The following is a 57,671-nucleotide window of genomic DNA, read 5'->3' on the forward strand; positions in this document are numbered from 1 at the left end:
AGTAGGTAGAAGAATATTGCCGAAAGCTACTACTTATGAAGAAGTCAAGAATTGTATTAAGATGTTATCCGGACGTCGTCATCGCGTCTATACCGGTTTATGTATTATCAAAAAAGAGAATGATCAGCTTACAGTTAGACAAAAAATAGTTCAGACTATTGTTAAGTTCAAAAAATTAAGTGATGAAGAGATTAATTTTTATTGTTCTTTGGATGAGGGAATAGATAAAGCCGGCGGATGTAAAATTTCCGGTTATGCAGAAGCTTTTATCTCATTTATTTCCGGCTCATATTCAAATGTTATGGGATTACCTTTATTTGAAACGGTAAATGCTCTAACTTCTTTAGGTTTTAAGGTATATAATCGCTAATAGTCGGGACATTGCCCGTGCGGATACCCGAATCGTCATTGCGAGAAGTTGCGTTAGCAACGACGCGGCAATCTCATAAGATAATATAAAAAAAACTCCTGAGATTGCCACGCCGGCATGAATGCCGGCTCGCAATGACAACTTTCAAACCACGCACATAAATTACCTAGCTACTTAATTCCCAGGCTCATCCAAATGACTTCTCTCATAATTTTCATGACGCTCTTGAGCTTCAATACATAATGCAGCAATAGGTCGTGCTTCTAATCTTTTTATACCTATTGGGTCGCCTGTTTCTTCACAGTAACCGTATTCCCCATTTTTAATACGTGATAATGCTTCTTCTATTTTACTCATTAATTTACAATATCTATTTCTACTACGAAGCTCAAAGGCTCTTTCTGTTTCATGAGTAGCACAATCATTAAGATCGGATTCTTTTAAATTTTCTTCCTTTAAATGATTTAAAGTCTCTTGAGATTCCTTTAATAAATCCTCTTTCCATCTTAAAAGTTTTTGTCTAAAATATTCTAGGTGATTAGGACACATATATTCTTCATCTTTAGAAGGTTTATATCCCATAGGTAATTTAGGTGTTTCTAGCATATTAATATCTCAATATTAGCTTTAGTATATTATGTTTATAAGGTTTTTAAAATAATATATAACTTAAAATTAACGCAAGAAGATTATGAATATTAATATATTTTATTTTTTAATTGGATATGCGGTAGTATATACAGCCTCTAAATGCTTTATACTTGTTTTAGTATAGTTTTGTGTAGTAGATAGACTTTTATGACCTAATAGCTCTTGAATAGAGCGTAAATCTGCACCATGCTCAAGCAAATGTGAAGCAAAACTATGTCTAAATGAATGAGCAGTTAAATGCTGTGGTAAACCATAAAAATGCTTTAATTTAATTAATTCACGATTAAATACCGGTGGCTGCAATTTCTTACCCTGCTTTCCTCTAAATATTGGTTCATTATCACCTAGCTTATACGGCAATATTTCTAAATATTGGGTAATTAAATTTTTAGCAATCGGTAACCACGGAATTATTCTTTCTTTACTACCTTTACCTATTATTCTTATAAATTCTAGATTTTGTAGATGAAGTTTCGTAATTGATAATGCTTCCGATATACGTAGACCTGAAGCATATATAAGAACAAGTAGGGCTTTATTTCTAAGTTCTACCCACTTAACATTCCCGTATTCTTCAATATGTTCAAGTGATATTACTACATCATCTTCCGATAAAGCTTTTGGTAATAATTTAGTTTTTTTAGGAGATTTTATAGAAAAAATTATATGACTATTTAATTGTGTTGTTTTCTCTAAAAACCTATAAAAATTTTTTACTGCAGATAAACCACGTGAAATTGAAGAAGTGGTAAAATTATCACAGTTACGTTTTGCAAGCCAACTTCGGATTAATCTTATATCTGCGGTTTTAATATGATTTATCGTTACAAGCTCTGAATTATAATAATTCATAAACTCAAGGAAATGCTTAAGGTCATTATTATAAGAAATTACTGTATGATTAGAGTAATTTCTTTGCAAAACGAGGTATTTTTGCCACTTATCTATTAATTCTTGAATTGATGTATCTAACATTTATAAAAACTTAACTATTTTTAATATTATTCTTAATGCTAACAATTATTGACTCATAATTTTATAAATGTTAGCATGAATTGAGGGTTTATGTTTACATATACGTAACCTATAAAACACAAAAAATTTTTTAAGTAACTGCGTAATTTTCAACGTCATTGCGAGCGGGCATTGTGGTATTTTCATCAGAGGAGACGTTGTTGCGTGGACACCACTCCATCATTGCGAGCAGCCATAGGCTGCGCGTGGCAATCTCATGAAATAATACTCCTGAGATTGCTTCGTCAATTGTTACGCAATTTCCTCGCAATGACGGCTCGGTATCGCCGCAATGACTATTTACCCGAATTACTCGCCTTCCTGTTTAACCAATTTTGTAAATAAGACTCTGCTAATTCCTGATCTTCTATAATAATTACATTTTCAGCATTAAGTTTATCAGCAGCAGCCGTGAAATTAAACGAACCGGTTATTACTTTCTTTTTATCAATAATTATAACTTTATTATGAGCGATTCCCGGTACTTTATCTATGCCCACATCAATTTTTGCTCGTTGTAATTCATGCAATTTAGAAAATTTTTGCTTAAGATTACTACGATCAAGCAATATTCTAACTTTTACTCCTCGCATCTGTGCATTAATAAGTGCAGTAGTAATCAGGGCATCACTCATACCATATGCTTGCATATAAATAGATTCTTCAGCTCTATCTATCTGATTTGCTATAAACTTAGTACAACCGGCAGGAGGAGTAAAACATGTACTAACTTTACTTCTTGAAAGCTCTGAAATATTGTAATGCTTTATTTTCGGTGCAGATGAAGCTAATGATTTTTGATTTATTAGATTAATAAAATAATCCGGATTCTGTCCATAAATACCTAAAGCAACTCCTAAGATAAAGGCAATAGATATTTCTATAAATTTATTATTTTTTCTCTTCATGATTTATTTATATTTTAGGCGTTGTGTGTATGGCTTGCAAATCGTCATTGCGAGGAAATTGCATAGCAATTGACGAAGCAATCTCATGAGATTGCCACGCAGCCTATGGCTGCTCGCAATGACGATACAACCAACACCTATCTTCTTACATAACTGCCGGGAGCCTCTTCAATAACCTCTAGATTCTGATAATCTAAAGAATCTACTAGCTTATTATCATTATTTTTTATAAGCCAATCAAGCCAATAGTTCCACCATGAGCCTTCATATTCCGTAGCTTTCATAAGCCACTCATGACTACTTAAACTTAAGCCATCGTTAAACCGATAATTATATTTAGCAATCGCAGGAGGATTAACTACACCTGCTACATGCCCTGAATCCGTGAGACAAAAAATCTTATGTCCGTTTAATAATTTTACTCCATCATATATTGAACGCCATGGAGCTATATGATCTTCTTTTGCGGCTACGAAAAAAGTGTTGCAATCAACTTTTCCAAGATCTATTTTTGTTCCGAGTACCTCTAAATTATTAGACTCTTTTAGCAAGTTATTACAATATGTATTTTGTAAATATTCCTCATACATTTTTGCCGGCAAGTTAGTAGAATCCGCATTCCAATATAGCAAATCAAAAGGCATAGTTTTTTTACCAAGCAAATAATTATTGACAAAAAACGTCCAAATTAGATCATTTGCCCTTAGCAAACTAAAACTATTTGATAAATATTGTCCGTCAAAATAGCCCTTTAGCTTTATATCTTCTTTAATGTAATTAATCGTAGCTTCATTAAAAAATATTCCAAGCTCACCTGGGTGAGTATAATCAAGCAAAGTAGTAAAGAAAGTGCTACTGTGAACAGAATCTATTTTTTTTACTTTAAAGTAGGCGATAATTATAGCAAGGAACGTACCACCCATGCAATATCCGACAAAATCAATTTTTTTAAAACCAAGAGTTCTAACATACTCAAAAGGTGCTAAAATACCGTCTTTTAAGTAATCCTCAAAGCCTTTTTCTGATAGAGAGATATCAGGGTTAACCCATGAAATAAGAAAAACTTGAAAATTATTTTCTACCAAAAAAGATACTAGAGAATTATGCGGAGATAAATCGAGTTATAATATTTATTTATACATGGCGGAATAATAAATATCGGAATCTTATGAACTTTCTCTTTCGGTTCATAGCATATTAATTGCATTAAATCATTTTGAAATATGACTTTTCCTTTTGTTGCCACAATATTTTTACCGAGTTTAAAGGCGGATTTATCGGTAGTTTTAATATTTAATATATCACCTGAACTTTTTATATCTCTTAAAAAATTTTCTAATCCCTGTACTAGAGACCGCCGCTTTCTAATGTTTCACGTAAAACTTTTGGATTACAAAAAGCAAAATTTGAAGGTGAAAAAGCATCGATAAAATGTTTAGTTACAAACTCTAAATGTTGCTTGAGATCATTTGATAGCTCATACTGTTCTATATTCTTCTTAAGCCACTCACTAGATAGTAAATAATATTGTTTAACAAAGTCAAAATAAGCATTATCCTCCCATGAAGAATCTTTAAATCTTTTTATCTCGATTATCCGGAGAAAATACAGCTTTTGCCGGACTACCGACAAATTTTGCAAAGCTATTCGTTGTAAGCTCTCTTAATTTATCAATATATTCAATATTAAGCTGACAAAATTTTTCAGGATTTGCCCAAAATTGTTCTACCATTAAAGAAGCTATAATCCTGTTTTTATCACTATCAATTAGGCTCCTAGGTATCATACTCCCCCTACCTTGCATGAAATGCAAAATAAGCTCTTGATATTTATCGGCTATTTCTTTGAAATTATTAATTATCGTCTCGTGCAGGATGTTATACATGTTTAGTTCCAAGATGTTTCTAAAAAATTAACAATTAATATAAATAGTAGACGAAGTTTAATTTGGAAAAGAGCAAAGCGTTTTATATCTTTAAACCATCCCACATACTATCAACCTTGTCGATAACTTCCTGACTCATTTCTATTTTTTTACCCCATTTTCTATTTGTCTCAGGGTATATTTTATCGGTTGCATCTATTCCCATTTTACTACCAAGCCCTGAATCAGGTGATGCAAAATCTAAATAATCTATAGGGGAATTATCTATAAAGCTCGTATCACGCCTTGGATCGCTTCTTGTTGCTATTGCCCAAATTACTTCTTGCCAATTACGAACATCAATATCATCATCTACAACTATAATAAACTTACTATACATAAATTGCCGTAAGTACGACCAAATCCCAAGCATTATTCTTTTAGCATGACCGGGATAAGATTTTTTAATCGATACTACCGCAACTCTATATGAACAACCTTCGGGTGGAAGCCAAAAATCTACTATTTCCGGAAATTGCTGCTGCAAGATAGGAATAAAGATTTCATTTAATGCTTCACCTAAGATTGACGGCTCATCAGGCGGTTTTCCGGTATAGGTACTTAAATATACTGGATTTTTCTTCATCGTTATTGCAGTTACGGTAAAGACCGGAAACTCCTCAACATCATTATAATATCCGGTATGATCCCCAAAAGGGCCTTCAGGCAAATATTCCTCTAAACTTACATAACCTTCTAGCACTATTTCACTATGTGCAGGTACTTTTAAGTCAATAGTTTTGCATTGCACCAGCTCTATTTTTTCATTACCGAGTAAACCTGCAAAATTATACTCTGAGATATTCTCAGGTATCGGTGTAACCGCTGCCAAAGTTACCGCTGGATTTGCCCCAATAACAATAGCAGCAGGAAACGGCTCTTTTTTTGCTTCTTTCCAACGTTTATGATGCTCTGCTCCGCCCCGTAACTTTAACCAACGCATCAATAGCTTATTAGGAGCTATTGTTTGCATCCTATATATACCAAGGTTGTAATTATCTATTTTATCATTACTAGGTCCTTTAGTAACTACTATCCCCCAAGTAATTAAAGGCGAAATATCATCAGGCCAACATCTTTGGATCGGCAATATATTGATATTCGGTTTTTCAATGACGATTTCATGACAGGCTGCTTTTGATATTGTTTTAGGATACATAGCAAAGATACGCTTAGCAAGAGGTAACATTGATAATGTTTCTTTAAAAGATGCGGGAGGTTGCGGCTGTTTAAGGAATGCTAGTAAAATGCCAAGCTCTCTTAATTCTTTGGGTGACTTAAGTTTAAGTCCCATACAAATGCGATTTATACTAGCATAAAGATTAGTGAGGACAGGTATATCGGATTTAGTACCATCTGCTTTTATAACATTTTCAAAAAGTAATGCAGGTCCGCCTTGTGCTAATACTCTTCTACTGATTTCGGTAACTTCTAAGTCAGTTTTAACCTCAAGAGAAATACGCTTTAACTCACCGTTTTTTTCTAAAAATTTTAAAAACTCCGGTAAATCTTTAAAGCTCATAGTTCTATTTTTTTGTTTATAATGCGGGGCTTATTTTATCGTCATTGCGAGCAGGTTTTATTGCGTAGACACCTAATCGTCATTGCGAGCGACTGCAAGGAGCGGGCAATCTTAGGATGCTTGACAAGATTGCCACGTCGCTTCGCTCCTCGCAATGACGATACGGGATAACATGCTTAGTTTCCCTACTTACTAAAATTAGCTTTTACCTGCATATCATTCTGAATAATTGTGTAGTTAATTAGCTCGTCAATTATAGAATTTTTAATATTATATATTATATTTTTTTCTGAATTGATATGAATATTTTTAGCCGTTAATTCATCGATACTTCTAGATTTAATATGTGCAAAATATACTTCATCACCTACTTGGAATATAGGTGTATTACTTCCTATTTTAGTATTAAAAATTGATAATAATATTTCAGGAGTTAGGGTTAGATCATTTTCCATTTCGGATCTAATATAGCTTTTTTTGCTTATTTTTATTCCGGTAGCTTTAAGCTCTTTTATATTCTCTTGATCTGAATTATACTCTTTTGCTAAATCCTTGATAATTTTTAAGTTTACATCTGCAATATTCCGCTTTATCCAAGCTTTATTTACCTGCTCTTTAATAGCACCAAATTCAGGTATTTTTGCCGGCTGAATCGATTTTAATTCTACCAATATAAGATAGCTTTTATCTTCTGCTTCTATAGGATAAGATAATTCTCCTTCCGAAAGCTCAAAAATACTATCAACATTTTCGGCAATTATTTTATCTTCAATAAGCTCTGCATAACTTATATAGTTAACGTTTTGTATCGGTAGCTTATATTTTTCGGCAATTTCAACTAAGCTAGAACCGGCTGCCGTCTCATCTTCCAGCTTTTTAGCAAACTCCCTATTAAGTATATCGATTTTTTGAGCCTTTAATAAATCATGTAATTGTTTCTGTACTGCTTCAAAACTTTGATCACCGAATTCATCTTTATTTTCATTATAAAACTCTAACAACTCATCTTGAGTAACTGAGACTTTTAAATCCTTAATATTAGCTTTAATATAAGAAAAGCTGCGTTTCTCAGGTACTTCAAACGAGGTTTTATTATCTTGGTAAAAAACCTTTAATTGCTGGTCGGTAGGGGTAGAGATTTGTAAATCTTTTGGTTTATTTTGTAAATCTATTTGTATTAATTCTACTTCTCTTTTTTCAGCCATATAATCTACTATATTGTCAGTCATAGCTTTAGGAACATAGAAACTTTCTACAAAAGTACCGACAAAAATATTTTTTAGAGCTTTTTCTTTGAAGTTTAATAAATATTTTTCTTCATCCATATAAGAATTTCTAAAATAAGTTTTAAAAATTTTTATATCGAAAACACCTTGCTCATTTTTAAAAACCGGTGATTCTTTGACTAAAATTTTAACTGTATCATCACTTAGATCTAAGTCGTAATAGCTAACTAAATAATCTAAGACATTATCGTAAACAAGCCTTTTTAGGATTCGGTTATCAATATTTAACTGTGCTATTTCTTCATCCGTTAAACTTGTTCCCGTTTGCTTACTTATAGCATTAATTTCTAAAGATTTTGCTCTCAAAAAATCTTCTTGGGAGATATTTTTCACATGAGAAAAAGTAACAATATCACCGCTTCTTCTTCCGTTTAATACATCTTTAATACCAAAGCCGACAAAAGCAAAAGCTATCATTGCGAATAAAACCCGCATTATAAAACTATCGGCAGTTTTTCTAATATTATCTAACATAATTTTTTATTTAAATTTTATCGTCATTGCGAGCGGGCATTGCCCGCGTGGTTCAATTTCACCTCTGTGTCATCCCGTGGCTTGACCACGGGATCCATAAAAACAATTTGAAATACTAATATTATTAGTATTTCAAGCTGGATCCCGCGATCAAGTCGCGGGATGACAGCGGAAAACCGGTCCACGCACCAATACCTGCTCGCAATGACAACGCTCAAGACTACATTATAAAGCAAAAAAGCCTATATAGTCAAACTATATAGGCTTTTTTATTATTTTTGTAGATGTTCGATGTCATTTCTGTATGGTTCAGTTTTCCTGTCATTGCGAGGAAAGGCGAAGCCTTGACGTGGCAATCTCAGGATGTTTGACGAGATTGCCGCGTCGCTTCGCTCCTCGCAATGACGAGTATCAAGCTCATTAGAAGTTTACACGAACTTTTACACTACCTTGCTGAGCGAAATACTTACTTCCAATATTGGTATCGTAGTTAATACCGTATTCCATCATTTTATGCTTAGCAGTAACACCAACACCGACATCAAAGCTTGTTTTGCTTTGCTTAAAGCTGTTGGTTGGGAAAGGAGCAGTCATACCTTGTAATCTTGCATCAATCGCCGGAACTTTATTCTTGAATGCATAATCAACCATTGCATAAAGCTCAGGAGTTAGCACTACTTCACCTACATTGATATTACTTGATACTTTAGCACCGAGTAAACCATCGAAAGTGTTATAGTTCTTGCCTTTAACTGTAAGGTTTTGGTTAGTAGTACCGGTTTCTTTATAACCCTTATCTTTGATAACCGAATATCTAAGCCCAGCTAGCGGTGTTAGGTTAATATTTTCAGGCATCATATAGGTATAACCAGCCATTAACTGACCTGTATAGCTTTCAGATTTATACTTACCGCTTGCGGTTTGATAGCCGACAGTCTCTAGTGCCGTTGCAATAACACGTCTTGATTTGCTTTTTATCCTATTATCCGAGTAAGATGCTATAGCTTCAACGAAGAGATTTTCATAAGGTACATTATATAAACCGTATACGGAATAGATGTTACTCTCTACCTTATTCTTATAGCCCGTCTTATTATTTTTCAGCTTAATATCGGTATCGGTTCTTGTATATGCAAGCCCGAGTGCTAAATCATCGTTAACTAAGCCGTCAAAACCTATAGTGCCACCGGTTGTATCAGACTTATAACCGCTTATATTGTTACGCATCTTCTGCGTTGCATTACCGACAAATGGGCTTATCCACGCACCAAACTTAGCATCTCTGTCCTTATCACCGGCAGCTACGACAGCCGGCTGTATTACATCCATTCTAGCATTTAGATTAATTAAGCTACTTGAGATATTACTTAGTATAACTTGATTATTAATAGCAGCTATAGTATCGCTAGGTTTTACAACGTCTTGCATGAGGTGAGTTACAGCATCTGCTTCTTGGATTGGAGTCAGTTTACCCCAGTTACCGAAAACTAAACGTGCATCTGAACCGATTGGTGCTTGCTCCATTAACTCAAGCGATTTCTTTATGTTTGCAGCATTTGGGATATTTGCAAGCGGTCCGCCCGGTTTGAAGTCGTTATCTATAACTTCTTGAGATACATCTTTCGCAAATAACGTTAAAGTTGATTCATCAAAAGTAAAGTTGACAAAGCGGTTGTCATTATTAACGGTTACTTTAACATTACCTGCGGGAGTAGGCTTTAATCCACCTGCCGCTTCTGCAGATATTACCGTATATTTTGTATCTGGACTTATATTATTAATGTCGAAATTAGTAGCAGTAACAACAAGTGCTAAAGTTGAAACCCCTGATAAATCAAGAGTACTACATGATTTAATTAGTATATTACCTCCTGACTTAGCTGCTCCGTCAAAAGTAGTATTTAAGGTTAGCGTATCGGTAAAGCTACCGGTGCCGGTATATGTTACTTGGCTTGCACCTAAAGTAAGTGTAGTACCGCTACCTGTTATATTACTATTAAAGGCTAGGCTATTACCGAAATTAATAGTAGCATTGTTAGCTGCAAAGCTGGTAGCCGTTACATTTTTAGCAAAATTAGTGATAGAAGCTTTAGCTAAAGTAACTGCACCGGTGTTAGTAAATGTATCGGCAAAACTTGTAGTACCGCCGAGCGTCGCCGCACCTTTCGCATTAACACTGCTTGCAAAGTTTGTTGTGCCTGCCGTTGTTATATCACCAACCGAATTAGCCGCAGTCCCTACAACACCGCTAACACTACCGCCATTTGTGAAGTTTAACTTCAGAGCCTGACCACCGGTTTTATTTATGCTGCCTGTTAAGTTAAAGTTTGCAGGTAATGTTAAGAGTGCTGTACCATTACCTTGGATTTCAGTGATGCTAGTATTACCGCCTTGGGTTATGCTTACAGCCCCGGCACCAACTTTTAACATTGTGAGGCCGTTAACACTACCAAGATTACTTGCACCTAAAGCTATTAACGTACCGGTATTAGTACCGCCGGTATTTTGGACCGCTCCCGCAATATTTACACCGTTATTTAATGTTACCGTACCGTTTGTTGCATTAAAATCTAAGAAACCGCCAATATTACCGGTTTGAGTTAACTGAACATTATTATTAATTAATATTACATTCCCCAGAGTAGCCCCAAGCTCTGTCGCACCTGTAGTATCAAGTTCTATATTTGCCGTATTGAAAGTGATACCTGCTGTACCGAAATCTCCTACTCCTTGAAATTTTATAGCTTGTAATCTATGAACTCTACCGAGTGTAACGCCTCCGGCTATCGTTAATTTTTTCCCTGCGTTTACGGAATTTAAGGTTACTATACCCTCATCGTCATTATTAGGGTTTATATCTGCAATTAACGTGATCGTACGGTCATCTGCATTTGAACTATTTTGTAATACTAGCTGAGCATTTGCATGTGCAAATTCAATATTTGCTGCCGGTACAATCACATCACCGCCGCTTGCATCAACTCTATAAATACCATCGTTTATTTGTATAGCATCAGCATTAACTGCCGTATTACTAGTAAAATCTGCATTATTGTTAACAATAACGTTGTGGATACCGCCTAAATTTACATCGTCGGTTATTGTAACCACATCCTTAATTAATAAAGAGTTAAATTTATCGCCGCCTCTATCACCCATCTTTCTAGCGGTACCTGCTGCATTACTTCCGATATTCAGTCCATTAGCCCCACCGTTAAAGATTAATCCACCTTCATTGGCACCCGGTGCCGCTAAATCAGCTGCTAATAATACATTTTTTACTCCGACTCCGGTTAAGTTAGAAAGAGCTAAAACAGAACCTGCATTTCCAAAAGCAATTGCTTGACCGTCTAATATAGTAACGTCACCAGCACTTGCATCTATTGTAAAAAGGTTGTTAGCTCCAATATTGATTCTTGCAACCGTTCCTATAGTTGGATGATATGCCGTAAGAGAGCCGGTATTAACATTAAGTATAGCATTATTACCGTTTACTATAGCTCCTTTAAACTGGTAATGAATTACGTTACCACCACCGTCAAGAGGACCGTTAAACTCTAACGTACCACCGGCTGCATTCCCACCGAAATTTACATTTGTAGCTACTAAATTACCGCCGACTTGTATCGTACCGACTGCTCCACCGCCGGCAATATCATCAAAATTTACGGTTTGTGCATAAATATCACTACCAAACACAAGGTCCACAGCACCATTATCAACTTTAGCATTCAGAACTTTTAGAGATGCTGCATTTGTACCTACCGCTCCAGTTACATTACCTGCTCCAACTACAAGTGTACCGGTATTATTATTAGCCGTAGTTACTGCTCCGGTAATTCCGTTATTTGCTGTTAACGTACCATCAGCTGCAAAATTTACTGCTGCTGTGATTGCTCCTGCTGCCGTTACATTTGCCTCTGCATTAATGGTTACTGTTGTTGCATCAATTGTTGTTACGTTACTCTGACCTTCAAATTGTACTACTTCTAATATATTACCGCCATTTGTTCCTATCGCTCCAGTTACATTACCTGCTCCAACTACAAGTGTACCGGTATTATTATTAGCCGTAGTTACTGCTCCGGTAATTCCGTTATTTGCTGTTAACGTACCATCAGCTGCAAAATTTACTGCTGCTGTGATTGCTCCTGCTGCCGTTACATTTGCCTCTGCATTAATGGTTACTGTTGTTGCATCAATTGTTGTTACGTTACTCTGACCTTCAAATNCATTTGTTCCTATCGCTCCAGTTACATTACCTGCTCCAACTACAAGTGTACCGGTATTATTATTAGCCGTAGTTACTGCTCCGGTAATTCCGTTATTTGCTGTTAACGTACCATCAGCTGCAAAATTCACAGCTCCAGTTATTAGTCCGGTTTGTACCACTGACGCAACATTACCTGCATCCTCTCCTATCGTTACTGTTGTTGCACTTATTGCTCTTGCTGTACTCATTCCGCCTGCATTACCGTTATTAAACGTTACGGCATGCAAAGTTTTGGTTCCACCGATTGCTCCGGTAAAACTTGTTTGAGTATTAACAGTTATTTCACCATGATCATCGTCATCACCGTCTATAGCCCCGGCAGGAACTATTAAATTCGGAGCAGCAGATTGTATAGTTAAGCCTGCAGTGGCACCGCCTAGGGTAATAGCTCCTAAACCTGTATAATTATCAGCAGTAGCATCAAAACCATGATTTGCAGCAACTGACTCAGTACCGGTTAAAGTTAAGCTTTTGCCGTCAGCGATAGTAACAGGTAACGAGTTACCGCCTGTAACAATAGAACCGACGCTGGTATTTTGAGTAACATTTAGACCTCCGGGATTAGTGCCTGCAACATTTATAGCCGTAATAATACGAGCAGCTACATTTGCAGTGATAGTATGATCACCACCGTAAGTAAATGCCCAATTGTCTTGAGGACCGTTAGCAGGATTATCATTAGCTGCTCCTCCAGCCGTTATCTCATTCCAATTATTGGCAGCAGCAAGATCATTAAATGCTGCATCATTAACAGAAATAACACCTGAAGCGACACCGAGTGCCCCGCTACTACTCAGCATTATCGCTGCGGTTGAGGTGGTGAATAAAGCGGTCTTAAGACCTTTTTGAATTGCTTTTTGAAATAATTTTGGAGAAATATTCGCCATAAATATGTAACCTTAATAAAAATTAAATAACTTAGGAATTAGGAATTGTTACAATTTTAATACAATTTTTTAAATATGTCTATTATAATTATATACAATATTTTAAATTTAGTATGAATATGTGGCATTTGCATTCTGCAGGGGCGGTAGCTTTGTTGCATAGATCGGTTTTCCGTCATTGCGAGAAGAATTACGTAGTAATTCGACGAAGCAATCCAGTTAAAAAATCTGTAAATCAGAATTTTTTTATTATTTTTCTAGATTGCCGCGTCGCTCCGCTCCTCGCAATGACGACCTTCAGGTATCCACGCAGGCAACGCCCGCTCACAATGACTATTTAGTATCCGTATTCTCCTAACACCTTAATAACATCATCATACATATAACCTTCATAAGCACCTGCTTCGAGTAATAATTTTGTAGCTACGGTACAATTATTACTCTTTGCTAAGCCTAGAGGATTTAAGCCTGATTTATCACGATAATTAATATCTGTAGTATGTTCAATTAAAAACTGTATTAATTCTTCACCGCAATTAGCTTTTATAGCATGATGCAAGCCGCTACGTCCTAATTGGTCTTTATACTGGGCATCAGCACCCCTACTATATAAAGTTTCTACTAACTCCAAATCATCAGCATATATTGCTTTTTGTAAAAGCTTTTGTCCTAAAGCTTTATCAAATCCTGCATTATCTTTAATCAAAACTTTTACTAGTTTTGAGATATTTATGTTCTTATCATAAATTTGAGCTACTTTTTCTAAAAGTGTTTGCTGACCCGTGTTTTTACCGACTAACGTATGATTTACTAGATACTTTATTAATTTCATATCTTCAGAATCAATAGCAAGTTCAAAAATCTTATAGCCGAGTTCGCTTTTAATATCAAATTTAGCACCTTTGCTAATTAATGCTTTTACTGATGAAATGTTCTTCGATTCTACAGCTAACTCTAGAGGTGTTTTATGGTTATCGGTAATAACATTAGGATTATGATCTTTATCAAGGAAAAATTGTACTATTTGTGTATTTCCGCTAGCTGCTGCCCAATGTAGTAGAGACCAACCATATTCATCATATCTTCCAAATTCCGTATTCTCATATAAATATTCTACAATCTCTAAATTTCCGACTTTAATACCTACATGAATAGCCGACCAATTACCTTTGTTAGGAGCAATCTTACCTCCTGCCTGAACTAAGAATTTTACTGTTTCTAAATCTTTTACTTTGATAGCTAAATGTAGAGGAGTTTGACCCTCAAAATATAAATTATTAATATCTATTCCTTTATCTATTAAAGCTTTTACTAACGTTTGAAGTTTGAAAGCTGCTTTTGGACGCCAAGATATTATATCGCTGTTAGAATTAACTTCCAGTGCAGGTGGGGTTTTGCCGGTTCTATATAATAATTATGAGAAGGTTTAAGATATTTTTTACAGTATGAATAAGTGGTTTAAAGAAAGTTAGAGTAGCCATTGAATTATTTCCATTATTTAATATATTGCGGCGGCAATTATTAAAATATATTAATAATAATGTCAATGAAAAATGTAAGCCGAGCCGTCATTGCGAGGAAAAACTGTAAGTTTTGTACGTACGCAATCTCAGGATATTTGACGAGATTGCCACGCAGCCTACGGCGGCATTGTTGCGTGGATACCGATGTCATTCCTGCGGAAGCGGGAATGACATTAAGAATACGAGAATAACATTTACCTCTCAGGCAGTAATATCTCTCTTTTACCTGTATGATTCGGTGGTGAGACTATTCCCTCTTTCTCCATTTTCTCAACTAAGTTGGCAGCTTTGTTATAGCCGATTCTAAGCGACCTTTGGATATAGCTAATGGAGGATTTACGTTCGTCACGCACTATCTGCACAGCTTTTTTGTAAAGCACTTCATCAGATGTACCGTCACCGATATCAATGCTACTATCGTCTTCTTCAGGCTGCTCGGTAACGGCTGAGATATATTCAGGCGTACCGGTCTCTTTCAAATATTCCGTAATTTTCTCGATTTCGGCTTCATTAACAAACGGTCCGTGTACCCTACTTATCTTTGAAGCATTACCCATAAATAACATATCACCCATACCGAGTAACTGCTCAGAACCTTGCTCGCCTAAAATCGTTCGGCTATCGATTTTAGAGGTAACTTTAAAGCTAATACGACTTGGGAAATTGGCTTTAATGACACCGGTAATAACGTCTACAGATGGTCTTTGTGTCGCCATAATAATATGAATGCCTGCCGCTCTTGCCATCTGAGCAAGCCTTTGAATCAGCATCTCGATATCTTTACCGGCAACTAGCATTAAATCAGCCATCTCATCGACAATAACCACTATGTAAGGTAGCTTTTCCATATTCATCGTAACGGTTTCGTAAATAGGTTTACCTGTTTCAGGGTCAAAACCCGTTTGAATCGAACGCTCAATTACTCTATTCTCTTTAACCGCTTCTAAGATTTTTGTATTATAACCTGCAATATTCTTAACGCCGATATTACTCATCATTCTATAGCGATTTTCCATTTCCTTAACTGCCCATTTAAGAGCAACTACCGCTTTAGAAGGCTCAGTTACCACGGGAGTTAGCAAATGCGGTATTCCATCATAAGCCGATAATTCAAGCATTTTCGGGTCAATCATGATAAAGCGGCACTCTTCGGGAGTATAACGGTATAAGAGCGACACAATCATCGCATTAATACCGACCGATTTACCTGAGCCGGTGGTTCCTGCTACTAATAAATGAGGCATTTTAGCAAGATCGGCAATCAGCGGCTTACCTGCTAAATCTTTACCCAAGACTAACGGCAATAAAGTTGATTTGTCTTGGTACTCGGGAGTCTCTATAAGCTCTTTCAAACAAAAGAATTCACGCTGCTTATTAGGAAGCTCAATGCCAAGCACATTTTTACCGGGTATGACTGCTATCCTTGTCGATAGAGCCGAAAGCGAGCGTGCTATATCGTCGGATAATCCTACTACCCTTGATGTTTTCGTACCTGCTGCCGGCTCAAATTCATATTGAGTTACAACAGGTCCTTGATTGATATTAATTATATGCCCTTTAACTCCAAAATCATTCAGCACGGTTAATAGCTCCTCGGCTTTTTGCTTAAGCTCTGAGGAAGAAGCCCCTTTTACATGATGGTTTTCAGGATCACGTAATAACGAAATAGGCGGCAATTCTGCTATTTCGCTTTGAGATATTTTAGGGCTAACCGGCTTACTAAAGAATTTTATAGGATTTGCAGGTACAGGTTTTGCTTCTTCAGTGAATTTTACTTTTTCACTTACAGGTTTTTGGTAAGAAGAAATTATATTTATCTTATCATTATTGTTAGTAGAGAATAATCTTACCGAAGACAATTGTGAAAATATATTATGTAAAAAAGATTGTACCCGATAGATTAAAAATTTACCTAGCTTAATAATAAAATTACTTAAAGAAGTAAATTTAATTTCAAGTAAAACAACTAATATAATAAATGTAAAAAATATTAATAATAAGTATAGTTGATTTGTAAATCGCTCAAAAAAATTAGAAGCTATTATTCCAACAGCTCCGCCTGCATTTGCAGGTATGAATTCTAGCTTAATCTTAGATAATAATGTGCTACTGCTAATGAGAGCAAGCAACATTACAAATATACGGATAAATGAGCCGCGATATCTTCCATACCAACAATTTCTACCCCAAACAAAGCAAGCAAGCGGTATAATAAAAGCAGCCAACCCAAAAAATTGATATAAAAAGTCTGATAAATAAGAGCCAGGAATTCCGACTAAATTACTAGGATACTCTGTTGTAACCGAGTTAAAAGACGGATCGTCTATATTATATGACGTGAGAACAGTAACAATAGCAAACCCGATTATCCCTAAGATAACAGCTTGTACTTTATTATTTGAAAGAATTTTATTTATGTAATATAGCATAGTTTTAAATATTAAGCTAAATTATGAGTTTTATATCTTTTTCTATAATATTCTATAGGCTTTTCAATAAAGAAATAAATTAAAAAAGAAATAATTATTACTGTTATAAAAGTAACCAACGTATTAAGAAATGTCCCATTATCAGCCCAATATGAGATAGCAGGTAATATATTATACAAGACAATTAAATGACAACAATATAAATATATTGGGTAAGAGAGTAAAGCAATTAATTTGTCTAACTTATTATCTTTGGTTAAGTCAAATATTTTTCCTAAAGATAGAGTAAATAAACAATAAAAAAGTAATTTTTTTAATTGAGGCTCTATTGGGATAAACGGAAAAGTAATAATTATTAATATAATATATAAATAGAGTAATTGACTAAGCCAAGACTTTTTTTCGTTTATTTCTTGATTGGTATAAATATAAAATACTTGACTACCGATTAAGAAAACTGCAAGTTCAGAAGGAAAGAATCTATAAGACCAAGGATCTCCTATAAATCCGTTAAGTTGAAGAATAATTCTAGTAATTAAAGATATACAAATTATAGATATTTTTCTTTTTTAGAATCCAAGGTGCTATTAAATAAAAAGAAATTTCTAACCCAATTGACCAACCAGGAGGTATCAATAAAAATTGATAAAGAGGAGGGGTAGAGTCAATAAAGTATTTTGTAAAATGTACTGTATTATTATTAATTCCAATAAACATTGTTACATCTTGAAATAACATTGTTAGGTAATGGAAGATTATACAATTGACTTAAAAAAGAAAATTTTTGCTGCAAGAAGAAAGTAACTAAAATACAAAAGATATAAGTAGGATAAAGCCTTAAATATCTACTTTTCCAAAATTTTATTTTACTTGTATAATTGCTCTGAATCATAGCCATATAAAAGCCGGAAATCATGAAAAAAGATTGTACTGCGATTTCTGAACCTACAAATTTAAGAAATGGATGAGAATTTGAATGTGCAGCTACAACAGAAAGAGCAAATAATAACCTAACTACACCCATTATGTTAAATAACAATTATATAATATCCAAAACCTAAATCAAGTAACATAGCAACACTTCTCAATAATAGGATAAGTTATTTACATTAAAAGAACCATTTTGTATTATGAAAAATATATTTTTTTACTTGAGGGAAAGGTAACCAAAATTCATGACCATAAAAATCCACACGGAAAAAGATTTCATAAAGATGCGGCTAGCTGGAAAATTAGCTGCAGAGACGCTCGATTTTATTACTGATTACGTAAAACCGAACGTCACTACTAATAGTTTAAATGGCCTTTGTCATAATTTTATTACTTCTCATAATGCCATTCCTGCACCGTTAAATTATAAAGGCTTTCCGAAATCGATTTGTACTTCTATAAATCATGTGGTTTGTCATGGCATTCCAAACGATAAACCGTTAAAAAACGGTGATATAGTAAATATTGATGTTACAGTAATTTTAGACGGTTGGTACGGTGATACTAGCCGTATGTATTATGTCGGTGACGTAGCAATTAAGCCAAAGCGTCTTATTCAAGTAACTTATGATGCAATGATGAAAGGGATTGAAGTAGTTAGACCCGGTGCTAAACTCGGTGATATCGGACATGCGATTCAAAGCTATGCCGAGAAACATAATTATTCTGTGGTTAGAGATTATACGGGTCACGGTATCGGAAGAGTTTTTCATGACGAGCCGTCAATATTAAATTACGGTCGCAGCGGCACGGGTCTAACGTTAGAAGAAGGGATGTTTTTCACCGTTGAACCTATGATAAATGCCGGTAATTATGACACTATATTAAGTAAACTAGATGGATGGACGGTTACTACACGTGATAAATCATTATCAGCTCAATTTGAACATACTATAGGCGTGACTAAAGACGGTTTTGAAATATTTACGTTATCACCTAAAAAACTTGATTATCCTCCATACTAAACTATAGGATAAAAATTAATTTTGTTGTATGGTTTTGTTTTTCCGTCATTGCGAGAAAAATTACGAAGTAATTTGACGAAGCAATCCAGTAAAAAATTCTGTAAATCAGAATTTTTTTAATTATTTTTCTGGATTGCCACGTCGCTTCGCTCCTCGCAATGACGGTTCGGGTATCCATGCAACAACTCCCCGCCTCCACGGGGATGACATCAGCAACATTTTACTTATTTATAATTTGAGTAAACATAAAGAATGTTAGAAAATAATTTGATAGAATTTAGTAATAGACATCTTTCTAAACCAGCTTATAGAGAGAAATTTAAAGGAGACACAGCACCGCAGCATACACGCTAGTACGTGAGGATGCGAGTACCGGTTCGACGTCTAAATTACCTCTAGAAGCGAAGTTTGGGAAGATGTCTAATGATGAAATAGATACGCCTCATTATATAGGTCACCGTAAAAGAGTAAAAGAACGCTTCGTCGCTGCTGGAGCAGAACATTTTTCCGATTACGAATTACTTGAAGTAATGTTATTTTCGGCTATCCCTCGTAAAGACGTAAAACCTCTTGCTAAAAAATTACTTGATCATTTTGATATTACGGATTTAATTAACCTTGATAAGGAAAGGCTACTTAGTATTAAAGGTACCAATGAAAATTTATATATCAATTTTGCTTTAATACGTGAGTTGATAATAGAGTATTGAAACAAAAAATAATAAATAAAAATATCATTGCTTCTTGGAGTTCTTTGATTGATTATTTAAAAGTTAATATGGGTAATATGCGACTAGAGCAATTTCGTATATTATTTTTGAATAAGAAAAATATTTTAATTGCCGATGAGGTTTTAAGTCAAGGAACTATAGACCAAGCTGCAGTATATCCACGTAAGATAATTAAACGAGCTTTATTTAATGAAGCAAGCAGCCTTATACTTGTGCATAATCATCCAAGCGGTAGCCCTGAACCTTCAAAAGCCGACATTCATATGACAAATAAGATAGTAGAGACATGCCAAACCGTAAATATTATGGTACATGATCATGTCATTATAAGTAATAACAAATATTATAGTTTTAAATCTAATATGTTACTATGAATATAAATAGCTATAGCACATTAGACTTCCTGCATAACGCAGCTAATAAAGAGGAATTTGCAGGAAACACGGAAGCACTTGCCGCCGCAGCGTACACTTTAGTACGTGAGGATACGAGTACCGGATTGACGTACAAATTACCTTTAGAAGCAAGTTATGCAGGAAGTCTACTATTTATTTTTTCTTTTATAGCGACCGCTATATTAACATATATATTAACTAAATATCTTCCTGCAATCGGTTTAGTTGATGTACCTAGTAGTCGTCGCTCTCACGATAAGATAACACCGCGCGGCGGCGGTCTTGCTATTGTAATTGTCGTAATGATTGCTTTGAGCGGGTTTGAATATATAACGAGCAATAACCTTGCTAATTCAATAAAAATATTACCGTTATTATTGGTAATTGCCTCGATTTCCTTTTTAGATGACTTAAAAACCGTACCTATTCTAATTCGTTTAATATTCCACTTAATTTGTGCAGCTTTTGCTATTTTTCTTTTTTCGCAGGTAAATTCCATTCATATACTAATATATTCTATTTTAGTTATAGCTTTAAGCGGTTTTATTAATATATATAATTTTATGGACGGTATAGACGGTATGAGTTGTGTGGAATCTATCCATCTATCTAGCACCATGCTTATATTATGTTTCTTACAATTTCCTGCTATTGATAATCCGTATTTTATAGCTAGCGTAAATGTAATTATTCTTGGTTGTTCTTGTGGTTTTTTAATATTTAATTGGCATCCGGCAAAAATATTTTTAGGAGATGTGGGAAGTATTAGTCTTGGATTCTTAACGGGCCTTTGCTTACTCTTGCTTGCTCTTACAAGCACTAATTTATTTGTAGCTTGTGCTATTGCTAGCTTATATTACATCACTGATGCAGTGCTAACCATATTAATTCGGCTACTCAATAAAGAAAAAATTTGGCAGCCTCATCTAAAGCATTTTTTTCAAAAAGCAGTACAAAAAGGTAAGTCTCATAAACAAGTAGTATCGGTTATAACAGTTTGTAATATATTTTTAATGATTATATCGGTTACATCTTTATATTTTCCCGTAATATCTATAATGCTTGCAATAGCCGTCATAACTTTAACAGTGCAGAGTTTATTAAAATGAAGCTAATTAAAGAGGATATCGATAAAATAGTTAGACGTATATTTGCCAAACAACATCCATTGCTGCCTGAAATCATGATTAACTGGAATAAAATAGTCGGGTTTAATTTCAGCACTAAAGCATTACCTTTAAAAATCACCACCTATACTTATAAAAAACAAAAGATTAATACGCTATTTATACAAGCAGAAGATAATGCTACGGCAGCAGAATTACCTTATTATCAAGATATTATTCTAGAACGTATTAAAATTTATTTAGGCTTTGAAGCAATACATCAAATGAACGTAACGTTTTACAAAGAAAAATCCAAGATAGGATGACGCTTTATGCTATTCTTGCAAGGCATGGTGTTGTTTGAATGAGATCGATTTTTAGTTGTCATACCGCGACTTGATCGCGGTATCCAGCTTAAAATACTAAAATTACTACATTTTAAGTTATATTTCTGGACAACGTGGTCAAGCCTATAATACCAGACAGTTTTTGTTCTATTTGTATTTTTTAATTACTGAATCCCGTGGTCAAGCCACGGGATGACAAAGGGAAACTGATCCATGCAACAACACCTTGCAAGCAGATATTGTTGCGTGGTTCGGTTTTCCGTCATTGCGAGAAGAATTACGTAGTAATTCGACGAAGCAATCTAGTAAAAAATTCTGATTTACAGAATTTTTTTTATTATTTTTTCTGGATTGTCACGTCGCTTCGCTCCTCGCAATGACGATTTGGTATCCATACAAGCAAAAAGCACACAAATAAAAAAAGGAGCCTTATTAAAGACTCTTTTTTCGTGTTAATACAGCCTCTTCAAAAAGCTTGATACAGGCGAATTTTTTGAGTTAAGCTTGTGCTCACGTATTAGTATACGCTGTGCAGGCTTACTCTTAAATTCATCCTGTCTGAAGCTTTTTGAATTTAGCTGTAGTTTGTAAAAAGATTTGAGTTCTAATTACATATCAAATCTTAATCCTGCCATTAAGTTATTACCTTTATAACAGGTTCCACCAAATTTAACCTTATTTCCGGCAACATTTTTAGTATTAGTTTTTGATTTACCGTAATCTGTCCAGCTATAAACGAGTTCTGCTTTCACACCTTGTGCTAATTCAAATGAAGTCCCTAAAGATAATTGATAAGCAAAGTTGGTTTTGTTTTTAGTGGTTCCTGAAAAATTAGTACTACTAATAACATTATTATTAGCAACAGTCTTAGTTGAAATATTTACTTTTTCTTTTACTAACGCAGCACCGACACCTGCTCCTGCAAACACTTTAAATATACTTACATCAATAAAATCTACATAACCGTTAAGTAATGCACTTACAATAGTAGGTTTATGTTTTACTGATACTGTAGTAGCAGTGGTGGTAGTGGTAGTGCCACCAGGACCACTTGTAAGCACACCTCCTGGAATCACAACACCATTAATAATAAGTTGTCCACCTGCTGAAATAACTGATGGTACAGTAGTAACAGTAGAGTTAGAAGTTGAAACATTTGTAGACTTTTTTATGTGGTTATTTGTTACCATTCCAATTGTAAAATCAGTTCTTAAATTATCCATGATATAATAACCTGCTCCAATATTACCGGTAAAACCTGTATTGGATTTTAACTTAACACTGCTATTTGAAGGCTTTGCTTTATCAAAAATCACACCACCGGCATTAAGTTTTAAATACCATTGATTTTCCAGGGATGATGACATCGATGAATTAGTAGATGAATCTACGGAAGAATTCATATCGCAATCAGCGAATGAAAGACTGGAAGTTAAAAGTGCTGTGCTTGCAGCTGCTATTAAAAGTAATTTTTTCATATTGTTAAATTTTTCCTTTAAATTTTATTAGTTGTTAGTAAAAACAATATTAGATAATAAATTTTTACCTAAATTCGATAAAAAATAGTTTTAAGTGACATTTCTGAGTGGTCATCCTAGCTAATTGCACGGGTTGACCTCATCGTCATTGCGAGAAGAAACTGCAAGTTTCGACGAAGCAATCTAGTAAAAAATTCTGATTTACAGAATTTTTTTATTATTTTTTCTGGATTGCCACGCAGCCTACGGCTGCTCGCAATGACGACTTACCTAAAACTATTAATATATTCTTGTTAATTATATATCAAATCTTATACCAACTGTTAAGTTGTGACTTTGATAACGCATGCCACCGGTTGGTACACTTGTTCCTTGGTAAATTACATTCTTACTTTTTGTTCTACCGTCATCTATCCAGCTATAAGCTAGTTCTGCTTTAACACCGTCGGCGATTTGTGCAGAAGTACCTAAAGTTAGCTTGTAAGAGATATTAGTTCTGTTTTTAGTGTTAGATGAAAGACCTGTTATACCATTATATGTAATTTTCTCTTTAACTAATGCAGGACCAACACCGGCACCGGCAAAAACATCAAACATATCAAAATTAGTTAAATCAACATAACCGTTAATAAGTAAACGTGTAATAGTAGGTTTATGGCTTGCTGAAACGTTAGTACCGGTAAAAGGTGCATTAGTTGCAGCTCCAGATTTCTTTAACTTTCCACCTATTATAGTACCTAAAGTTAAATCGGCTCTAAAATTTTCAGAAATATAATAACCTATACCTAAATCAACCGGAACAGTCGTATTAGATTTTAATTTAACACCGGTTGCCTTATCTTTTTCTTTATTAAACATCGCTGCACCGGCATCTATTCTTAAATACCAATCATTACCCATGTCATCGGCAAATGATATACTAGAAGATAAAATTGTTGCACTTGTAGCAGCTATTAAAAGTAACCTTTTCATAGTTAGCACCTCAAATTAAATAATTAAACATTATCTTTAATGGCATATATAACATATTATATTTTTTAGTTCTATATTTAATCGGTAATTAGATTCATATAATAAAGCTTTTATAAAGTTTTGTGATAAAATAAACACATGTATTTAATTCATATTATTTATATATTTATTAAACTTATTTTTCTCATCTTTAAATTTATCGGCATCAGGCAAGGCAGGCTTTTTCTTGGTAATATTTTTCCATCCTTTATTTTCTATAAAATCTTTTGCACGTTCTACCCATTCTATTAACTCCGGTGATTCGGGTTTGATAGCATCTATAGGACAATCAGGAACACATACACCACAATCTATACATTCATCAGGATTGATAACTAGCATAAATTCACCCTCGTAGAAACAATCTACAGGGCATACGTCAACGCAATCGGTATATTTACATTTTACGCATTCATCAGTTATAACATAGGTCATTTGGTTATTGGTTTTTGATTTTGTCGATTAATATAGAAGTTCTTAAAAGTAATACTAACAGAAAATATAGTATAAAACTGATAAACATAATAATTAAAGGCTTTAACATTGAAGAATGAATGGTAGGAGAGCCGAGTCTTAAAACACTAGAGGGCTGATGCAGGCTATACCAAATATCTACCGAGAATTTTACTATCGGTATGTTAATCAGTCCGATAAGAGCAATGATCGAAGCGGGATTTTGCGCTCGTCTTATATTATCCGCACTATTCACTATGATAATATAGCTTAGATATAATAAAAGTAGTATGAGCATAGAGGTAAGTCTTGCATCCCAAACCCACCATGTTCCCCATATAGGTTTTCCCCATAAAGAACCTGTTACTAAGCTAATCAAAGCAAAAGTAGCCCCAACGTAACTAGAAGCTACAGCTAGCAAATAGCTAATAGTAGTTTTCCATACTAAATAGCTAAAGCTGCATGCTGCCATGAAAACATAAATACCAAGGGCCATCCAAGAAGCAGGAACATGAACATACATAATGCGTACAAACTCACCTTGTTGATAATCTACCGGCGAAACTATTAGAGCTAAATAAAGACCTATAATCATCATGACAAAAGTAGATATAGCTAATATAGGTATTATAACCTTTAATAATTTATTAAAATAATAGGGGGTTAATAGTTTTAACATATTTTCTTACTTCTTTATATCATTCTTGCGAGAGGCTTGCGTGCGTGGATACCTAAATCGTCATTGCGAGCAGTCAAAGACCGCGTGGCAATCCAGCAAAAATAATAAAAAAATTCTAATTCATAGAATTTTTTTACTGGATTGCTTCGTCAATTACTTCGTAATTTTCCTCGCAATGACGGATAAACCAATCCACGCAAGCAATGCTCTACCATGATTATCGTATCCTCTTAAAAAACTCTTTCATTAATAGCCCCGAATCTTCGGCAAGAATTCCGCTATATATTTCCGGTCTATGAAAACAAGCACTACTGTTAAAATATCGTAAATTACTCTCAACTGCTCCGTGCTTGGAATCAGAAGCACCGTAAAACAAACGCTTTAACCTGCTATGAGCTATAGCCGCTGCACACATGGCACAAGGTTCTAAAGTAACGTAAATATCATAATCATTTAAATTTTTAGAAGATATAAGATTACATGCTTTATTAATAGCAATAATTTCAGCATGATAAAGAGCGTTATTTTTTTCTTCGGTATTATTATGACTATTAACAATGATTTTTTGATTTAACCTATCTACAATCACCGCTCCGACCGGAACTTCATTTTTATCAAAAGCGAGCCGTGCTTGTTTTAAAGCTTGCTCCATGAAAAAATTATTAAAATCCGTTTTTTTATCTAACAATATATTCACGGTAATTTACGTGTTCTTTGATTCCAAAAGGATCTTGGTGGATAATTATTTCAGCCTCCGGAAATTCCTGTAATATTTCAAAAGCAATCTCATCGCTAATTTTATGAGCATTATAAAGCGACATATTGCCGTCCATTTCCAAATGACACTGAATAAAAGCTTTTTGAGCAGCATATCTAGTTTTCATTTCGTGCATACCTTTTACGCCTAAATGGTTATTAACTATCGAGATAATTTTTTGTCTATCTTGCTCAGGTAATTCATGATCGACTAGATTTTTAAATGCCTTTTCAAATAAAGAATAAGAAGAGTGAAATATATATAACGAAATAACTACACCAAATAATGGGTCAACAAACCAAAAATAATCACTTAAATTTATAGAGATAATTACTATAACATTAGTTAGTAAGTCTGTGAAATAATGAAGCTTATCGGCTTTTACTATCTCCGATCCTGTTTTTTTAATTACATAAGTTTGATAAAGTACTAAAATAATTGTTAAGAATATACATACATACATTACCGTAGTACCGTCACTGATATTCTCCGGTTTTGTTTTTTCAAATAAAGATTTAACCGAAGAAAAGCCTACAAAAAAAGCTGAAGCAAAGAAAAATATCGATTGAGAAAAAATTGTTAAATCCTGCATTTTTTCATGCCCGAACCTGTGATGATGATCGGGCGGTTGCAGGGCAAATCTTAAAGCTATTAAATTAATAAAGGAAGAAGTTATATCAAGCATTGAATCAATTAAAGAAGCAAAAATTGATTGCGAATCGGTAACAACCCAAGCGTATAATTTTATACTTAAAATAATTAATGCCGTAGTAACCGATAAATAAGATGCCGATTTTATTAACCGATTACGGCTATTAGTATCCATAACAAATCTTTCCAATTTATTTTTTGTAGTTTAACAAAGAGAATATAAAATTCAATTATAATTAGGTTCCGTGAACAAAATTAAAAATAATATTTTAAAATACAAATAATTTAAATTTTGTTTACAGAATCTAGTTTTAACTTTACAAAATTCTAAAAACCATATACTTATTAAATTATATATTTAATAAGAGAGAATTTATATGAAACTATTATCTAAAATTATGATTATAGCTCTTGCAGCTTCTATGTTACAAGCCTGTAACGGTCCGGGCGGTATGAATAAACAAGGTACAGGAACACTTCTTGGCGGTGCCGGCGGTGCATTACTTGGTTCTCAATTCGGTAAGGGCAAAGGACAGCTTGTCGGAGTAGGTGTAGGCGCATTACTTGGAGCAGTTCTTGGTGGACAAATAGGTGCAGGTATGGATGAGCAGGATAGAAGACTTGCAGAACTCACCTCACAAAGAGCTTTAGAAGCAGCTCCTAGCGGTAGTAACGTAGAATGGCGTAATCCGGATAACGGCAATTACGGTTACGTAACACCTAATAAAACTTATAGAAATAGCACTGGTCAATATTGCCGTGAGTACACTCAAACAGTTGTAATAGGCGGAAAACAACAAAAAGCATACGGTAATGCCTGCCGCCAACCTGACGGACAATGGCAAGTTGTGAATTGATAGACAAAACGTCATTGTGAGTAGGCATTGCCCGCATGGATACCAAATCGTCATTGCGAGCGACTGTAAGGAGCGTGGCAATCCAGAAAAACAATAAAAAAATTCTAAAAATCAGAATTTTTTACTGGATTGCTTCGTCAATTGCTATGCAATTTCCTCGCAATGACGACCTTCAGTATCCGCATGGCAATACCTTCTCGCAATGACGTTATAATAATAAGGAGTAACCTATGACTTTCATAATAACAAGTACGGCGTTTAAGCATAATGAGCGTATTCCTAATAAATTTACTTGTAAAGGACAGAATGTTTCTCCGCATTTAGAGTGGAGTGATGCTCCTATAGATACTAAATCTTTTGTACTTATCATGGATGATCCTGATGCACCAATAGAAATAGCACCACCGCACGGTATATGGGATCATTGGATAATATATAATATTCCTGCTTCTATTACTGAGCTTTCAGAAGGACAAATAGATAGTAGTATTAAAATTTTAAATAATAGCTGGAAGGAAAAGAAATACGGAGGTCCTTGTCCACCTGCCGGTAAACCTCATCGTTATTTTTTCAAACTATACGCTCTAAATGATTATCTTAAGCTTGATGAGAATGCTAACAAGCAGGATTTAGTATTAGCTTTGCAAAAACATTTACTAGCTGAAACTGAAATAATCGGCATTTATTCTACATAATGTCATGGCTTACCCGTATTAAACCGTCATTGCGAGCAGGTGTTGTTGCGTGGATCAGTTTTACCTCTGTCATCCCGTGGCTTGACCACGGGATCCAGTTAAAAATACTAAAATTATTAGTATTTTTTATTGTTTTTTTTATTGTTTTTATAGACCCCGTGGTCAAGCGAACTAGGTGACACAGTAGATTTTACCGGTCTACGCAACAATGCCTTGCAAGCAGTCATAGGCTGCGTGGCAATCTCATGAAATAATACTCCTGAGATTGCTTCGTCGAAACTTGCAGTTTCTTCTCGCAATGACGGAAAAACTGATCCATACAGGAATGATCTAACACTTTAAACACAAAATATTATCTTGGAAAAACCTATAATCGAGTTTCGTAACGTATCTAAAAAATTCGGTAATAAATTGCCGATAAATAACGTTAGCTTTACCGTCAAAAAAAATAATATCACTACTTTAATCGGACCTAACGGTGCAGGTAAAACTACCATAGTACGGTTAATGCTTGGGCTTGAAAAACCGACAAGCGGTGAGATTATAATTGATTCCAAATTAAAAATCGGATATGTACCGCAGAAGTTCGGTCTAAGCCCTGATTTACCTATTACGGTGAAAAAATTTTTAGATTTGTTAGCACCGAATAATTTTAATAGCAATATTAAAGAGATTAACTCATTTATTGATTTAGAACATATAAAAGAGCAAGAAATTTCTAAACTCTCAGGAGGACAGTTTCAAAAGGTAGTTCTTGCATGTTCAATAGTTAATAATCCCGACTTAATTATTTTAGATGAACCGCTGCAATCTTTAGACGTAACAAGCCAGCAGGAATTTTATCAGCTTATTAATCTGATTCGTAAAAAGCTAAATATTACGGTTTTTATGATTTCTCATGATTTATTTACCGTAATAAAAAACTCCGATCAAGTGATATGCTTAAACGGTCATATATGTTGTAGCGGAATACCAAACGAAATAACTCCTAACTCTGAATTCTCAAATGCACTTTCTTCTCTAGGCTTCTATACCCACCACCACGACCATAAGCATTAGACTTATTCCAAATATTGCTTTAAATATCTGCCGGTATGGCTTTCCGCGCAAGCAGCGATGTCGACAGGAGTACCACATACAACTATCTTACCGCCTTTGTCACCGCCCTCAGGACCGACGTCAATAATATAATCTGCCGTTTTTATAACATCTAAATTATGCTCGATAACTAAAACGGTATTACCCATATCAACAAGTTTATGTAAAACTTTCAGCAATTTATTAATATCGTCGATATGTAGTCCCGTAGTCGGTTCATCAAGTATATAAAGCGTTTTACCGGTTGAACGTCTTGATAATTCTTTAGCAAGCTTAACACGTTGTGCTTCACCGCCTGAAAGAGTAGTAGCAGACTGACCGATTTTAATATAGCCTAGACCTACTTCATTTAAGGTAATTAGTTTTTCATAGATTAACGGGATTTTCTCAAAAAATTGCATCGCATCTTCTACCGTCATCATCAAAATATCGGCAATAGACTTGCCTTTATATTTTATTTCAAGCGTTTCTCTATTATATCTGTGACCATTACAAATATCACATTTTACATATACGTCAGGGAGAAAATGCATCTCTATTTTAATTAGCCCGTCACCTTGGCATGCTTCACATCTCCCGCCTTTAACGTTAAACGAAAATCTGCCTACTTTATACCCTCTAGCTTTTGATTCAGGTAATTCCACAAACCAATCCCTAATATGGGTAAAGGCACCTGTATAAGTCGCAGGGTTTGAACGAGGAGTTCTACCTATCGGGGATTGATTAATATCGATAATTTTATCAATATATTCAAGTCCTTTTAATTCTCTATATTTTCCGGGAAATACTTTACTAGTCGGCTCTAAATGCTTTAGAGCCGCTTTATATAGAGTATGAATCATCAAGCTTGATTTACCACTTCCCGATACTCCCGTTATAGCAGTAAAAGTACCAAGTGGAATTTTGATATCAACATTATCTAAATTGTTAGAAACCGCCCCAAGTAATTCAATTGACCTATTGTCATGCCCTACTCTTGTTTCAGACGGCACTTTGATTGTTTGACGACCGCTTAGATACCTACCTGTAATACTTTCTTCAAAATTCTTTATTTCTTCTGCATTGCCTTCTGCAATAACACGACCACCGTGAATACCGGCTCCCGGTCCTATATCAATAATATGATCTGCTTCATACATTGTTTCTTCGTCATGCTCAACTACTAAAACAGTATTACCCAGATCTCTAAGCCTTTTTAGTGTCTCAATTAATCTTGTATTATCTCGTTGATGAAGACCTATAGACGGCTCATCAAGTACATATAAAACACCGCTAAGCCCTGATCCTATTTGAGATGCAAGACGGATACGCTGACTTTCCCCTCCCGATAAAGTACCTGCTTCTCGTGATAACGTTAGATAATCAAGCCCGACATTCATAAGAAATTTTAATCTCTCGGTAATTTCTTTGAGTATACGCTCAGCGATAAATAATTGCTTTTTATTTAATTTTTCTTCTAAGTGGCTAAACCATTTTTGCAAGGCTGCAATACTCATACCTGCTACTTCGCCTATATGAAAATTCGCTATTTTAACGCATAATGCTTCATCTTTTAATCTAAACCCTGAGCAGGCAGTACATTTATGTTCTGACTTAAATTTAGCTAGTTCTTCTTTAATTAAAACCGATTCTATAGTACGGTCCTTTTCCTGCAAACTTGGTATTATACCGGCAAAAGGTTGTTTTATTATTTGCGTTTTAGAACCGTCGTAAAATTCAAATTTTATTGCCTCTTCTCCTGAACCTTCAAATAAAATATCCTTAACATTTTGTGATAAACTTACAAAAGGTACTTCAATAGAAAATTTATAATGATCGGCAAGAGCCTTTAATGTCTCTAGGATAAATTTAGAAGATGTACTACCCCAAGGCACTATTGCACCGTCTTTAATAGAAATTCTTTGATCCGGAACAATTAAGTCTCTATCAAAGAAAAACTCCTTACCTATTCCCTCACATTTAGGACATGCTCCAAAAGGGCTATTAAAAGAAAAAATTCGAGGCTCTATTTCAGTAAGCTGAAAACCCGATACCGGACAAGAATATTTTTCGGAAAAAGTAATACGTTGATTTTTTTCAAATTCGGTCTTAACTGCCGGCGGCAATTCTACAATTTCTAAATAAGTAATACCTTCGGCAAGATTTAACGAACTCTCTAAGCTATCTGCAAGCCTATTACCTAAACTTTCGTCTAGAACTATTCTATCAACTATGACTTCTATATTATGCTTCCTATTTTTATCAAGTTTCGGTAAATCATCAATTTCACAAACTTCACCGTTAACTATTAATTTCTGAAAGCCTTGCTTTTTCAGATTCATAATTTCACGTTTGAACTCCCCCTTATGTCCTCTAACAATAGGAGCAAGTAAATATACTTTCGTGCCTTTAGGTAGTTCATTAATTATATCTACCATCTCAGAAACCGTTTGGCTATGTATCGGAAGACCGGTTGCCGGAGAGTAAGGAATACCCACCCTTGCATATAATAACCTAAGGTAATCGTAAATTTCCGTTATAGTTCCAACCGTAGAACGAGGATTTTTAGAAGTAGTTTTTTGGTCAATTGCAATAGCAGGCGATAATCCGGAAATAGATTCCACATTCGGTTTATTTTGTAAATGCAAGAATTGCCTTGCATATGAAGATAAGCTTTCAACATATCGCCTTTGACCTTCTGCATAAATAGTATCAAAAGCTAAAGAAGACTTGCCTGAGCCACTAAGACCGGTGATAACAACAAATTTATTCCTTGGAATATCAACATTTATATTTTTTAGATTATGCTCTTTAGCACCGCGTACCTTAATATATTCTTGGTTCATAATCACTTCACTACAAAATTTTTGAGATATTTTTTAAAAAAACTGTAGTATTATAGGCTCTTTTATTTTATTATTGCAATAATAATATTTTAAAATAGGTAGTAATCTATGGCAGGTAGTTTAAATAAAGTAATATTAATAGGTAATGTAGGGCGTGATCCGGAAATTAGAACTACGGGCGAAGGGAAAAAAATCATTAATCTTTCCTTAGCAACAACCGAAACTTGGAAAGATCGCATTACCAGCGAACGAAAAGAACGAACTGAATGGCATAGAGTAGTGATATTTAGCGAAGGGTTAGTATATGTTGTAGAACGCTATGTCACAAAAGGTAGTAAATTATATATTGAAGGTTCATTGCAAACTCGTAAGTGGAATGATAATTCAGGTCAAGAAAAATATACCACGGAAATTGTGTTACAAAATTTTAATTCACAATTAATATTATTAGATAGTAAAAACTCTAATAATCATACTCAAGATTCAGGGCATAGCGAATATAAACATCCTGAAGCTAAAAATCATTCCTTTGACCATAGCAACTTAGACGACGAAATACCGTTTTAATTATTTTCTGTCATTGCGAGAAAAATTACGTAGTAATTCGACGAAGCAATCCAGTAAAAAATTCTGTAAATCAGAATTTTTTTATTATTTTTTCTGGATTACCACGCTCCCTACGGTCGCTCGCAATGACGATTTGGTGTCCATGCAGGAATATCATTTAAGACATGCAAGTAACTTCTACCAAATATTACCTATAAATATTATGAAAAAACTTCTTTGTATAATATTCCTTACATCAATATTTCTTTCAGGGTGTTCTACCACTCATGATGTAGCTAGTAGGGTAAAGTATTCACAAGATATAGCAACTCAAAATAACTTTCAGATGAGGCTAGTAAACGGTGGTGATTTTACTCTTACGACTTATCAGCGTATTACCGACCATAACCTACCTTTCGTATTCTATATTGAGGGAGATGGGCATCTTGCGGATGGCGGCGTTAACTCTGACAACCCTACCCCTGTTAATCCGATGCTCTTGAAGCTTGCTACAATCGATAAAAGACCGAATGTTGTTTATATAGCACGACCTTGTCAATATACTCCTTTAGAGATGAATCCAAAATGCATTAGCGATTATTGGTTAGATAAAAGAATGGGGCAGGAAGTCGTAGATTCAATTAACAGTGTCATAAATATTATCAATAACGGACAAAAATTTAGCTTAGTCGGCTTCTCCGGTGGCGGCGGGCTTACAATATTAATTGCCGCTCAAAATAGTAATGTTAAAGATATTATAACGATTGCCGGTAATTTAGATACTAAAAAATTCGATAAATATCATAATTATCGTGGTTACTTAGTTAAATCGTTAAACCCGATAAATTATGCAAAACAAGTTAATAATATCCCTCAATTACATCTCTCCGGCAGGGATGACAAAAGAGTCCCGCCTTTCATAGCAGAACTTTACGTAAAAACAAGTAACTCACCATGTGTAAAAAAGCAAACTTTTCCTAATATTTCTCATGCAAAAGGTTGGGATAAAATTTGGTCTAATATATTAGATATTCCTCTGATTTGTAATTAAACATTAAGAAATATTATTAATCTATTTAGATATATAAGACAAAATCCTTTATTGACTTTTATACAAAACAGTATAATTTTTTTACAATTTAATTTTTTTTATAAGAATTATGCTAGGCTACGAAAAAGAACAAAGAAGTTTGACAAAAGAACAGAAACAAGCTGTAGGGTTGTTATCTGTAGGAACCTTATTGGAATATTTTGATCTTATGCTTTATGTCCATATGTCCGTACTTCTTAATGAGCTTTTTTTTCCAAAAGCTGATGCTTATGCTACTTCGCTTTACTCTATAGCAGCTTTATGTGCTACTTTTATCTTTAGACCGCTCGGGGCTCTCGTTTTCGGATATTTAGGCGATACATATGGGCGAAAAACTACAGTAGTTATAACAACTATGATGATGGCTACTTCGTGCATAGTAATGGTATTACTTCCTACTTACAATGAAATTGGTATAACAACTTCTATTATAATAATATTATGTAGAATTGTTCAAGGTATGTCCTCAATGGGAGAAGTAATAGGAACAGAAGTTTATTTAACCGAGTTTACTAAGCCTCCAATACAATACCCTATTGTAGCCTTAGCTACGGTTTTCGCTACTGTAGGAACTTTCGCAGCTTTAGGGGTTGCTACTATTGTTACTTCTTATGGCTTTAATTGGCGTTATGCATTTGGTATCGGTGCAATTATTGCCGTTGTAGGAACATTAGCAAGAACCGCATTACGAGAAACTCCTGAATTTGCTAATGCAAAGCTTAAATTACTTAAAACTTTTGAAAAAGCTAATAGGGATATAAAAGTATTAGAAAATAATCCTATTTGGAAAGAAAAAATTAATAAAAAGACAGCAATAGCTCTATTTATAATGGATTGTGCATGACCTGTATGTTTTTATTTTGCATATATTTATTGCGGCGATATTCTTGTAACCAAATTTAACTGTACTCCTGAACAAGTTATAAAACAAAATTTCAAATTATCTATAATAGAACTTATAAGTATAATAATAGTAGCAGCATTAAGTTATAAGATATATCCTTTAAAAATTCTAAAAGCATTATTAGGTATTTTTACTATTACAATATTACTATGTCCATATTTATTAAATAAGGCTTCTAATCCAAATCAAATATTCATTATTCAATCACTTATCATGGCTTTTGCCCTTAATGTTATGCCGGCTGTACCAAATTGTTTTAGACATTTTCCAATCTTTAAACGCTTTACTTCCGTAACATTTACATATGCTTTATCAGCTGCTTGTATGTATGTTATTAGCTCTTTTGGTTTTCCTCATTTAATAAAAACCTTTGGAAACTGGGGAGTATTAATTATTATGATTCCAACAAGTATTGGATTTGGTATATTTCATTTTGAAAAACTGGAGAAAGAAAGTGGAAATTATCCAACGAAATCTTTCGCCCCTTCTCCAGTGATATCTGCTTAATTGATAAATATTTTTGCATTTTATTATTAGCCGGCAGCAGGCACAAAATCACCGCCTAACATGCTAACATCATCATTATTTATATTTTGGCTATCAATTATTTCGTTAAGCTGGTTTTCTATAGTCATAATTTTTAATTTTGTAGATTTATCAACTATAAGCCCTTGCATACTAGCAGTTATTTTGTCTATATCGGTTGTATTATTAAGTTCTTTAGCTTTATGTATTATCTCTTCTATAGTGTCTTTTATTATAGCTTTATCTTTAGCATTTATTGCAATATTAGTGTCTACTTTATCGTTTATTCCATCAGCCAGCTTTTGAAAACTCATTAAATTTTTATTTCGTTTAAGTATTTCTCAATTATAACTTTGCTTTTATTATCTATATTATCTTGCTCTAAATCTATATGCGTAATAGTAGTATTTTCTCTTAAAGCTTCAATAATTGCTTTTACTACTTCAAGCGTTATCTTATTACCTGAAATATCAAGATGCTTTAAAGTTTTATTATTTGTTAAGAATTCAGCTATTAATTTTACTTCCTCATTACTTATATTGTTGTTGTGTAAATCTAGATGTACAATATTATTATTGAACTTTGAAGCTTCTATAATTGCTTTAATTCCTATATCATTTTCACCAAGGTAAATATGAGTAAGAGTACTAACCTGTAAAATTTCAGCTAATATAGATATTTTTTGATCGCCTAAATTACTGCAACTAAAGTCCAACTTTCTAAGTTTTTGCTCGCTTTTAGGGCTTCAGTAATAATCTTTATACCCCCATTACTTATTTCGCTACCTAAAAAAATTAATAGCAGCGATTGTTTCAATGCTTCTTAATTTATTCGCGATTAGCTTTGCTAACTCATCACTTATTGTTTGAAAGCAAATATTAATAGAGTTAGAATTATGAAAAAGTTTATTTAATATTTTATTAAGTTTATTATTTTCTAATTGTTTTTGTTCTTCTACTTGTTTCTTTGCTTTTACTTTCAATTGTTTTCTTTGTTCTTCTTCTACCCGTCGTTTTTCTAGTTCTTGCTGTTCTTCATATTTCTTTTCGGCTTTTGCTTTATTTTCTTCATATAATTTATTTTCTTTATATAAAGATTTCATAATTTTTATTGCCGCTTTATATTTTTCTATAGCTTCATTATACTTTTTCTGACTGCATAAATTATTACCCTCCGCATTTAAGCTTTCTGCTTTTTTCTCAGCTATAGTTTGATTTCTTTGCAGATATTCGGTAATTGTACCCAAAATTATGTCCAACGTTTCTTTGCCTATGTTGTTCTTTAAAAGACTAAGCAAAGTTAAAGATTTATTATCCTTTAAGCTTGCCGCCAATTCCCTTGCTCCAGCATCGCATATGTTGCTCCCTTTAAGATCAAGCGACGTTAAGGAGTTATTAGCTTTTAAGCTTGCCGTTAATTCCCTTGCTCCAGCATCGCATATTTTGTTACTTCCAAGATTAAGCGACGTTAAAGATTTATTATCTTTTAAGCTTGCAGCAAGGTAACTTGCTCCAGCATCGCCTATTTTGTTCACTTCAAGATTAAGCGACGTTAAAGATTTATTATCTTTTAAGCTTGCAGCTAAAGCAATTGCTCCAGCATCACCTATTTTGTAATAAAAAATTTTAAGAGTTGTACCACCCTTTCTTAAACTATCTGCTTGCCATGTTAATCCTCTTTTTTCTAGAAATTCTATTAATTTCTCATTAGGTGTTTTTATTACCGTCGCTTCTTCTGAAGTTTGAAACCACCATCCTTTAAACATAATTACATCCTTATTAAATTCTATAAATTTTAATATTTTGTTAAAAATGAGCTTATAGACAGAATCATAATAAAGAGTTTTAAGAGTGCAATAGAAATTTAATTATAAGTATGAATAGATGAGTTGAGATTAATTTAAGGAATGTATGAATATATAGGGAGTTAAAGGAAATAATAAAGAGTTTTAATAATTAGTAATAATTATAATCTATAATGTTACCGAAGTTTCACTAAGCCTTGCAGCTTAACCCTGTCTTTAGCATGCACCCAACACAGTAATTCATTGGCAGCATTCAGGTACTCGCCTCGGTTTAACTTCTGCCGCAATATTGATGCTTGAAACTTCCCACTACCAAAATTAAAGATAAAGAGATTAAGGAGACTTGTTGCTTAATTAAATTATTAATATTTCTTTTTATAAGGTGATAAATTTACTATTTAGAAGAAAGAGAAAAGCTGCTTAGTTTAGAGATTTGGTGAAAGACAATTAATATTTCAGTTAAACGGCAAAAAGCTTGATTTTATGCTGCATCTGCGGTTTGATATTTTTGTAGAAATACCGAAAAATGAAGAATGGCGCACCCTAAAGGATTCGAACCTTTGACCCACAGATTAGAAATCTGTTGCTCTATCCAGCTGAGCTAAGGGTGCTAAACATTTACGGTAAACTTTATATCAGTTTTAATAGTTTTTTTCAAGTATTCTTTTATTATCATAAATAAATGTGATAAATAACATAATGAATAAATTCTATAATTACAATTCTTCTTCACATCAGGTTTTACTTTATCTTAAAGTAAAACCTAATTCTAAACAGAATCTAATTAACGATTTTGTAATCATCAATAATATCCCATATCTAAAATTATCTATAAAAGCACCACCGGAACAAGGTAAAGCTAATGAAGAAATCATAAATTATTTAACAAAAGAATGGAAATTATCACGTAGTAATATCGAAATTATTAAAGGTCATACTCATAGCTTAAAAACGATATTGATAAAAAATATTGACGAAGACTATTTAAATTTGATTATTAATTCCTATATTAAATAAGGTGCAATGGTTGCTAAGCTGTCGATGTCATTCCCGCGTGGCATTGTTGCGTGGATCTAAAAACGCGTTCGGTGTCATACCGTGGCTTGACCACGGTATCCAGAAAAAAAATTTAAAATACTAAAATTTTAGTATTTTAAGCTGGATCCCGCAATCAAGTCGCGGGATGACACTGGAAAAACTGATCCATGCGGGAATGACATCAGCAGTTATATGACTAAAAAATAATTCATTAACTGGAATAATTATGACACAAGAAAAAAAGAAATTTGACGCCGAGGTTGGCAAGATTTTAAATTTAATGATTCACTCTCTTTATAGTAATAAAGAGATTTTTATGAGGGAGTTAATTTCTAATGCTTCGGATGCTTGCGATAAATTACGTTATTTATCTCAAAGTAATAGTGAATTAGTAGCTGGCGATAGCAATTTTAAAATTACGGTTAAAGTCGATAAAGATAAAAGACAAATAATCATCCGTGATAACGGTATCGGCATGAATAAAGACGATTTAATTGAAAATCTCGGTACTATTGCAAGATCAGGTACGGCAAATTTTCTTAAAAGCCTTTCCGGTGATTCTAAAAAAGACAATATGTTAATCGGTCAGTTTGGTGTTGGATTTTATTCAAGCTTTATGGTAGCTGATAAAGTGCTTGTCACCTCAAGAAAAGCTGGTGAGGATAAAGTGCATGTTTGGGAATCAGACGGGCTTGGTGAATATACCGTCTCAGATTTAGATGAAGAGTTCACAAGAGGCACGGAAATCGTTTTACATATCAAAAAGGAAGAAGATACATTCCTTGATCATTTTAGATTAAAACACATCGTTAAAAGCTATTCCGATCATATAGCAGTACCGATATATTTCTTTGATGAAGCCGGTAATAATGAAATCCAGCTTAATTCAGCTTCTGCATTATGGACAAGACCGAAATCAGAAATTACGGAAGAACAATATAAAGAATTCTATAAAAGCTTATCTTATGCCATAGATGATCCGTGGATTACTCTGCATAATAAAAATGAGGGAGCTATAGAATTTACCAATCTGCTTTTCATTCCTTCAAGCAAAACATTTGATTTATTCCATCCTGATCGCAAAAGGCGTGTAAAATTATATATAAAAAGAGTATTTATTTCCGATGAGAATATAGATTTAATCCCGTCATATTTAAGGTTTTTACGAGGGGTAGTCGATTCAGAAGACTTACCGCTGAATATTAGCCGTGAGTCATTGCAACATAATAGTGTACTTGAGAAAATCAAGAATGCTATTACAAAAAGAGTGCTTTCAGAGCTTAGAAAAAAGAAAGAGGAATCACCTGAAGAATATAATAAGTTTTGGGCTAATTTCGGTGGTGCTTTAAAAGAGGGTTTATGTGAGGCTACTACCGACCATGAAAAATTATTAGAGGTATGCATATTCAGAAGTGCCTTGCATAATAAAATGATTAGCCTTGACGAATATATAGCAAATTTTAAAGAAGGGCAGAATATATATTATTTAAGCGGGGATAATCCCGATAAATTACTTTCAAGCCCACAAATCGAAGGACTACTTAGTAAAAATATCGATGTATTACTTTTTACCGATACAGTGGATGATTTTTGGGTAAATGTTAATAGCGAATATAAAGGACATGCTATTAAATCAGCAACAAGAAGCGATATCGATGTAGAGCAAACTACTTCACAATCTGAGGAGAAAAATGCAGATAGTAAAAAATCCGATGATGAATATAAATCGCTAACCGATTATTTTAAAGAGACGCTTGGGGAGTTAGTAAAAGAAGTTAAGATCTCTAAAAAACTAACCTCAAGCCCTGCTTGTCTTGCCGTTAGTGATGCTGCTATGGATATTCGTATGGAAAGGTTTTTAATAGAGCAGAAGCAAATAGCTGCTGCATCCGCTAAAAATTTAGAGCTAAATCCTAAAAATAAAATCATAGAGAAAATCTTTAACGATTTAAAAGCGAATAATAAAAATAATGAAGAATTGGTTAATCTAATATTTGATCAAGCCTGTATTTTAGAGGGCGAACCCATCGCCGATACAGGTGCATTTTCAAAGAGATTAAACGATATTGTACAAAAAGCTATATTATAACTTTAAACTTTTTTAATTTTAATGTAGAATGGTTGCTTAGATATCGTCATTGCGAGGAGAATTACATAGTAATTCGACGAAGCAATCTCAGGATATTTGACGAGATTGCCACGCAGTCTACGACTGCTCGCAATGACGGGTATACAATTCACATAAAAAACTTCAAACAAATAATAGTTCTAATGTCTTATTACGATACTATATTTAGCAAACATATAGACAAAATTAAGAGCGAAGGAAGATATCGAGAATTTAAAGCCTTAAAAAGACAAGCCGATAATTTTCCTTTTGCAGAACACGCTAATAAACAAATAGTTATGTGGTGCATTAATGACTATTTGGGTATGAGTAAACATGCAAAAGTAATGCAAGCTTCTATAGATGCCTTGCTAAAATACGGTGTTGGATCAGGCGGAACTCGCAATATCGGCGGTAATAATATTGCCATTCTTAAGCTTGAAAAAGAACTTGCAGATTTACACAAAAAGCAAGCAGCTTTAGTTTTTACATCCGGTTTTGTTGCAAATGATACAACGCTTGCAAGTCTTGCTAAAATCATGCCGGATATAGTATTTTTCTCCGATGAACTAAATCATGCTTCAATAATTGCAGGAATTACAAGTTCAAGAGCCGAGAAATATATATATATACATTTAGACGTTAAGCATCTAGAAGAGCTTTTACAATCAGTCGATATTAATAGACCGAAAATTATTGTTTTTGAATCGGCTTACTCTATGGACGGTTTTTTCTCACCTATCAAAGATATAATCAACTTAGCCAAAAAATATAATGCTTTAACCTTTATCGATGAAGTTCATACGGTCGGTTTATACGGTAAACAGGGTGGTGGTATTGCAGAGCTTCTTAATTGTAGCGATCAAATCGATATTATTCAAGGTACACTTGCCAAAGCATATGGCACTATCGGTGGTTATATCACTAGCAACCATAATTTAGTCGATGCTATAAGGCTAACCGCTCCAGGATTTATTTTCACTACTTCATTACCGCCGGTAATTTCTACCGCTGCAACGCATAGTATTAGACATCTTAAAGAATCGAATGAAGAACGAATAAAACATCAAGAAGTAGTTATAAAACTTAAAAATTCTTTTGAAAATTTTAATATACCTTATTTGAAAAATGAAAGTCATATAGTGCCGATAATTATTGGTGATCCGATTAAAGCGGCGAAAGCCTCAAATATGCTCCTTAATGAATACGGTATTTACGTTCAACATATCAATTTTCCAACCGTACCGAGAGGTACGGAACGCCTCCGAATCATCCCGACTCCAGCCCATACCGATAAAATGATCAATGATTTATCTATAGCCTTAGTGCATATATTTGCCGAACTTGATATAGAATTATCTTCTACTAAAGAACTTAACGAAGAAGTGCGTTTGAATCTTATTGCTTAACGCCATTGTGAGGAATTTGCAACTTTGTTGCATGGTTCGTTTTATGTCATTCCCGAGTAAGCGGGAATCCAGAAAACAACCTTAATACTAGTACAAAAATTACATATTAATTAATAAAATAAACCTAAAAAAACAAGTTTTTTTAGGTTTTACTGGATTCCTTGCTTCCGCAGGAATGACATAGTATACACGCAACAACGCTTTCAGTCTCTTAGCTCACGACGATATAGATAGTTACTAAGCAATACCGATGAGCTTACAAAAACTATTGCATATTTCGGCTCATTAGTTTATTTTGATTAGCAAACTATGTACAGAATTAATGGATTATTAAAATGGGAATTACCGTATTAAAAAACGAGGGATTGGATTTTCATGCAAGAATCTCTACTCCTTTAAGTGAGATAGATGACGATATTCAAAAAGAATTACTTGATTTAACCAAAAAAGTTAAAATAGCAGGTTTTAGAGCCGGTAAAGTACCGATTTCAATTGTTAAGAAAAAATACGGTACTTCCGTCAGGAATGATATAATAGAAAGAAGAATTAACCATTCGGTAAATCACGTTATTAAAGAACATAATCTAAATATAATCGGTAGACCCAAAATTGAAGAATTGCAAAACGAACCCGATAAAGCTTTAGAATTTACCGTAAAAATAGAGCTATTACCTAAAATTACTATTCCAGATTTAAAGAAAATCTCACTAGATTGTCCAAAATTAGAAGTAAACTCTAAAGATGTTGAAGAACAACTAGAAAAACTTGCCACATTAACAAAAAGCTATACCAAAGAAAGTAAAGCAAAAATAAAAGACGGAGATCAGGTTACTATTGATGCAATCGGGTACATCAAGGATGAAGCTTTTGAAGGCGGTAAATTAAATGATTTTAAGGTAGTAATAGGTAGTAATGCACTTATTCCAGGTTTTGAGAAACAATTAATAGGTTCTAAAACAGGTAGTGAAGTAGATGTTAATGTTACTTTTCCTGAAAATTACCATGCTAAAGATTTAGCAGGTAAAGATGCTCGTTTTGCAGTACAAATTAAAGCAGTACATACTGCAGAACCTACCGTTATTGATGAGGAGTTTGCTAAAAAATTCCAAAGTAATAGCCTTGAAGAATTGCGTACACATTTTGCTAAACAAATAGAAAACGAATCGGAAGAAGCTATTAATACTATAATGAAAATGAACTTATTTGATAAGTTAGAAAAATTGTTAGATTTTGACGTACCGGAATCTTTATTAGAGCAAGAAAAAAATATTCTAAAGTCCGAAACCGATAAAAATGACCAAGAAGAATCATTATTAAAAGATAAATCCCCTAAAGAAATAACAGATTATTATAATAAATTAGCCCTACGCCGTGTGCGAATAGGCTTATTACTTGCTGAATACGCAAAATCTAAAAATTTGCAATTAGAGCCTGATGATTTAAGAAAAGTTATTATGCAACAAGCACGTAATTTTCCTGGGCAGGAAAATATGATATTTGATTTTTATAAAAATAATCCTAGAGCAATTGAAGGGCTTAAAGGTCCTGCCTTAGAAGATAAAGCTGTACAATATATATTTAATAACGAAATAAAGCTTAAGGAAAAGAAATATACTAAGGAAGAGCTAGAGAAATATCTAGAGGCAGAAGAGCAACGTATTACTTTGATTTAAGGTTTATTAATTGTCATTGCGAGTGAACGTGGCATTGTTGAGTGGACACCTATGTCATTCCCGCGTATGCGGGAATCCAGTATAAAGCGAGATGAATCGAGCTTTTCTTTTAATTTCAAAAATTTGCTTTATCTATACTTTTTTCTGGATTCCCGCATACGCGGGAATGACATAAACGAGCCGTGCGGTCTTCGACCGCTCGCAATGACGATTTTTGAGCCATGCGGGCAACGCCAATCGGTAATATATTACTCCTGATTTTTTATAGTCTTTAAAGCTAGTTTAACTATTTTATTTACCCCTAGATTAGTATAGGTAGAGATAGGAAAAACTTCTTTATTAGTAACTTTTCGTAATTCATTTATTTTTTCCTGTACTTCCTCATCGGTAAGAACATCACATTTATTAAGACATATGATTTCGATTTTATTTTTTAGATAATCGGAATATGATTCAAGCTCAAGACGTACTGTATTATAATCTGCCACTACATCATTACTAGAGCCGTCTATTAAATGTATTAATACATTACATCTTTCTATATGCTTTAAGAATTTATCGCCAAGCCCGTGACCTTGATGAGCCCCCTCAATCAAGCCTGGAATATCGGCTATAACAAACTCTTCGTCATCAACATACACCACTCCAAGATTCGGCACTAAAGTAGTAAAGGGATAATCGGCAATTTTAGGCTTGGCTGCCGTTACAACCGATAAAAAAGTAGATTTACCGACATTTGGCAACCCCACAAGCCCAACATCAGAAAGGAGTTTTAAGCTTAAATGAATCCACATTTCTTCAGCAATTTCGCCTTCCGTACGCTTTCTTGGAGCTTGATTAACCGACGTTTTGAAATGACTGTTGCCAAGACCGCCGCTTCCTCCTTTAATTATTTCAAAGCTTTGGTCATCCTCAGTGAAGTCATGCAATAATATATTGCCGTCCTCGGAAAAGATTTGAGTACCGATGGGAACATCAAGAACTAACGATTTTCCTGATTTACCGCTTCTATTTGAACCTTTACCGTTTTCGCCGTTTTCTGCGGTAAAATGCTGTTTATATCGATAATTTACTAGCGTATTAAGATGGTGATTACTCCTGAAAATAACACTACCGCCACGTCCACCGTCACCACCGTCCGGTCCGCCTCTGTCAATAAATTTCTCACGATGGAAACTAACGCAACCATTGCCGCCGTTTCCACCTTTTATATATATTTTAACTTCATCAATAAAATTCATATGATTTATATTTTCAACGTCATTGCGAGGAGTGCGTGGACCGGTTTTCCGTCATTGCGAGGAAATTGCATAGCAATTGACGAAGCAATCCAGTAAAAAATTCTGATTTACAGAATTTTTTTAATTATTTTCTAGATTGCCACGTCGCCTATGGCTCCTCGCAATGACGATAATGTTTACCTCTCCCCGATACTCTTATACTCTCTATGTACATAACCGGTGTAAAGCTGTCTAGGTCTGCTGATTTTTTGTTCAGGGTCTTCGTGCATTTCTTTCCATTGTGCCATCCAGCCTACGGTTCTTGCTATTGCAAAAAGTACCGTGAACATTTGCGACGGTATACCCATAGCTTTATAGATAATACCTGAATAAAAATCAACATTTGGATATAATTTTCTCTCAATAAAATATTCATCTTTAAGAGCGATAGCTTCAAGTTCTATTGCTATTTGCAGGAGTGGGTTGTTTTCTAGCTGTCCGAGTTCCTTTAATACTTCTTTGCAGGTTTCTTTAAGTACCGCGGCACGCGGGTCATAGTTTTTATAGACGCGATGACCAAAGCCCATTAACCTAAACGGATCATTTTTATCCTTAGCTTTAGCTATATATTTAAGGATATTCTCAGAACTGCCGATTTCTTTAAGCATATTTATCACCGCTTCATTAGCTCCGCCGTGAGCAGGCCCCCAAAGTGAGGCAATCCCTGTACTTACGCAAGCAAAAGGGTTAGCCCCGGATGAGCCGGCAATTCGGACTGTTGAAGTAGAAGCGTTCTGCTCGTGGTCAGCATGCAGAATAAATATTTTATTAAGAGCATTTTTTATTATTGGATTTACTTTATATTTTGTACAAGGCGTTGCAAACATCATATGCAGAAAATTTTCAGTAAAATCTAACGAATTATCAGGATAAATAAACGGTTGCCCTATAGAATATTTATAAGACATTGCGGCGATAGTTGGTATCTTAGCAATCATTCTAATAGCGGTAAGTTCGTAGTCTACTTCTTTAAAATTCAGTAAATCAGGATAAAATGCCGAAAGAGAACCAACGGCCACAAGCATAATAGCCATAGGATGAGAAGAGCTACAAAAGGTTTGAAATAAATAGTGTAATCTTTCATTCACTAATGAATGATGAGCAACCTGTTTAGTGAAATTATTATACTGCTCGATGCTTGGTAATTCTCCATAGATTAGCAAATATGCCACTTCTAAAAAATCACTTTTCTCGGCTAAATCTTTAATGTCATATCCTCGATGTCGCAAGATTCCTTTATCACCGTCTATATAAGTGATAGTAGACTGACAAGAAGCAGTAGACATAAAACCCGGGTCATAAGTAAAACAATCGGCTTCCGAAGATACCCTACTTATATCGATTACATCCTCACCGATACTTGCTTTAAATATAGGTAATTTAAATATTTTTCCTCTGATTTTTAATTCGGCAAATTCTGAATCATTATTATTTTCATTGGTCATATGTGCTATACTTTATTTTTATACATTAAGTAAGTATAACCATACTTTAAAGAAATTAGAAATGAATTATTATTTATGAGGATTTAAAAATTTTCTTTGATATCTTGCTCAGCTTGCAAGGTTATAGTGAATTAGTTTAAAACGCACATGCTTCTACTTTTCAACTGCAAGCCTAAAGCGTTTAATAAAGATCCTATATTGCCGAAACTTGTATTACCTTTGCTAGATAACATTTTATATATATGTTGTCTATTTATATGAGCTTCTTTAGAGATCTTTGCTATACCTCCCCTTGCTATAATGGCTTCTTTTAAAGTAGCCAAAAATAGCTCTTTATTATGATCCACGAAATATTGCTCTAACGCTTCATTAATATACCCTGCTAATATTTTCTCATTTTGCAATTTTTCTTTTAAATAATCTGTAAACTTTTCCATATAACGTCCTTAATTTCGTTTATAAACTTTTTGCCAAAGAAAAACCTAAGCTCATATAGTCTTCCTTTTATCTGTTTGTAATCACCATAAATTCCATATTCTAACCGAACTAATCTATTAAGAATTCTACTATGCGTCCTAATATCTAATTTTTCTAACCAATCCTTAATATAAGATTTACCGTTTGCTGTTATAAAAAATTGTATTTGTTTAGTTTTTTGTATATTAAGTTTAACTAGAGATGATTATGTTGTCGTATAAATACGACTAATAATGGTATGGACCTACCCTATATACAGAATGAGAAGCAGAAGCTAATCTTCTAGGATAGGAAATGAATCCTAAACAACAATAAGGAGGTCCATATGGAAGTTACCACAATTGGTATAGATATTGCAAAAAGAATTTTTCAAATTCACGGTGTAGATAAAAATGGTAAGACAATATTAAAAAAAAAATTAATGAGAGAGCAGGTTATAACTTTTATGGCTAATTTACCAAGAAGATGTCTAGTAGGCATGGAAGCTTGCGGTGGTTCTAGCTATTGGGCAAGAGAATTAACAAAATTAGGTCATAATGTAAAACTAATGGCTCCACAATTTGTTAAGCCTTATGTTAAAACTAATAAAAATGATCAAGCTGATGCAGAAGCAATATGTGAGGCAGTAGCAAGACCTAATATGAGGTTTGTGCCTATCAAAACTGTAGAGCAACAAGATATTTTATTTATTCATAGGGTAAGACAGAGATTGGTAAAAAATCGTACAGCTCTTGTTAATGAGATCAGGGGATTATTACATGAATTTGGTTTTGTTATTCCGCAAGGAATCAATAAGATTATGACAAAATTAACCGAAATTTTAGATGAAGGGGATTTAAGTCAGCTAAGCTATCGAACGTTTAGTGAGTTAAAAGAAGAATTTCTAGAGAATGATAAAAAAATAAAAGAATTAAATTAATAGATTCTAATCCGGAATATGCGAAAGAATGATAATATTGATGGTAAATAAGACGAACCTTAGCTTACAAAAAAACTGAACTGGACAATGACTCTTTAGAAGTCGACAAAATGATAAGTAATATAGTTTGTAAGCCAGCGAATTCCATCAGGGCTATAGGGTAAATTTAAAGTGATTTATTAACTATAAGCCGGATACATGACTGCATTCGATTTTTTTGCTGTTATATATTATTTTTTTCTTGCATTATCGGGTAGGTCCATACATGTAAAGTAGAAAATTATTTTGAAAAGTACGTAAAGCTGTGAGTACTAGTTAACATATACTCAAATGATTTCAAGAATTGAATTTTATTTTGAAAGGTGAACACCCGCAACCTATACTTAATAGGCGAGGATGTGAATCCTTGATAAAATGAAAGAATAATTCTTGAAAGCAGAAGAGTATACAAGTTATGTAAGAAGTCTATTATTTACCAAATACTCCTTAATCTTTAGTAAATCATACCAAGAGGTGCGTTTTTGCATAGGTTGGCGTAATAAATAAGCGGGGTGGAAGATTGCAGTAGTTTGAATAGGAGCGGACAGATATTTATTGGTATAAAAATAATATTCTTGTCTAATTTTAGTAATACCCGAATTTTTTCCAAGTAAGCTAGTTGCAGCCGTGCTACCGACTAGAATAATTAGCTTGGGATTAATTAGAGCAATATGCTTCTCAACAAAAGGTCTACAAATATCGACTTCTTCGAGCGTCGGCTGTCTATTAGCGGGAGGACGCCAAAATACCGTATTAGTAATATAAGCGTTATTTTTCCGTGAAATTCCTATAGCGTGCAGCATATTATCAAGTAAATTGCCGCTTTCGCCGCAAAAAGGTATTCCTTTCAAATCCTCAGTACTTCCGGGAGCTTCGCCTATTAACATAATTTTAGCTTCCAAATTACCATCACCGAAAACCGTATTAGTAGCAAATTTCTTAAGTTCACAACCATTAAAATTTAGTAGAGATTCTTTTAATTCTTCGATATTATTAGCTTTATCGGCAAGAGATCTTGCTAGGGTTATATTATCGTGAACTTTATCATTCATATTGAATGCAGTTTCTTTTGTAGACATAAGTTTTACTTGTGGCTTTTCAGTTAGTTCAGTATTATTACATACCTTTAATTTCGGCGGGTGTTCGGAGCAGTAATATTCAACACCGATTGCACTTAACCATTTAAGCGTATTATTCATTATCTTAAAATAAAATATGTTAACATATAATGTACCAAACGAACTAAATAATATAAGACTCGATAAAGCTTTGTCACAACTTCTTGAAAATGTTTCTAGAAACCAAATCCAAAAAGCTATTAAAGATTCGCAAGTACTAGTTAATGATGTAATTATTTCTGATCCTGATGTTTTGGTCAAGGAGAATGATGTTATATTATTTTCTTTTAAAGAACCTGAAGAGCTAAAAATTGCAGCAGCAAATATAGCACTTGATATAATTTACGAAGATGATGATTTGATAGTAATTAACAAAGCTGCAGGTATGACGGTACACCCAGGGGCAGGACATTATGACGATACGCTTGTTAATGCATTACTTTATCATACGAAGAATCTATCGGATATAGGTTCAGCAGAAAGACCCGGGATAGTGCATCGTTTGGATAAGGATACTACGGGCTTAATGGTAGTTGCTAAAAATAATAAAGCACATATGTTGCTTGCAAATCAGATAGAGCAAAGGCAGGTAATACGGAAATATAAAGCGTTAGTTTGGGGAGTAATTAATCCGCTAGAAGGACTCATTAAGAATAATATCGGTCGCAGTAGAGTAGACCGCCAAAAAATGACCATATTAAAATATGGCAGTAAAGAAGCCGTGACACATTATAAAACTCTAGAATTGTTTCACAAAGGTACTATTAGCATGGTAGAATGCAAGCTTAGTACCGGTAGGACTCATCAAATTAGGGTACAGCTAAGCCATTTAAAGCATTCCGTAGTTGGTGATCAAACTTATGGTAATAACGACCGAAAAATTGCTCATTCTCCTCCTGAATTAAAAGCAAAATTAATTGATTTTAAACGCCAAGCCCTGCATTCTTGGTATTTAAGCTTTACTCATCCGACTAGTAATAAAATTATGGAATTTTCTTGTAAGTTGCCAAGGGATATACAAAAAATTATAGAAATATAAATTGATTCTACTTTATAAAAGTATTATACTAGTTTAATAAACTAGTGTGGATATTATTTATGAAAACTATTGGAATGTTCAAAACAAAAACTCACCTACCAGAACTAATTAAAGAGGTAGAAGCAGGAGAAGAATTATGCATAACAAATAGAGGAAGAAAGGTAGCAGTGATAATTCCTATAGATAAATATTATAAGAAAAAATACGCCAATATATTTCAAGAATTTGCAGAACTTAAAAAACGTGCACCTTTAGGCACTGTAGATGATATTTTAGAGATGAAAAATTTAGGTAGAAAATGAATTTAGTTGTAGATTGTTCTTTTATTATGTCATCGATTTTACCTGATGAATCAACTGAAAAAGATAGTAAAATTTATGATCAAATAATGGAAAATATATATATTTTGCATGTACCGTCTATATTTTATTTAGAATGCAATAATGTTTTTATAAACTCCTTAAAAAGAAAGAGAATTAATAAAAATGATTATGATGATTATATAAGATTATTAAATTCATTCCCTATCAATGTTGATAAATTCTGTTCTACACCGGAATCTTTGTATGCAATAGCAAGACTAGCTACCGAGCATAATTTAACTTCCTATGATGCTTGCTACCTTGAGCTAGCATTACGCTTAGAAGCTGATATTCTAACATTAGATAAAAGCTTAGCAAGTTGCTGCCAAGCTTTAGGGATTAAGTTAGTAATATAATATTTTAATTCACTATAGTAATGAGATTATGGAATTTGCTTGTGAGCTGCCAAGAGATATGGAAGAGATTATTAGTTTATAATTGACGAAATATTAATTTTTTAATATAATATTAAGAATTAATAAAATGAAAAAAGCTAATAATAAACTAGAAGAAGCATCATCTTCAATGAAAGACGGTGTTTTTAAACCTTAGAAAACAAAAAGCGAGCTTAGAAGAGGTTTTTACTTTTCTGCACGATTCAAGTACTGCTACGGACAAAATTACTTTCTTAGATATATCAAATTATAGCGATTGGTCAGAAGTAAAAGAGTTTATTTTAAAATTATAGATATTCATAGTATGTATATTGATGATGTAAGTGATAGGAAAGAAACTTTATTAAAAAAATTTTTAGAAGAATTTAAAAAAAATGATTTTTTTAATGAGCAAGAAGAACAATTAAATAAATTCATAAAAGCTGCGTGTAAAGAAGCAAAAACACCTGATAATATAGACATGCAATATATGCAAGCTCTGCGGATTTTCTCTGAATTTGATTTCAGTAAAATAGATGAAAAATATTCTAATTTACAACATCTTTTTACAAAGCTATATAAAGCACAAGAAGTAAAATCAGAAGTTTATCATTATGAAGTAGAAGATTATTTACACTTTTATATGGTAAAAGTTAATGGAGCAAATATAACTACTTGGCAAAATTTCTCAAAGAAACAGGGAGAGTTTATAAACCAGTCCGGAAAAAAAGAATATAGAAAAGCTTTTATGGGACTAGATGCTTTTGACTCTAGCATAGAATCTCATGATCGAGATTTAACTGATGTATATGTAGCTTTCACTTATAATAAAGTATGGGAGAAGAAAACTCCTATAAAATTTATCGAAATAGGATATGGTGCTTTTTCTAACTTTATTTTATATGGGAAAAATTGTGAAGTACTAAATAAACTAACCACTGACCAAATAAAAGGAGAGTTCGCTTGGTTTTGTACTAGTATGTATTTATTAAAAAATCAAAGCGAACAAGAACCTTTAATCACTTGTGATTTAGAAACATTAGCAAATCTTAGCTTTAAAAATAGTTATATAGAACAGGAATATTATTCAGAAATAATTGGTGATACGATAATATAAAACAATGCAGCCTTCCATAAAGCAAATTCTTAGTAAAGCAACAGATAAATTAAATAAAATAGGTATCAATCCGCCACAATTAGAAGTGCGAATTTTACTACAGCATGTTATAAATAAACCCATTGAGTATTTGCTCATTAATCTTGATGAACAGTTAAGTGAAGCTGAGATAGAAGCTTTTGAAAAACTGCTAGAGAGAAGATTAAAGCATGAACCGATAGCGTATATTACAGGCGTTAAAGAATTTTACTCACGTGAATTTATCGTTAATAAGCATGTATTAATTCCAAGAAACGATACTGAAGTTTTGGTTGATGTAGTTCTAGATTTACTCAAAGAACATATATATAAATCGTCATTGCGAGCGACTGAAAGGAGCGTGGCAATCTCAGGAAGCTTGCTTGAGATTGCTTCGTCGACGCCTATGGCGTCTTCTCGCAATGACGGAAATAATATTAAAATCCTAGAACTCGGTACAGGTAGCGGTTGCATTACTATCAGCCTATTATGTGAACTACCAAACGCTAGGGTAGTAGCTACTGATATCAGTCTTGATGCAATAGAAGTTGCAAGGAACAATGCTCTAAAACATCACGTGATGGATCGAATTCAGATTATTCAAAGTAATTGGTTTGAGAATATTGAGGATCAGAAGTTTGATTTTATCGTTAGCAACCCACCATATATATCTCATAGTGAAAAATCAGAGATGGCAATTGAAACAATCAATTATGAACCGTCTATTGCTTTATTTGCTGAAGAAGAAGGGCTGCAAGCTTATATTCTTATCGCCAAAAATGCCAAACAATTCTTAAAACCAAACGGTAAGCTAGCATTAGAGATAGGCTTTCAACAAGAAGAAGCGGTAACTCAAATTTTCCTAAATCATGGTTATAATATTGAAAGCGTTTATAAAGACCTACAAGGTCATAGTAGGGTAATATTATTTTCTCCTATTAACTTAACTCGGTCATACGCAAGACGTATCGGAAAAAGCTTATCAGGGCTACAACAAAATTTGTTAGATAACGAACTACCGAAATATTTATTTTCCAAAGAAAAACTTATTGATGAAAAACGTAAAATCTTTTTAGAAATAGGTTTTGGTATGGGCGAGCATTTCATTAACCAAGCCAAAATGAATCCTGATGCACTTTTTATCGGGGTAGAGGTATATTTAAACGGCGTTGCAAATGTTTTAAAACTTGCAGGCGAGCAGAATATAGTCAAATCAGTTGGATTTAATTACAAGGAGCAAGAAGGAGCGAAGCCTATAACTAATAGGAGAGCGACGAGTGACGATGTAAGTGAATTCAAATCACTTGACTATATCACGAATTTTTTATTATTCCCTAACAATTTAGATTTAATATTAAATGAGATACCAAGTAATAGTTTAGATGGAATTTATATTTTATTTCTTGATCCATGGATAAAAAATAAGCAAAAAAAGAAACGTATTTTCAATAAAGAACGGCTTAAGATTTTACAGGATAAGCTAAAAGATAACGGTAATTTAGTATTTGCTTCCGATATCGAAAATTATTTTTATGAAGCAATAGAGTTAATAGAGCAGAACGGTAATTTTAAAATTATGAATAAAGATGAATACTTAAAACCGCATGATAATTATGTAATTACTAAATATCATCAAAAAGCTACTCAAGCGAATAGAATACCGAGATTTATAATTTTGCAGCACGTTTCAGGCGATCATTAATTGCAACCCCTATATTCACTTGAGGTATAGGAGCAACTGCTATACCGCTTACATCATGAGATGCAACATAATCGTCAAGTATTCTTAAATATGCATAAAGATTTGCAGCAGCTTCTATAAGGTCACCTTTTATACTTAAATTTAATGAAAATTTTCCCGTAAGATTGTTCTCACCAAAATTTAATCCGATTTCTTTATCCTCTAAATTTATAGAATTTAGCCTAACCGGTACTTTTGGTGAATAGTGTTTTGCAAGCATGCCTGGAGCTTTTATATTACTTGTCTCTGATGCTTTTAAAACTTTTACCCCAAGTAATTCTTCTAAAATTTCAGCAGTTATAAACCCTTCTCTAAGGATAGTAGGAGTAGCGGTTGTAGTATCGATTATCGTTGACTCTAAACCATATTCAGATTGATAGATTTCAGGAGCTAAAATAAAAATTTCCTGATTATCCTTAAAATGTTTTGTGACATGCTCAGCGTTAGTCGGACTAATATAGTTTGAAGGGTTAGCACTTGGGGCGGCTATAGGTACGCCTGATTGTCTGATAAGCTCTAATGCTACAGGGTAAGACGGCATCCGAATCGCTATTGTATTAAGCCCTGCCGTTACACTAGGAGCAATAGACCTCTTCGGAAACTCTACTTCTAGGGGTAATTTGTACGTCGATCCGGTACTCGCATCTGCACGATTGTCTATATACGTTGCGGTGCTGCGTTTCGTGTCTCCTTCAAATTCCTCCCTAAATCCCCGTTTCCGAAGAGGTCTAACATTTGCATTCTCTTTTAAAGGGACAACTATAGATAACGGTCCCGGCCAAAATTTTTCTGCTATTTTTGTAGCTAAATCATTAAACTTTCCTATTTCCTTTGCTTGCTCTATGGAGGATACATGCACAATAAGCGGATTGATAGCAGGGCGATTTTTAAACTGAAAAATCTTTAAACAAGCTTCATTATTAGTAGCATCCGCTCCAATTCCATAAACTGTTTCGGTTGGAAAAACAACTACCTTGCCGGATTTTATAAATTGAACTGCTTTACTGAACATTAATTTAGTTATTTTGGTTTTGTTATATATCTGCTTCTGTATGTTATTTCAGCTTTGTTGCATGGCTCGATTTTTCCGTCATTGCGAGAAGAAACTACAAGTTTCGACGAAGCAATCTCAGGATATCTGACGAGATTGCCCCGTCGCTTCGCTCCTCGCAATGACGACTTAGATATCCAAGCAGCAATATCGCTTTTAGCTAGGAATGATATAGGAAAGTTTCAGTCATAAGCGGTTAAACTTAGCTATTTTATCAAATAAATCGCAAATATCTTGTAATAACAATAAACGATTCTCTGCAATTTTTGGATCAGGATCATTAACGAGTACATTATCAAAAAAGCTAGTAATAGGAACTAATAGCGATGATAATAAATTTAAAGCTTTCTTATAATCTTTATCAGCTATACTATCTATAATTTGCGGCGAAATTTTTTGGATTACTTCAAATAATTCTTTTTCAGGTTGTGTACTAAAGAGACTTGTATCAACTAAGCCGGTAATTTTCTGATTACCAATTATATTGCTAGCTCGTTTGTAAGCATTTAATAATTGCTTGCCTGCGTCTTCTATTAAAAATTCTTTTAACGCTTCAAGCTTAAATTTTGTATCTACAAAATTTAAGTCAAGAACAGCATTAATTAATAAAATATCATATTCATTTTTAAAGTAAAATTTTGCTCTTTCTTCAAAGAAAGATGTTATTAAATCTTTATCTGCTGAATTTCCATATAACTTTAAGGAAAAAATAATTAAATCATTTAAATTTAGTTCTAATTTATTTTCAAGTATTATTCTTATTATACCAAGAGCTTGACGTCTTAAGGCATAGGGGTCACCTGAACCTGTTGGAGCTTCGCCTGCTATCATCAAACCTACTAGACTATCTAGCTTATCGGCTAAAGCAAGCAATGCCGCATTTCCGCTTGGTACATTGTCGCTCAAACCTTGCGGTTTATAATGGTCTCTAATTGCAGCGGCTATTTCTTCATTTAGCCCTTCATGTTTTGCATAATAATAGCCCATAATCCCCTGTAAATCAGGAAACTCCCCAACCATTTCAGAAACGAGATCGCTTTTACAAAGTTTTGCTGCCGTGATTAAATCTTTATTATTTGGAGCTATATGCTTGCAAATTTTAATTATACGATCAATTTTTTCTCTTAAATTACCAAGTTTTGCATGAAACGTTACAGCTTCTAATTTACCTAATCTTGATTCTAAAGTTTTAGCTATATCCTGCTTATAAAAATATAAAGCATCTGAAAGCCTTGCCGATAACACCTTTTCGTTACCTTTAATAACGAGTTCGGCATTTGCAAATCTACCATTACTGACAAAGAGAAAATATTGTGCAAAATTTCCTATTTTATCAAATAAACAAAAATATTTTTGATGCGTACGCATCGAGGAAATTAGCACTTCCTTAGGTAATTCTAAGAATTTTTGCGGTATTTTTCCAAGTAATACAACAGGAAATTCACTAAGCCCCGCTACTTCTTCAATTAAACGTGCATCTTCTTTTATATTTAGATTTTGAGAATTTGCTAGCTCTAATAAGCCGGTCTTAATTATTTCTTCTCTCTTTGTTCTTTCTAAAACAACGTTATTTTCTAAAAGCTTATTTCTATAATCTTCAAAACCTGTTACTTCTAATTTTTTATTATCAGTAAGACGATGCCCGTACGTAATATTATTAGCGGTTAAATGCCCAAATTGCAGTGGTAGTACTTCGCCATCAAATATACATAAAATATTTCGCAGAGGTCTAATCCATTTTATTTTGTAATCACCCCAAAACATCGATTTTGCCCAGCTATATTTATTAATAGCCTCTATAATAATCTCCGGCAAAATCTCTTTTATTTCTCTTTCTTCTGTTTTTTTGATAAAGAAATAATATAGCTGATTATTAATTAATTTAGTAGAAAGCTCTAATTTACTAACATTATGAGCTTTACAAAAGCCGTTAATAGCGACTTCCGGAGCTTCTATGCTTGGTCCTTTAATTTCTTCCTCTTTTGGCAAAGTTACCTTTGGCAAATGGGTAGCATGCAGTGTTATCCTGCGAGGTCCTGCAAATAGTTGTACTTTTCCAAATATTTCGTTTTCTTCAAAAATTTTCGTGAATATGTTTAAATAACCCTCTTCAGCATTTTTTTGCATAAATGCAGGTATTTCTTCACTAAATAGCTCTAATAATAATTCACTCACCGCTTAACTCCAACCATTTCATACAACAAATTCTAGCTAAATGACACACTCTTAAAACATAAGAAGCACGCTCGGTTACACTAATTACACCTAACGCATTTAATTGATTAAAGTAATGACTTGCTTTAAGGCATTCATCATAAGCCGGCATAGGTAAGTTTGCTTTCACCAGCCTCTCGCATTGTTCTTCACTATCTTTAAAATGCCTCAGTAACATCTCGCTATCGACAAGCTCTAAATTATATTTCGAGAATTGCCGCTCAGCCTCGAAATCCACTTCACCGTATTTTAAAGCTTTTTCTCCTATTTGCCCATTCCAATCAAGCTCTTTTATTTCATCAATACCTTGAATATATAAAGCAAGTCTCTCTAAGCCATAAGTAATTTCACCGGCAACGGGACGGCATTCAATACCGCCGATTTGCTGCATATAAGTAAATTGTGACACTTCCATACCGTCACACCATACTTCCCAGCCAAGCCCGACAGCACCTAAGGTTGGTGACTCCCAGTCATCTTCAACAAAACGAATATCATGCTTTTTTAAATCTACGCCTAAACATTCTAGACTTTTAAGATATAGCTCTTGAATATTATCCGGTGACGGTTTTAAGATAACTTGAAACTGATAATAATGTTGCATTCTGTTAGGATGCATGCCATACCTGCTATCCCCTGGTCTTCTTGATGGCTGAACATATGCAACAGACCAAGGTTTGGGACCAAGGCAGCGAAGCACAGTTGCAGGGTGAAACGTACCTGCTCCAACATGTGCACCGTAAGGCTGCAAGATTGCACAGCCGTAATCCTGCCAGTAATTTTGCAAGGCTAGTATAATTTGCTGAAATGATAGTTTTTTCATAAAAAATAGATTATTACAGATCAATAAAAGGATTAAATATCTTTATATTAAACATATCATAATGCTTAGTATTTCTAGTAACTAGTATCATATTGCTTTGTTTTGCCTGTGCAGCTATTTATTAAAGCATCGATTGCATTCGTACTATCAATACTCATTAATTCACCCCACTCTTCACATATTTCTTTGTCAATATTAAGAATTCTTTCATTATAATCGATTATTATTCTTTCTAACCATTTTTCTAATTTCAAACTTG

At 33.8% G+C, this 57,671-nt stretch carries 54 protein-coding genes, 1 tRNA gene and 12 pseudogenes (2 of these 67 only partly in view); 29 read left to right on the plus strand and 38 right to left on the minus strand.

Annotated features, from left to right (window positions below):
* Window positions 1-370 carry the 3' portion of a Maf family protein gene (locus BN1174_RS03360; protein ID WP_040256493.1) on the plus strand. The gene continues 242 nt to the left of window position 1, outside the view, so 370 of the gene's 612 nt are visible here — the last part of the coding sequence; its start codon lies off the left edge, out of view; it ends in the stop codon at window positions 368-370.
* Between the two features lie 174 nt (window positions 371-544).
* Here BN1174_RS03360 and dksA read toward each other — a convergent pair whose 3' ends face one another.
* The 8 genes and pseudogenes from dksA to BN1174_RS03390 all read right to left on the minus strand — a co-directional run bounded on the left by dksA (window position 545) and on the right by BN1174_RS03390 (window position 6,389).
* Window positions 545-976, minus strand: a complete 432-nt coding sequence (gene dksA, locus BN1174_RS03365; RefSeq protein WP_032073655.1) for an RNA polymerase-binding protein DksA — start codon at window positions 974-976, stop codon at window positions 545-547.
* A gap of 102 nt (window positions 977-1,078) precedes the next feature.
* Window positions 1,079-1,996 carry a tyrosine recombinase XerC gene (locus tag BN1174_RS03370; RefSeq protein WP_040256497.1) on the minus strand — a complete coding sequence of 306 codons (918 nt, stop codon included), beginning with the start codon at window positions 1,994-1,996 and terminating at the stop codon, window positions 1,079-1,081.
* 130 nt (window positions 1,997-2,126) lie between these two features.
* The gene (locus tag BN1174_RS10725; protein ID WP_197062033.1) at window positions 2,127-2,306 is read right to left on the minus strand and encodes a hypothetical protein; all 180 of its coding nucleotides are present in this window, start codon (window positions 2,304-2,306) and stop codon (window positions 2,127-2,129) included.
* 25 nt (window positions 2,307-2,331) lie between these two features.
* A complete protein-coding gene (gene pld, locus BN1174_RS03375) occupies window positions 2,332-2,943 on the minus strand; it encodes a phospholipase D (RefSeq protein ID WP_040256499.1) in 612 nt (203 codons plus the stop codon).
* Between the two features lie 413 nt (window positions 2,944-3,356).
* A pseudogene (locus BN1174_RS10730) lies at window positions 3,357-4,028 on the minus strand (alpha/beta fold hydrolase); the annotation flags it as partial.
* 8 nt (window positions 4,029-4,036) lie between these two features.
* Window positions 4,037-4,584 (minus strand): annotated as a pseudogene (locus BN1174_RS11610) (hypothetical protein).
* The gene (locus BN1174_RS11615) at window positions 4,517-4,828 is read right to left on the minus strand and encodes a hypothetical protein (RefSeq protein ID WP_231555778.1); all 312 of its coding nucleotides are present in this window, start codon (window positions 4,826-4,828) and stop codon (window positions 4,517-4,519) included. The pseudogene BN1174_RS11610 and the gene BN1174_RS11615 overlap by 68 nt, the downstream one beginning before the upstream one ends.
* 82 nt (window positions 4,829-4,910) lie before the next feature.
* Window positions 4,911-6,389: a UbiD family decarboxylase gene (locus tag BN1174_RS03390; RefSeq protein WP_040256501.1), complete on the minus strand. Its 1,479-nt coding sequence runs from the start codon at window positions 6,387-6,389 to the stop codon at window positions 4,911-4,913.
* Between the two features lie 21 nt (window positions 6,390-6,410).
* On the opposite strand from BN1174_RS03390, the gene BN1174_RS09820 reads away from it, so the two are divergent.
* Window positions 6,411-6,560 (plus strand): hypothetical protein, encoded by a 150-nt coding sequence (locus BN1174_RS09820; protein WP_156138463.1) that lies wholly within the window; start codon window positions 6,411-6,413, stop codon window positions 6,558-6,560.
* A gap of 14 nt (window positions 6,561-6,574) precedes the next feature.
* Here the strand turns inward: BN1174_RS09820 and BN1174_RS03395 are convergent, their stop codons facing one another.
* Both BN1174_RS03395 and BN1174_RS03400 read right to left on the minus strand, forming a co-directional pair.
* Window positions 6,575-8,149: a SurA N-terminal domain-containing protein gene (locus BN1174_RS03395; protein ID WP_040256503.1), complete on the minus strand. Its 1,575-nt coding sequence runs from the start codon at window positions 8,147-8,149 to the stop codon at window positions 6,575-6,577.
* A gap of 420 nt (window positions 8,150-8,569) precedes the next feature.
* Window positions 8,570-13,309: an autotransporter outer membrane beta-barrel domain-containing protein gene (locus BN1174_RS03400; RefSeq protein WP_040256505.1), complete on the minus strand. Its 4,740-nt coding sequence runs from the start codon at window positions 13,307-13,309 to the stop codon at window positions 8,570-8,572.
* 113 nt (window positions 13,310-13,422) lie between these two features.
* Between BN1174_RS03400 and BN1174_RS09830 the strand changes: the two genes are divergently transcribed.
* Window positions 13,423-13,650, plus strand: a complete 228-nt coding sequence (locus BN1174_RS09830; protein WP_156138465.1) for a hypothetical protein — start codon at window positions 13,423-13,425, stop codon at window positions 13,648-13,650.
* On the opposite strand, the gene BN1174_RS11620 is transcribed toward BN1174_RS09830, so the two are convergent.
* Together BN1174_RS11620 and BN1174_RS11625 are read right to left on the minus strand one after the other, a co-directional pair.
* Window positions 13,647-14,141: an ankyrin repeat domain-containing protein gene (locus tag BN1174_RS11620; RefSeq protein ID WP_231555779.1), complete on the minus strand. Its 495-nt coding sequence runs from the start codon at window positions 14,139-14,141 to the stop codon at window positions 13,647-13,649. The two genes, BN1174_RS09830 and BN1174_RS11620, sit on opposite strands and share 4 nt — an antisense overlap.
* Before the next feature lie 60 nt (window positions 14,142-14,201).
* Window positions 14,202-14,690 (minus strand): annotated as a pseudogene (locus BN1174_RS11625) (ankyrin repeat domain-containing protein); the annotation flags it as partial.
* A gap of 165 nt (window positions 14,691-14,855) precedes the next feature.
* On the opposite strand from BN1174_RS11625, the gene BN1174_RS09835 reads away from it, so the two are divergent.
* Window positions 14,856-15,023 carry a hypothetical protein gene (locus tag BN1174_RS09835; RefSeq protein ID WP_156138467.1) on the plus strand — a complete coding sequence of 56 codons (168 nt, stop codon included), beginning with the start codon at window positions 14,856-14,858 and terminating at the stop codon, window positions 15,021-15,023.
* Between the two features lie 3 nt (window positions 15,024-15,026).
* On the opposite strand, the gene BN1174_RS03410 is transcribed toward BN1174_RS09835, so the two are convergent.
* Together BN1174_RS03410 and BN1174_RS11630 are read right to left on the minus strand one after the other, a co-directional pair.
* On the minus strand, window positions 15,027-17,261 hold the full coding sequence (locus BN1174_RS03410; protein ID WP_040256507.1) for a DNA translocase FtsK: 2,235 nt from the start codon (window positions 17,259-17,261) through the stop codon (window positions 15,027-15,029).
* 700 nt (window positions 17,262-17,961) lie between these two features.
* A complete protein-coding gene (locus BN1174_RS11630) occupies window positions 17,962-18,300 on the minus strand; it encodes an acyltransferase family protein (protein ID WP_231555780.1) in 339 nt (112 codons plus the stop codon).
* A 136-nt stretch (window positions 18,301-18,436) separates the two neighbouring features.
* On the opposite strand from BN1174_RS11630, the gene map reads away from it, so the two are divergent.
* The 6 genes and pseudogenes from map (at window position 18,437) to BN1174_RS03440 (ending at window position 21,774) form a co-directional block, all read left to right on the plus strand.
* The gene (map, locus tag BN1174_RS03420; RefSeq protein WP_040256509.1) at window positions 18,437-19,216 is read left to right on the plus strand and encodes a type I methionyl aminopeptidase; all 780 of its coding nucleotides are present in this window, start codon (window positions 18,437-18,439) and stop codon (window positions 19,214-19,216) included.
* A 252-nt stretch (window positions 19,217-19,468) separates the two neighbouring features.
* Window positions 19,469-19,638: pseudogene (locus BN1174_RS10740) on the plus strand (palindromic element RPE1 domain-containing protein); the annotation flags it as partial.
* Window positions 19,633-19,926 carry a UPF0758 domain-containing protein gene (locus BN1174_RS03425; protein WP_040256512.1) on the plus strand — a complete coding sequence of 98 codons (294 nt, stop codon included), beginning with the start codon at window positions 19,633-19,635 and terminating at the stop codon, window positions 19,924-19,926. The pseudogene BN1174_RS10740 and the gene BN1174_RS03425, both read left to right, overlap by 6 nt.
* Window positions 19,923-20,331, plus strand: a pseudogene (locus BN1174_RS03430) (JAB domain-containing protein). Before BN1174_RS03425 ends, BN1174_RS03430 begins: the two are co-directional and overlap by 4 nt.
* Complete coding sequence (locus BN1174_RS03435; RefSeq protein WP_082022278.1) at window positions 20,318-21,451, plus strand: palindromic element RPE1 domain-containing protein; 1,134 nt, start codon at window positions 20,318-20,320, stop codon at window positions 21,449-21,451. Before BN1174_RS03430 ends, BN1174_RS03435 begins: the two are co-directional and overlap by 14 nt.
* On the plus strand, window positions 21,448-21,774 hold the full coding sequence (locus BN1174_RS03440; RefSeq protein ID WP_040256515.1) for a DciA family protein: 327 nt from the start codon (window positions 21,448-21,450) through the stop codon (window positions 21,772-21,774). Before BN1174_RS03435 ends, BN1174_RS03440 begins: the two co-directional genes overlap by 4 nt.
* A gap of 485 nt (window positions 21,775-22,259) precedes the next feature.
* Here BN1174_RS03440 and BN1174_RS12245 read toward each other — a convergent pair.
* The 5 genes and pseudogenes from BN1174_RS12245 to BN1174_RS03460 all read right to left on the minus strand — a co-directional run.
* Window positions 22,260-22,367 (minus strand): annotated as a pseudogene (locus BN1174_RS12245) (palindromic element RPE3 domain-containing protein); the annotation flags it as partial.
* A gap of 36 nt (window positions 22,368-22,403) precedes the next feature.
* The gene (locus tag BN1174_RS03445; protein ID WP_040256517.1) at window positions 22,404-23,273 is read right to left on the minus strand and encodes an outer membrane protein; all 870 of its coding nucleotides are present in this window, start codon (window positions 23,271-23,273) and stop codon (window positions 22,404-22,406) included.
* A gap of 297 nt (window positions 23,274-23,570) precedes the next feature.
* Window positions 23,571-24,245 (minus strand): adhesin Adr, encoded by a 675-nt coding sequence (locus tag BN1174_RS03450; RefSeq protein WP_040256519.1) that lies wholly within the window; start codon window positions 24,243-24,245, stop codon window positions 23,571-23,573.
* Between the two features lie 144 nt (window positions 24,246-24,389).
* Entirely contained in the window at window positions 24,390-24,719 is a 330-nt protein-coding gene (gene fdxA / locus BN1174_RS03455; RefSeq protein WP_040256521.1) for a ferredoxin FdxA, read from the minus strand.
* 4 nt (window positions 24,720-24,723) lie between these two features.
* A complete protein-coding gene (locus tag BN1174_RS03460; RefSeq protein ID WP_040256523.1) occupies window positions 24,724-25,416 on the minus strand; it encodes a heme ABC transporter permease in 693 nt (230 codons plus the stop codon).
* Between the two features lie 40 nt (window positions 25,417-25,456).
* Here BN1174_RS03460 and BN1174_RS13020 point away from each other — a divergent pair.
* Window positions 25,457-25,596: pseudogene (locus tag BN1174_RS13020) on the plus strand (zinc ABC transporter substrate-binding protein); the annotation flags it as partial.
* Between the two features lie 37 nt (window positions 25,597-25,633).
* Here the strand turns inward: BN1174_RS13020 and BN1174_RS03465 are convergent.
* Both BN1174_RS03465 and BN1174_RS03470 read right to left on the minus strand, forming a co-directional pair.
* Window positions 25,634-26,113, minus strand: coding sequence for a nucleoside deaminase (locus BN1174_RS03465; RefSeq protein WP_040256525.1), 480 nt, complete (start codon window positions 26,111-26,113; stop codon window positions 25,634-25,636).
* The gene (locus BN1174_RS03470) at window positions 26,094-26,999 is read right to left on the minus strand and encodes a cation diffusion facilitator family transporter (RefSeq protein WP_040256527.1); all 906 of its coding nucleotides are present in this window, start codon (window positions 26,997-26,999) and stop codon (window positions 26,094-26,096) included. The genes BN1174_RS03465 and BN1174_RS03470 overlap by 20 nt, the downstream gene beginning before the upstream one ends.
* Before the next feature lie 202 nt (window positions 27,000-27,201).
* Here BN1174_RS03470 and BN1174_RS03475 point away from each other — a divergent pair, with 202 nt between their 5' ends.
* Window positions 27,202-27,681, plus strand: coding sequence for an RT0821/Lpp0805 family surface protein (locus tag BN1174_RS03475; RefSeq protein ID WP_010420998.1), 480 nt, complete (start codon window positions 27,202-27,204; stop codon window positions 27,679-27,681).
* Window positions 27,682-27,911: 230 nt separating this feature from the next.
* Entirely contained in the window at window positions 27,912-28,376 is a 465-nt protein-coding gene (locus tag BN1174_RS03480) for a YbhB/YbcL family Raf kinase inhibitor-like protein (protein WP_040256532.1), read from the plus strand.
* Window positions 28,377-28,492: 116 nt separating this feature from the next.
* Here BN1174_RS03480 and BN1174_RS10745 read toward each other — a convergent pair whose 3' ends face one another.
* Window positions 28,493-28,675 (minus strand): hypothetical protein, encoded by a 183-nt coding sequence (locus BN1174_RS10745; protein WP_197062034.1) that lies wholly within the window; start codon window positions 28,673-28,675, stop codon window positions 28,493-28,495.
* 58 nt (window positions 28,676-28,733) lie between these two features.
* Here BN1174_RS10745 and BN1174_RS03485 point away from each other — a divergent pair, with 58 nt between their 5' ends.
* Entirely contained in the window at window positions 28,734-29,435 is a 702-nt protein-coding gene (locus tag BN1174_RS03485) for an ATP-binding cassette domain-containing protein (RefSeq protein WP_040256534.1), read from the plus strand.
* A gap of 2 nt (window positions 29,436-29,437) precedes the next feature.
* Here BN1174_RS03485 and uvrA read toward each other — a convergent pair whose 3' ends face one another.
* Window positions 29,438-32,299 (minus strand): excinuclease ABC subunit UvrA, encoded by a 2,862-nt coding sequence (gene uvrA / locus BN1174_RS03490; protein ID WP_040256536.1) that lies wholly within the window; start codon window positions 32,297-32,299, stop codon window positions 29,438-29,440.
* Window positions 32,300-32,407: 108 nt separating this feature from the next.
* On the opposite strand from uvrA, the gene BN1174_RS03495 reads away from it, so the two are divergent.
* The 4 genes from BN1174_RS03495 (at window position 32,408) to BN1174_RS11645 (ending at window position 35,346) form a co-directional block, all read left to right on the plus strand.
* Window positions 32,408-32,866, plus strand: a complete 459-nt coding sequence (locus BN1174_RS03495) for a single-stranded DNA-binding protein (protein ID WP_040256538.1) — start codon at window positions 32,408-32,410, stop codon at window positions 32,864-32,866.
* A 202-nt stretch (window positions 32,867-33,068) separates the two neighbouring features.
* The gene (locus BN1174_RS03500) at window positions 33,069-33,896 is read left to right on the plus strand and encodes an alpha/beta hydrolase family protein (RefSeq protein WP_040257966.1); all 828 of its coding nucleotides are present in this window, start codon (window positions 33,069-33,071) and stop codon (window positions 33,894-33,896) included.
* 109 nt (window positions 33,897-34,005) lie between these two features.
* The gene (locus tag BN1174_RS11640) at window positions 34,006-34,779 is read left to right on the plus strand and encodes an MFS transporter (protein ID WP_040256539.1); all 774 of its coding nucleotides are present in this window, start codon (window positions 34,006-34,008) and stop codon (window positions 34,777-34,779) included.
* Window positions 34,780-35,052: 273 nt separating this feature from the next.
* The gene (locus BN1174_RS11645) at window positions 35,053-35,346 is read left to right on the plus strand and encodes a hypothetical protein (RefSeq protein ID WP_040256541.1); all 294 of its coding nucleotides are present in this window, start codon (window positions 35,053-35,055) and stop codon (window positions 35,344-35,346) included.
* Between the two features lie 26 nt (window positions 35,347-35,372).
* On the opposite strand, the gene BN1174_RS07830 is transcribed toward BN1174_RS11645, so the two are convergent.
* The 5 genes from BN1174_RS07830 to BN1174_RS03520 all read right to left on the minus strand — a co-directional run bounded on the left by BN1174_RS07830 (window position 35,373) and on the right by BN1174_RS03520 (window position 37,779).
* Window positions 35,373-35,678, minus strand: coding sequence for a hypothetical protein (locus tag BN1174_RS07830; protein WP_052454729.1), 306 nt, complete (start codon window positions 35,676-35,678; stop codon window positions 35,373-35,375).
* Entirely contained in the window at window positions 35,678-36,079 is a 402-nt protein-coding gene (locus BN1174_RS07835) for a leucine-rich repeat domain-containing protein (protein WP_052454730.1), read from the minus strand. Before BN1174_RS07835 ends, BN1174_RS07830 begins: the two co-directional genes overlap by 1 nt.
* Window positions 36,080-36,145: 66 nt before the next feature.
* Window positions 36,146-37,129, minus strand: a complete 984-nt coding sequence (locus tag BN1174_RS07840; protein ID WP_052454731.1) for a leucine-rich repeat domain-containing protein — start codon at window positions 37,127-37,129, stop codon at window positions 36,146-36,148.
* A 215-nt stretch (window positions 37,130-37,344) separates the two neighbouring features.
* Window positions 37,345-37,455, minus strand: a complete 111-nt coding sequence (locus tag BN1174_RS13025; protein WP_408005868.1) for a lysozyme family protein — start codon at window positions 37,453-37,455, stop codon at window positions 37,345-37,347.
* A 247-nt stretch (window positions 37,456-37,702) separates the two neighbouring features.
* A tRNA-Arg gene (locus BN1174_RS03520) sits at window positions 37,703-37,779 on the minus strand.
* A gap of 88 nt (window positions 37,780-37,867) precedes the next feature.
* On the opposite strand from BN1174_RS03520, the gene BN1174_RS03525 reads away from it, so the two are divergent.
* The 4 genes from BN1174_RS03525 to tig all read left to right on the plus strand — a co-directional run bounded on the left by BN1174_RS03525 (window position 37,868) and on the right by tig (window position 43,395).
* Window positions 37,868-38,185, plus strand: coding sequence for an A1G_07140 family DUF167 domain protein (locus BN1174_RS03525; RefSeq protein WP_040256543.1), 318 nt, complete (start codon window positions 37,868-37,870; stop codon window positions 38,183-38,185).
* A gap of 247 nt (window positions 38,186-38,432) precedes the next feature.
* Window positions 38,433-40,295, plus strand: coding sequence for a molecular chaperone HtpG (htpG, locus tag BN1174_RS03530; protein ID WP_040256544.1), 1,863 nt, complete (start codon window positions 38,433-38,435; stop codon window positions 40,293-40,295).
* A 182-nt stretch (window positions 40,296-40,477) separates the two neighbouring features.
* Complete coding sequence (gene hemA, locus BN1174_RS03535; protein ID WP_040256547.1) at window positions 40,478-41,722, plus strand: 5-aminolevulinate synthase; 1,245 nt, start codon at window positions 40,478-40,480, stop codon at window positions 41,720-41,722.
* A 335-nt stretch (window positions 41,723-42,057) separates the two neighbouring features.
* A complete protein-coding gene (tig, locus tag BN1174_RS03540; protein WP_040256548.1) occupies window positions 42,058-43,395 on the plus strand; it encodes a trigger factor in 1,338 nt (445 codons plus the stop codon).
* Between the two features lie 248 nt (window positions 43,396-43,643).
* On the opposite strand, the gene obgE is transcribed toward tig, so the two are convergent.
* The 4 genes and pseudogenes from obgE to BN1174_RS03555 form a co-directional block, all read right to left on the minus strand.
* Window positions 43,644-44,636 (minus strand): GTPase ObgE, encoded by a 993-nt coding sequence (obgE, locus tag BN1174_RS03545; RefSeq protein WP_040256550.1) that lies wholly within the window; start codon window positions 44,634-44,636, stop codon window positions 43,644-43,646.
* Between the two features lie 26 nt (window positions 44,637-44,662).
* Window positions 44,663-44,778, minus strand: a pseudogene (locus tag BN1174_RS13030) (lytic transglycosylase domain-containing protein); the annotation flags it as partial.
* 34 nt (window positions 44,779-44,812) lie between these two features.
* Complete coding sequence (locus tag BN1174_RS03550) at window positions 44,813-46,120, minus strand: citrate synthase (protein WP_040256552.1); 1,308 nt, start codon at window positions 46,118-46,120, stop codon at window positions 44,813-44,815.
* A 131-nt stretch (window positions 46,121-46,251) separates the two neighbouring features.
* Complete coding sequence (locus tag BN1174_RS03555; RefSeq protein WP_040256554.1) at window positions 46,252-46,557, minus strand: helix-turn-helix domain-containing transcriptional regulator; 306 nt, start codon at window positions 46,555-46,557, stop codon at window positions 46,252-46,254.
* A 365-nt stretch (window positions 46,558-46,922) separates the two neighbouring features.
* Between BN1174_RS03555 and BN1174_RS03560 the strand changes: the two are divergent.
* Window positions 46,923-47,510: pseudogene (locus BN1174_RS03560) on the plus strand (IS110 family RNA-guided transposase); the annotation flags it as partial.
* Window positions 47,511-47,968: 458 nt separating this feature from the next.
* Here BN1174_RS03560 and BN1174_RS03565 read toward each other — a convergent pair.
* A complete protein-coding gene (locus BN1174_RS03565; RefSeq protein ID WP_040256556.1) occupies window positions 47,969-48,754 on the minus strand; it encodes a uracil-DNA glycosylase family protein in 786 nt (261 codons plus the stop codon).
* Window positions 48,755-48,770: 16 nt separating this feature from the next.
* Here BN1174_RS03565 and BN1174_RS03570 point away from each other — a divergent pair, with 16 nt between their 5' ends.
* The 5 genes from BN1174_RS03570 (at window position 48,771) to trmB (ending at window position 53,285) form a co-directional block, all read left to right on the plus strand.
* Window positions 48,771-49,712, plus strand: a complete 942-nt coding sequence (locus BN1174_RS03570; RefSeq protein WP_040256558.1) for an RluA family pseudouridine synthase — start codon at window positions 48,771-48,773, stop codon at window positions 49,710-49,712.
* 59 nt (window positions 49,713-49,771) lie between these two features.
* Window positions 49,772-50,014 carry a type II toxin-antitoxin system Phd/YefM family antitoxin gene (locus BN1174_RS03575; RefSeq protein WP_040256560.1) on the plus strand — a complete coding sequence of 81 codons (243 nt, stop codon included), beginning with the start codon at window positions 49,772-49,774 and terminating at the stop codon, window positions 50,012-50,014.
* Window positions 50,011-50,430: a type II toxin-antitoxin system VapC family toxin gene (locus tag BN1174_RS03580; protein WP_040256562.1), complete on the plus strand. Its 420-nt coding sequence runs from the start codon at window positions 50,011-50,013 to the stop codon at window positions 50,428-50,430. Before BN1174_RS03575 ends, BN1174_RS03580 begins: the two co-directional genes overlap by 4 nt.
* Window positions 50,431-50,773: 343 nt before the next feature.
* Window positions 50,774-51,565, plus strand: a complete 792-nt coding sequence (locus tag BN1174_RS11655) for a hypothetical protein (RefSeq protein ID WP_231555781.1) — start codon at window positions 50,774-50,776, stop codon at window positions 51,563-51,565.
* Between the two features lie 4 nt (window positions 51,566-51,569).
* Complete coding sequence (gene trmB / locus BN1174_RS03595; RefSeq protein ID WP_040256564.1) at window positions 51,570-53,285, plus strand: bifunctional peptide chain release factor N(5)-glutamine methyltransferase PrmC/tRNA (guanosine(46)-N7)-methyltransferase TrmB; 1,716 nt, start codon at window positions 51,570-51,572, stop codon at window positions 53,283-53,285.
* Here trmB and BN1174_RS13035 read toward each other — a convergent pair.
* Both BN1174_RS13035 and BN1174_RS12655 read right to left on the minus strand, forming a co-directional pair.
* A pseudogene (locus BN1174_RS13035) lies at window positions 53,251-53,910 on the minus strand (L-threonylcarbamoyladenylate synthase); the annotation flags it as partial. The gene trmB and the pseudogene BN1174_RS13035 sit on opposite strands and share 35 nt — an antisense overlap.
* A 147-nt stretch (window positions 53,911-54,057) precedes the next feature.
* Window positions 54,058-54,336 (minus strand): annotated as a pseudogene (locus BN1174_RS12655) (L-threonylcarbamoyladenylate synthase); the annotation flags it as partial.
* An 81-nt stretch (window positions 54,337-54,417) separates the two neighbouring features.
* Between BN1174_RS12655 and BN1174_RS09870 the strand changes: the two are divergent.
* A complete protein-coding gene (locus tag BN1174_RS09870; RefSeq protein WP_197062035.1) occupies window positions 54,418-54,567 on the plus strand; it encodes a hypothetical protein in 150 nt (49 codons plus the stop codon).
* Here the strand turns inward: BN1174_RS09870 and glyS are convergent.
* The 3 genes and pseudogenes from glyS to BN1174_RS03615 form a co-directional block, all read right to left on the minus strand.
* The gene (gene glyS / locus BN1174_RS03605; protein WP_040256568.1) at window positions 54,562-56,550 is read right to left on the minus strand and encodes a glycine--tRNA ligase subunit beta; all 1,989 of its coding nucleotides are present in this window, start codon (window positions 56,548-56,550) and stop codon (window positions 54,562-54,564) included. The genes BN1174_RS09870 and glyS overlap by 6 nt on opposite strands.
* A complete protein-coding gene (locus BN1174_RS03610; RefSeq protein WP_040256570.1) occupies window positions 56,543-57,412 on the minus strand; it encodes a glycine--tRNA ligase subunit alpha in 870 nt (289 codons plus the stop codon). Before BN1174_RS03610 ends, glyS begins: the two co-directional genes overlap by 8 nt.
* Before the next feature lie 13 nt (window positions 57,413-57,425).
* Window positions 57,426-57,671: pseudogene (locus BN1174_RS03615) on the minus strand (PIN domain-containing protein) (it continues 172 nt past the right edge of the window).

Source organism: Rickettsia hoogstraalii (genome assembly GCF_000825685.1).
Taxonomy (GTDB): Bacteria; Pseudomonadota; Alphaproteobacteria; order Rickettsiales; family Rickettsiaceae; genus Rickettsia; species Rickettsia hoogstraalii.

Coding starts and splice junctions, on each gene's coding strand:
- dksA (WP_032073655.1), bottom strand. CDS start 976: ATGCTAGAAACACCTAAATTACCTATGGGATATAAACCTTCTAAAGAT.
- BN1174_RS03370 (WP_040256497.1), bottom strand. CDS start 1,996: ATGTTAGATACATCAATTCAAGAATTAATAGATAAGTGGCAAAAATAC.
- pld (WP_040256499.1), bottom strand. CDS start 2,943: ATGAAGAGAAAAAATAATAAATTTATAGAAATATCTATTGCCTTTATC.
- BN1174_RS11615 (WP_231555778.1), bottom strand. CDS start 4,828: ATGTATAACATCCTGCACGAGACGATAATTAATAATTTCAAAGAAATA.
- BN1174_RS03390 (WP_040256501.1), bottom strand. CDS start 6,389: ATGAGCTTTAAAGATTTACCGGAGTTTTTAAAATTTTTAGAAAAAAAC.
- BN1174_RS09820 (WP_156138463.1), top strand. CDS start 6,411: ATGCGGGGCTTATTTTATCGTCATTGCGAGCAGGTTTTATTGCGTAGA.
- BN1174_RS03395 (WP_040256503.1), bottom strand. CDS start 8,149: ATGTTAGATAATATTAGAAAAACTGCCGATAGTTTTATAATGCGGGTT.
- BN1174_RS09830 (WP_156138465.1), top strand. CDS start 13,423: ATGAATATGTGGCATTTGCATTCTGCAGGGGCGGTAGCTTTGTTGCAT.
- BN1174_RS11620 (WP_231555779.1), bottom strand. CDS start 14,141: ATGAAATTAATAAAGTATCTAGTAAATCATACGTTAGTCGGTAAAAAC.
- BN1174_RS09835 (WP_156138467.1), top strand. CDS start 14,856: ATGAAAAATGTAAGCCGAGCCGTCATTGCGAGGAAAAACTGTAAGTTT.
- BN1174_RS03410 (WP_040256507.1), bottom strand. CDS start 17,261: ATGCTATATTACATAAATAAAATTCTTTCAAATAATAAAGTACAAGCT.
- map (WP_040256509.1), top strand. CDS start 18,437: ATGACCATAAAAATCCACACGGAAAAAGATTTCATAAAGATGCGGCTA.
- BN1174_RS03425 (WP_040256512.1), top strand. CDS start 19,633: ATGTCTAATGATGAAATAGATACGCCTCATTATATAGGTCACCGTAAA.
- BN1174_RS03435 (WP_082022278.1), top strand. CDS start 20,318: ATGAATATAAATAGCTATAGCACATTAGACTTCCTGCATAACGCAGCT.
- BN1174_RS03440 (WP_040256515.1), top strand. CDS start 21,448: ATGAAGCTAATTAAAGAGGATATCGATAAAATAGTTAGACGTATATTT.
- BN1174_RS03445 (WP_040256517.1), bottom strand. CDS start 23,273: ATGAAAAAATTACTTTTAATAGCAGCTGCAAGCACAGCACTTTTAACT.
- BN1174_RS03450 (WP_040256519.1), bottom strand. CDS start 24,245: ATGAAAAGGTTACTTTTAATAGCTGCTACAAGTGCAACAATTTTATCT.
- fdxA (WP_040256521.1), bottom strand. CDS start 24,719: ATGACCTATGTTATAACTGATGAATGCGTAAAATGTAAATATACCGAT.
- BN1174_RS03460 (WP_040256523.1), bottom strand. CDS start 25,416: ATGTTAAAACTATTAACCCCCTATTATTTTAATAAATTATTAAAGGTT.
- BN1174_RS03470 (WP_040256527.1), bottom strand. CDS start 26,999: ATGGATACTAATAGCCGTAATCGGTTAATAAAATCGGCATCTTATTTA.
- BN1174_RS03475 (WP_010420998.1), top strand. CDS start 27,202: ATGAAACTATTATCTAAAATTATGATTATAGCTCTTGCAGCTTCTATG.
- BN1174_RS03480 (WP_040256532.1), top strand. CDS start 27,912: ATGACTTTCATAATAACAAGTACGGCGTTTAAGCATAATGAGCGTATT.
- uvrA (WP_040256536.1), bottom strand. CDS start 32,299: ATGAACCAAGAATATATTAAGGTACGCGGTGCTAAAGAGCATAATCTA.
- BN1174_RS03495 (WP_040256538.1), top strand. CDS start 32,408: ATGGCAGGTAGTTTAAATAAAGTAATATTAATAGGTAATGTAGGGCGT.
- BN1174_RS03500 (WP_040257966.1), top strand. CDS start 33,069: ATGAAAAAACTTCTTTGTATAATATTCCTTACATCAATATTTCTTTCA.
- BN1174_RS11640 (WP_040256539.1), top strand. CDS start 34,006: ATGCTAGGCTACGAAAAAGAACAAAGAAGTTTGACAAAAGAACAGAAA.
- BN1174_RS11645 (WP_040256541.1), top strand. CDS start 35,053: ATGGCTTTTGCCCTTAATGTTATGCCGGCTGTACCAAATTGTTTTAGA.
- BN1174_RS07830 (WP_052454729.1), bottom strand. CDS start 35,678: ATGAGTTTTCAAAAGCTGGCTGATGGAATAAACGATAAAGTAGACACT.
- BN1174_RS07840 (WP_052454731.1), bottom strand. CDS start 37,129: ATGTTTAAAGGATGGTGGTTTCAAACTTCAGAAGAAGCGACGGTAATA.
- BN1174_RS03525 (WP_040256543.1), top strand. CDS start 37,868: ATGAATAAATTCTATAATTACAATTCTTCTTCACATCAGGTTTTACTT.
- htpG (WP_040256544.1), top strand. CDS start 38,433: ATGACACAAGAAAAAAAGAAATTTGACGCCGAGGTTGGCAAGATTTTA.
- hemA (WP_040256547.1), top strand. CDS start 40,478: ATGTCTTATTACGATACTATATTTAGCAAACATATAGACAAAATTAAG.
- tig (WP_040256548.1), top strand. CDS start 42,058: ATGGGAATTACCGTATTAAAAAACGAGGGATTGGATTTTCATGCAAGA.
- obgE (WP_040256550.1), bottom strand. CDS start 44,636: ATGAATTTTATTGATGAAGTTAAAATATATATAAAAGGTGGAAACGGC.
- BN1174_RS03550 (WP_040256552.1), bottom strand. CDS start 46,120: ATGACCAATGAAAATAATAATGATTCAGAATTTGCCGAATTAAAAATC.
- BN1174_RS03555 (WP_040256554.1), bottom strand. CDS start 46,557: ATGGAAAAGTTTACAGATTATTTAAAAGAAAAATTGCAAAATGAGAAA.
- BN1174_RS03565 (WP_040256556.1), bottom strand. CDS start 48,754: ATGAATAATACGCTTAAATGGTTAAGTGCAATCGGTGTTGAATATTAC.
- BN1174_RS03570 (WP_040256558.1), top strand. CDS start 48,771: ATGTTAACATATAATGTACCAAACGAACTAAATAATATAAGACTCGAT.
- BN1174_RS03575 (WP_040256560.1), top strand. CDS start 49,772: ATGAAAACTATTGGAATGTTCAAAACAAAAACTCACCTACCAGAACTA.
- BN1174_RS03580 (WP_040256562.1), top strand. CDS start 50,011: ATGAATTTAGTTGTAGATTGTTCTTTTATTATGTCATCGATTTTACCT.
- BN1174_RS11655 (WP_231555781.1), top strand. CDS start 50,774: ATGTATATTGATGATGTAAGTGATAGGAAAGAAACTTTATTAAAAAAA.
- trmB (WP_040256564.1), top strand. CDS start 51,570: ATGCAGCCTTCCATAAAGCAAATTCTTAGTAAAGCAACAGATAAATTA.
- BN1174_RS03610 (WP_040256570.1), bottom strand. CDS start 57,412: ATGAAAAAACTATCATTTCAGCAAATTATACTAGCCTTGCAAAATTAC.